Consider the following 56,217-nt stretch of genomic DNA (forward strand, 5'->3'; position numbering starts at 1 on the left):
GCGTTGGCCGCGGCACTTCAGTGACACGAGCCGACTATGACTTCGTGATCTTCACCGACCGCAGGTTCCACCCCGGCCCATTGGCCTTCACCGCGATCTGCTGCTGGCCGGCCGGCAGCGTCACGCGGTGCGAGATGGTCGTCCAGTTCTGCCACCCGCCCGTCGACGGCACGCCGAGCGCGCCGTACACCGGCGTGCCGCCCGCCATCTCCAGCTGCAGGCTGCCGCCGCCGTTCAGGCTGGCGACGCGGTACTCGACCGTGTAGGTCCCGCCCTGCGGCAGGTTGAGGTTCCACACCGCCCAGTCGCCAGTGTCGATCCAGCCGAGGTTCTGGCCGCCTTCGCTCGAAGCCTCGAGCTGCATGCCCGATTGCAGCGCGAAGTTGGCCGCCTGCAGCGTCGTCGTGAACGCCGGCGTCGCGCCGTCCTTCTTGTAGACGCGCACGTAGTCCACGTACATCTTCGCGGGCAGCCGGCTCTCGTCGATGTTCCACTGCGGCCAGTTGCCGCCCACCGCCAGGTTCAGCAGCAGGAAGAAGTCGCGATGGAATTCCTCGGTGCTGTTGACGCTGTTGGTGATGTCGGCGACGTGGAACTCGCGGCCGTCGACGAACCAGCGCAGGAACTTCTCGTCCCACTCGACCGCGTAGACGTGATAGTCCGCGACGTTGGTGGCCGTGTGGCCGCCGTACGAGGCGTGACCGCCGTCCGGTCCCTGCCAGTGGATGGTGCCGTAAACATCGGACTCAGCGTTGACGTGCTCCATGATGTCGATCTCGCCCGACGCGGGCCAGCCCACCGACGTGATGTTGCTGCCCAGCATCCAGAACGCCGGCCACATGCCCGAGCTCGACGGCGCCTTGATGCGTGCTTCGATGCGGCCGTACTTGAAGGTGGCCAGGCCTTGCGTCGTCATCCGCGCCGACGTGTAGCGCATGCCGCCGAAGTCCTCGCGCCTGGCGGTGATGACGAGCTGGCCGTTCTCGATGGTGGCGTTCTCGCGTCGGTAGTACTGCAGCTCGTTGTTGCCCCAGCCGCCCGAGCCGGTGCCGGTCTCGAACCGCCATTGCGGGCCGATGCCGTTGGTGAATTCGTCCTGCCAGACGAGTTGCCAGTTTTGTGCCTGCGCCGCGACGCCCGTCAGGGCGAGCGCAACCGCGGCAAGCGATCGAATCCAGCGTGTCATGGGATCTCCTCGGAACCAATGGTGGGGATGGAGGAGACGCGCGCGAAGGACAGGAGCGGCGTCTCCAGGGGGGCCGGCCGCAAGGACCGGTGTCGACGCCCGAGATCAAGTAAGCCGTGGGGCCGCTGGCGCGCCGCCGATCGCTCGTCGATGCGCCGCCGCCTCTCCGCATGACTATCTGAAAGCGCTTTCAGTATGTCTCGCGGGAAAACCCTCGGAACTTCGCTTCGTTGGTGACAAGCGGTTGTGCGGTGGCAAGTCGGAGGGCGCGCCGGTATCCAGGTGTTGCCCTCGTGACGATCCGCGCAGCGTGGGCGCGGTCATTGTTGAGAGGCGTTGAATTCACAAGCTCATGAGCGCATCTCGACCGGCGGGGCTCGGATCCGAAGAATGCGCTCGACCAGCAACTGGAGAGTCTCCGCGATGGCCACCGTCCCCCTTCCGGATTCACGGCGTGTGACGCCGCTACGCGGCGCGGCCGCCCGCCTGGAACCGGCGGCGTATGCGCTGCTGCGGTTCGCCTTCGGCGCCATCCTGTTCACGCATGGACTGCCGAAGGCGCTGGGGACTTCGCACGGGTCGATGGCGGATCCGATGGCCGGCTCCATCCGGCTCATCGATCTGGTGATGGGCCTGCCCTTCGCGCCGCAGCTGGCGTTCCTCGTCATGCTGCTGGAGACCGTCGGCGCGGTGTCACTGGCCATCGGCTTCTGCACGCGCTGGGTGGCGCTGGCGTTCACGATGGAGATGATCGGCATCTGCGTCGCGCTCGGCCCGACCTGGCCGTGGATCGACCGGGGCATCGAATACCCGGTGCTGATGGCGGTGCTCGCGGCCTACGTCGTCGTGCGAGGCGGCGGGGCGTATGCGATGGAAGGAAGGGTGCTCAATCCGTCACGCACCCAGGCAAGGAAAGGGTAGATCGGGACCTGAGGCATTTCCCAGGCCCGCGTCGAGGCCGTCGCGTCCGAGCAGGCCCTGGGCCAGCCGATGTGGTTCTCCGTCTCGCCGCTCAAGCTGCTGGTGATGTGCACCGTCACGCTCCAGCTCTACGGCGTCTACTGGCTCTATCAGCGATGGAAGCGGGTGCGCGACCGGGAGAAGTCGTCCATCCTGCCGGCGATGCGCGCGATCTTCGCGGTGTTCTTCGTCTGGTCGCTGTTCGGGCGTGTGCGTGACTCGCAGCTGGGCGAGGACATGAGTGCGAAAGACGCGCTCAGTGCCGGCGGCTTGGCGGCCGCCTGGATCGTCTTTTCGCTCATGTGGAATGCGCCCGATCCGGTATGGTGGATCGCGATGGTCGCTCCGGCCTTCCTGATGCCGGTGCAGAGCGCGATGAACGCCGTCAACGAGACCGTCACGCCGGGCCAGCCCGCAACGATCGCTTCGGCGCGCTGAACTGGGTCGCCATCGTGCTGGGAAGCCTGTTCATCGTGATGGCGCTGATCGGCACCTTCGTGCGCGCCCAAGCCTGACCGGACCCGGTCTCTGCTGGGCGGCGAGACCGCCGGCCCGGGCCGGTGGTAGTCTGTCGCCATGACTCAGCGCCTCGCCTCCTGCAGCTGCGGCCAGCTCACGGCCCAGGTCGTGGGCGAGCCCGTGCGCATCTCCATCTGCCATTGCCTGAACTGCCAGCGCCGGACGGGCGGCCCCTTCGCCCAGCAGGCCAGGTTCCGTCGTCAAGACGTGACCCCGTCCGGCGTGTCGTCGACGTACACGATCACCGGTGACGAAGGCACGAACGCCAAATTCCACTTCTGCCCGACCTGCGGCGCGACGGTGTACTACGAGATGGACGCGATGCCGGACTACGTCGCCATCCCGGTCGGCGCATTCGCGGAGCCGAACTTCCCGGCGCCGACCGTGTCGGTCTACGAGAGCCGGAAGCACGGCTGGGTCGTGCCGCCGCCGGACGCGGAGCATTGGTGACCAGCCGGGGTTTGACTTGCGGCCCTCGGCCGCGCCGTGCTCAACGCACCAGCTTGCCGCCGACGCCGAGCACGGCGAAGTCCACGTAGCGCGAGGTCGGGCCCTTGCCGAAGGTCAGGCGATGGCCGCCGACGTCGACGTCGAAGCCGCGTTCCAGCGTGTCGGTCAGTCCGGCCGGGCCCGCGGCCGGCGTGCGTTCCAACGCCTTCACGAGCGCACGGGCGGCGATGAAGCCTTCGAGCGAGCGCGAGGACAGGTCCGCGTCCTTGGCATTGCCGCGCAGGCGCTGGTAGTCGCGGACGACTTCGCGGTCGGCGCGGTCGTCCGTCGGCAGCACCAGCGAGAACGCGAATCCACGGGCGCGGTCCGGGCCGAGCTTGGCCAGCAGCGCCTGCACGTCGATGATGGACATGCCGTACAGGGCGGCGCGGCCGCCCGCGGTCTGGTACTTGTCGGTGAACTCGATGGCGGCCGCGGTGGTCGCGGCGAGGAAGATCACGTCGGGCGACTGCTTGATCATGTCGGCCACCGCCTTGCCGACCTCGGTCGTGTTGCGGGCGTAGCCGGACTGCGCGACCAGCGTGAGGCCGTAGGTCTTGGCCGACGCCTGCGCGCCGGCGAGCGCGTCGCGGCCCAGGCCGTCGTCCTGGTAGACGACCGCGACCTTGGTGCGGCCCATCTCGCCGAGCTGCTTGAAGAGGCGGTCGACCTCCTCGCGGTAGCTGGCCTTGACCGGGTACATGTTGCGCGCGGTGATCACGCTGTTGGCGCCGGAGACGGCGCCGACCATGGACACGTGGGTCTTCTCGAGCACGCCATCCTGCTTGAGGGCCTCGAGGTTGGAGGTGCCGACGGTGCCGATCAGGGCGGTGGGCGCGTCGGCGCCGATCAGCTCCTTGACCAGACGGACGGTGTCCTCGGGCTTGTTCGCGTCGTCGCGGGTGACGAGCTTGATCTTCTGGCCGCGGATGCCGCCGCGCGCATTGACGTCGTCGATCCACAGCTTGGCGCCGGCGCGGATCGCCTTGCCGGTGACCGCCTGCGGTCCGGTGAACGGGGCCACCTGGCCGATGACGATGTCGGCATGCGCCGTCGAGGCGGCCGCGAGGCACAGGAGGGTGATCAGGCGGCGGGCGCGGCGGGCGAAGGCGAGGGTCATGGTCAATGCGGCAACAGGCGTGCAGGACCGGTCATTGTGATCAATACGATGATGGTTGCGGTAACAGTTGGGCGACTGGGAGAACGGTGACCGGGTGCGGCGACAAGCGGCAGCCTTGGCCCGAAAGAAGGTCAGGCGAAGCGAAGACGCTCGGCGTCCGGGCCGTGAGGTTCCCTTGAACCGGTGGTCGGGAAAGTCCAGATCAACGGCGCCGACGGACGGAACGATTACATGCGGGTACGGCTCTAGCATCGGTCCATGATGCAAGCACCTTCCCGTCGCCACATCCTCGGCGTGGCCCTGGCCGCGCCGACCGCGGCCATCGCCGCAACTGCCGCTGCCGCTGCAACCGCCGTCACAGGCGGATCGAGCGGCGCGCCCCGACCGGGCGGCGCGTCCGTGTCGATCTCGCCGAAGCGCATCGAGCGGATGCTCCGCGGCGTGGTCGCTGACGGTCGCGCCGTGGGCGTGTCGGCGGTCGTCTGGCAAGGCGGGACCGAGCGCTACTTCGGCGCCTTCGGCCTGTCGGACCGCGAGGCCCGGCGGCCGATGGCCCGCGACACGCTGGCGCGCATCTGGTCGATGACCAAACCGGTGGCGTCGGTGGCGCTCATGCGCCTGTGGGACGCCGGGCGCTTCCGTCTGGACGATCCGATCGCGCTCTACCTGCCGGAGTTCAAGAGCATGCGCGTCCATGCGGACGACGGTCGTGGCGAGCGGCCGGCGGAGCGTCCCGTCCTCGTGCGCGACGTGCTGCGGCACACGTCGGGCCTCACGTATGCGATGGAAGACGGCCCGGCCGATCGCGCGTTCCGCGCGGCGAATCCGCTGGAGACCTCGCGCGACCTGGCTGCGTTCAGCCGCGCTGTCGCGGCGCTGCCGCTGCGTCACGAGCCGGGCACGGCCTGGCAGTACGGCACCTCGACGGACATCGTGGCGCGCCTGGTGGAAGTGCTGGGCGAGGAGCCCTTCGATGCGCACGTGCGCCGCCACATCCTGCGGCCGCTGGGCATGAAGGAGACGGACTGGACGCAGCCCGACGCGGTCAAGGACCGGCGGGCGGCGACCTACCGCTTCGGCGCCGACGGCCCCGCGCAACGCGAGCCCGAGGTGCCCTTCCTCTTCGCCAGCGGCGGCGCAGGCCTGATCGGCCCCATCGACGACTACCTGCGCTTCGCGCGCATGCTGCTGGGCGAGGGCGAGCTCGACGGCGTGCGCGTGCTGCGCCCGGCGACCGTGAAGGTCATGCTCGTCGATCACCTGGACCCGGCCATCTCGTCGCGCCACTTCCTGAAGAGTCCGGGACTTGGATTCGGGCTTGGAGGCTCGGTGCGCATCGCGCCGACCACGGCCGACGAGCCCGCCAGTGTGGTGGGTGAGTTCTCCTGGGGCGGCGCGGCTTCGACGCTGTTCTGGGTGGACCCGGCGAACCAGCTCGCGGTCGTGTTCTTCGCCCAGAAGGTCCCGTTCGACGAGGCGTTGCACAAGGATGTGCGGCGCGCGGTGTACGGCTGAGAAAATGCAAGGATGAGATTCGACATTGAGGTCTTCGCCGATTACCACCAGTTCTACATTCAGGACGGTGTCGTCAAGCCGTCGTCGCCATTGGATTGGTCCGGCGAAGACGTCGGACATCGGGCAAAGGTGGCTGAGAACCTGGTGGTCATCTGTCCGATCCGGAACATGATGGTGCCGGTGACGGTGGAGGTCCACGCCAGCAATCCGATGCTGGACTGGAACGGCTACGACCATGTCGTCCAGTGCGGACTCGCATTGCCTTCTGGCGTGCTCCAGATCCACGAGTGCACCGGTGGTGAGGTCCTTCGGCTCGACGTCAATCCCGGTCGCTATCACGTCATGGCGATGTACGGCGGCCTGGACGTCATCGATGATGACGGGCTGGAAGGCGATGACTTCTATCGGATCGCCTTGTGGCCCGCGGAGGAAGTTGAGCCGGTGCGTGTCTTGAAGGCGTGGGCGGAGCGCCACGAATGAGTCGCAGACTGTCGGACCCAGCGCGCAGTCGCGCGCTATGGATCGGCCTTCAGATTCTCTGCATTCCCGCGTTCCTGCTTTCGGCTGCGGTAACGATAGAAATGGGCTTTGCAGAACCGGGCAGGGGCTACATGAGCAAGTCCGGAACGCCTGTCCAATGTGAGGCCCTGGCGCCTCGCGCGAAAAGCTATTCGGAACCCCGTTGTGCCCGATTCGGTTCAATGACCACGAATCCGATGGGCTTTGGCCTGGCGCTGACGTCGCTCGCGGCGTTCAGCGGAATCCTCTGGATGAGCAGCCGATCTGGACGTGGGCTACGCGTCAGGCGCTGAGACTGGGCTGTCGTTCAAGCGTCGGGAGATGTCTTGTCCGAAGCCATTTTTCTTGGAGACTTGAAAGCTTTGTCGATACTGACGATAGCTTGTCAGCGGAATCGCGAGCGTCGATTTCGAGCGCGCACCACTCGTGTTCCCATCTCCGTATCTGAACTCAATTCAGATGCTTTATCCGGGTTTTCTCGTAGATTTCGATGTCGGGAAATATCTTCGTAAACCGTTCTATAGATCAAGAGGGACAGATGTCCCTGCGACTCGCACGAAGGAAAGGTTCGCTGTTGTATGTTTCTGCTGACAATACTATCGATAGTCTCTGGGCTTGCATCTGCTGCTGCTTGGTTATATGCAAGCCAAGTGAAGGTTTCTAGAGAGGCGGCACTTGAAATGAGAAGAAGCGCGGCGTTGAAAAATGGCACTGTTGCAAATCTCTCAGGGGTGACCTTTGATGGGTGGGAGGTACGAGAAACCTTGCGTGCTCAAGCCAAATGGAACTCGATTGGTGCAATCTTGGCCGCAACTGCCGTGTTGGCGCAGGCAACGGTTCAAGCGCTGACTGTAACTTAGCCGCAGCGGCCAATCGGCTGTCGCTGCATATTTTTCGATCAAAGGAGGAGTAAATGGCAATCAAAAAGATTCACCCACCGAAGCCACCAAAGCCGATTGACCGAATGCAAAACATGAAGACTATTCGTCCGTTGGGTAAGACAAAGTGGATCAAGGCCCATTGGCGTTACGACTACAACACTCGGAAGTGGGAATGGGTCCTTGGCCACTGGAGTGCGTAAACTAAGCGGTTAGGGATGGCAGAGCAGGAAAATGCGCCGCCTGATCCCGAAGCCATGAACTGTAGAACGAGGATAGTCAATGCAGGAATTGATATCGCTGCTAAGGGAGGATGCAAATTCCGCCAATGCCTTCGGTGCTTTGGCTAGTGCTGCGGCAGCAACTTTGGCTCTTCTCATATCGGTCATCTCGCTATACATCTCCATTGGCACCTTAAGTAATCAACGTCGTCATAACGTTCTTTCCGCTCGTCCTTTGCCGGAGGTTGTCCTTGGAGATTATGAGAATTGTTTGCAGGTTAGATTGCGAAACAATGGTTCGGTGCCATTGATTGTTTAAGCCATAACGGTGGGTGACGGAGCTTCGACGAAACCATCCATCATTGATTGGATGCCATCTCTACCGCATGACAAACATTGGTCAAAATTTGTTCATGCGGTTGAAATGCGCGGTATCCTGCCGGGTGAAGAAATAGTTTTAATTGAACTCTCCGAAGAAGAGGGTGAGATAAACTTTGCAGAAAGTCGTGATGCTGTGAGAGCGAGCTTGTCTCCGCTCCCTTGAATATTGAATATATAAACATTTACGAAAGCGTAATGCGGCCCTATAAGAAAAAGCTGATGTGGTTTGGTAGAAATGTCTAATTTTGGGGTGATTGCGTGATTGCCTAATGTTTGATGATTAACTGCTGGAGCGTTAATGAGTGCATTTCCCTCAGATGAGGCTATTGCTCGATCATTGCCATTAATCGCTGAGCTTCAAACTCAGAGCGATCGAGGTGTCGCGATTGTGGGTGTCGCGTGGATTGAAGAGGCGCTCGTTGCTGCGATTCAGGCGTTTGTTGATACGCATCCTGGAGCTTGGGATCGCCTCTTTCGTAAGAGCGGACCAATGTCGGCTCTAGCTGCGAAAATTGATCTCGCAAGACTTTTGGCTATGACCAGCGATGCAATTCATTCGGACCTGCACATCCTTCGAGAAATTCGAAATGAATTCGCGCACGCGGTGCTTGATAAAGACAATACATCGCTGAGTTTCGGTACGTCGCGCATTAAGGATAAATGCTTGGCCCTGAAGTGCGTGAAGCATGAGGGCCTCACCGATCCACGTCATGCGTTCATTCGCGCTTGTGCTGTTCTAAATTCCGATTTCTATTTACACCAGTTTATTGGGCAGAGACTGCAGGACGGGGGGAGAGTTGTAGTGTATGGAGAGAGTGTTTGATTCTCATTGATTGATTCAATGGGCTCTTAAACCCACTCTGGGGGCACCTTGGCGAGCCGCGTTGCGTTCGTGTTCCTCGCCCGAAGTTTCCGTTCAACGAGGCATTGCAAAAGGATGTGCGGCGCGCGGTGTACGGCTGACTGCCGAGGGCGCTGGCCCTCACCCCCACCCTCTCCCGCAAGCGGGAGAGGGAGCCCGCAGGAGCGATGCGTGAACTCGCTCAGCTTTCCTGGCCCGGTTGCAGGGCCGCAGTTTCTTCCTGATCGGCGCTGCCCAAGGACCCCAGCGCGCGGCGCATGCCGCTCGCGCTCGGCGATTCGATGTAGACGCACTTCTTGTTGTGGCGCTTGCAGTGGTCCTTCACGCGCCAGTAGGCGTCGTGGCTGATGCAGCCGGTCTGGCAGATCACCAGGTCCGCCGCCGCCAGGCTCGCGTCGAGCTTGGAGACGGCGTCTTCCTCGCCGCCATCGTGGTGCAGGAAGCGCCCGCCGGTGCGCTCGATCAGCTGGCGATAGATCGGCACCACCGCCGGCCGGCCGCCGACGCACAGCACCGAGCGCTCGTCGAGCGACGGCAGCGCGGACTCCGAGCCCGGCTGTGATTCGGACTGCTGCGCCGTTTGCGTCTGCTGCTGTGCCAGCTGCCGCTCCGACTGCGCCAGCGCCTGCTGCAGCTCGTCCGCCCGGCGCTGCTCGCGCTCCGCCTGCTGCCGCGAGGTCAGCAGCGCCCGCTCCAGTTGATGGATGCGGTCCTGCTGCGTCTGCAGGTGCTTCGCCTGTTCATGGCGGTGGCGCAGGCCGGGGATGCTGTCCTCCAACTGCTGCAGCTCCTCGCGCAGCCCCGCCGCCAGCGTGTCGCGCGCCAGCAGCTCGCCGCGCAGGCGCAGGCATTCGGCCTGCGACAGCTCCAGCTCGCGTGCCCGTTCCGCCAGCAGCCGCGTGCTGCGCGACTGCGCTTGCGCCAGCTCGCGCGTGAGGATCGCGTGCTCGTCCTGCAGCTCGTCGAGTCGCTGGAGGTCCGCGCGGTTCGCCGCGCCGACCTGGTGCTGCAGCATGTGGATGTCGCGCAGCACCTGCTCCTGCAGCGCCGCGTCGCAACGCGCATGCGTCAACGCGCCCCACAACGCGCCGCCGACGTCGTTGCCCTGTTGCGCGGCGTTCCACCAGCGCGTCAGCGACTCCGCCGTCTTGTGCTGCGACGACTGCCGCAGCGCGATCGAGAAGCGCTGGTCCAGCTCCTTCTGAAGCATCTCGGAGATCGGCCCGCGACGCGCGCATTCGTTGATCGCGCCGCAGTGCATCTCGTAGTCGTTGGCCAGCGCCTCGCCGCCGAGCATCTTGCCCAGCTTGCGACGCAGCACCGGCATCGGCAGGCACACGCCGATCACCGGGCAGAGCGCCTGCGCGGGCAATTCCCACAGGCGGCGACGGCGCGAGCCGCGCGGCACTGGCGTGTCGTCGGATGAGGACGACGAAGACGATGAGGACGATGACGATGACGAGGAGATGGAGTCGCCACGTGCCAGGGCTTGCGCCAGCGGCAGACCGGCCACCGCGGCGGGCACGGTGTCGCCTTCCTGCATGAACACGCCGCCCCCCGTCACCGCGTTCGCGGCGGAGGCCAGCAACGGGGAATCGCCCGGCAGGCCGGAAGTGCCCGCGTCGGCGCGCGCCAGGAGGCTCAGGAGCGAAGGGGAGGTGGGCTTGTCGCACATGGGTGGACTCCTTACTGCAAGGGGGACGCTTGGAGCGCGAAGCGCACCGGGTACTCGACCCAGCTGACCAGTCGCTGGTCGCCGCGTCGGGCTGGGACGAAGGGACAGGATTCGGCGACGCGCCGCGCCGCCTCGTCCAGCAGGCGCCAGCCGCTGCCGCCGGCCACGACGACCTCGGCCGCGTGACCGTCGGCGTCGACCTTCACGCGCAGCACGACCCGACCCTCGATGCCGCGATCGCGCAGCATCCCCGGATAGTGACGCTCGATCTGCCGGGCGCTGCAGGCGCGATGGTCGGCAGGCATCTGGACCGGGACATCGGTGGTCGCGGGTGCCTGAACGGTTGCGGGAGCCGGCGGGGACGCCGTCGCCGTGGTCGAGACGGCGGCAACCGCGACAGGGCGGGCCGCGGCGGCGCCCTGATCGGAAGGCGCGGCCGCAGGGGGATCGAATCGCAGCGGCGTCGCCGCGACGGCGATCGGCGGCGTGATCTCTATCTGCACGGGCGGCGGCGGGATGTCCGGCGTCGGAGGAACGCTCAACGCTGAGCGGGGCAGTTCGATGGGAATGGACGACGGAGTCGTCGATTCCGACGTCGGCTTCGAAGGCACCAGACGTGCGCTGATCGTCAGCGGCACGGGCGCGGGCGGTCGCTGGGGCGCGAAGGCGCTCGCCAGCGCCAGCAGCATGGCCGCGTGGATCGCCCCGGTCACGGCCCAGCCGGTCCAACGAGGACTCATGCGCGCGCTCCCACCGCGCCGGCCAGCATCGGCAGGATCGCGAGACCGTGTTCATCGCGCAGCAGCCGCAGGCGCGTGTCGTAGAGCTGTTCCAGCAGCGGCAAGGTCGACGGCAGGGCGTCGCAGTCGGCCAGCAGCCGACCCGCCTTCATGAGCCACAGCCGGTCGAAGTGATTCATCGCGAGGTTGAGGTCGTGCAGCACCGCCACCAGCGCATGCCCGCGCTGTGTAGCGAAGTCGGACATCGCCGCCATCAGCGAGACGCTCAGGCCCGGATCGAGCGCGGCCACCGGCTCGTCGACGAGCAGCAGTCCGTCGCGCGCATCCCAGGCCTGCGCGAACACGCGCGCCAGCTGGACACGCGCCTGTTCGCCGCCGGACAAGGTGTCGAAGCGGCGACCGTGCAGGTGCTCGGCCTGCGCTTGCGCCAGCGCCTCGCGCACGATCGCGTCCTGGCGCCCGTCGCCTTGTCGCGCGACGCGGCCGAGAGCGACGACGAGCTCGACCGGCAGTCCGAAGGCGACACCGTGCTGCTGCGGCAGTACCGCGCGGCGCTGCGCGAGCGCCGCCGGCGACCACGCGCCCAGCGGCTGACCGTCGAAATGCAGCGTACCCGCCGCGGGACGCAGCTCACGCGCGATGAGTCGCAGCAACGTCGATTTGCCGGCGCCGCTCGGGCCAAGGATCGCGATGCGTTCGCCCGGATCGACGCGCAGCGTCAGCGGGCCGATCGCAGCGTTCCCCAGCGTCACGCGCACGTCCTGCAAGCTCAGCAGGGCGCCCATCACGCGCTCCCCATGCGGCGCACCGTGCCGCGCAGCAGGAACAGGAACCATGGCGCGCCGATCAGCGCGCTGAACACGCCGACGGGGATCTCCGCCGGCACGGCCAGCGTCCGCGCGAAGGTGTCCGCAACGACCAGCAGCAGCGCGCCCGCGAGCATCGCGTTGGGCAGCACCTGGCGCTGGTCCGCGCCGACGAGTTGCCGCGCCAGGTGGGGTGCCATCAGGCCGATGAAACCGATGTTCCCGCACCACGCCACCGCCAGCGCAGAGAGCAGCGCCACCATGGTGATGCATTGCCAGCGCAGACGCTCGACGTCGATGCCGACATGCGCGGCCGCCGCTTCGCCGAGCGCGAGCGCATTCAGGCGCGGCGCGACGCGCAGCGCGAGCGTGCCCAGCACCAGCAGCGCGCCGCCCATCACCGCGGCCATGATCCAGTTGGCGCCGGCCAGCGATCCCAGCGTCCAGAAGTTGATCGCGCGCAGCTGCTCGTCGTTGGCGATGAAGCTGCACAGGCCGACGACCGCGAAGGTCATCGCCTGCAGCGCGAGACCGCACAGCAGCAGCGCCGCGATCGAGCCCGGCGCGAGCCAGCGCGACAGGCGGTCCAGCGAGAAACACACCGCCAGCGCGCCGGCGAAGCCGACCACCGGCAGCAGCCACAGGCGGGCTTCCGCCGGCAGCACAGCGTGCATGCTCGCAAAGACGGTGAGGGTGAGCGCCACCGCCGCAGCCGCGCCGCTGGTGACGCCGAGCAGGCTGGGCTCGGCCATGGGATTGCGGAACAGCGCCTGGCTGAGCGCGCCGGCCAAGCCGAGCGCCGCGCCCACCGCGAGCGTCAGCCCGAGGCGCGGCAGCCGCAGCTGCCACAGCACGTGCGCGCCGCCGGTCTTGGGCGCGTCGCTCCACGGGCCGTTGAACCAGTCGGCGGCCGCGATCGGCACCGCGCCGAACTGCACCGCCACGATCACCGTCAACACCAGCGCCGCCGTCAGCAGCATCGGGCGCGACCACGCGCGCCGTGCCGGCACCGAGGCGAGCGGCGAGGGCAGGGCGGATCCGACCGAGTTCATCGCGTTGTCCGTCGTGCCGAACGTCGTGCTGAACGCCGCTCGATGCTCACGCCGTCTTGCCCGCAACCGCCGGCGCATGCAAGGCCTGTGCGAGCGTCGTCAACGCCTGCGGCGTGCGCGGCCCGAAGCCGAGCAGCGCCATCGTTTCCATCACGACCACGCGCCGGTTCTGGCCGGCCGGCGTCTGCGCCAAGCCCGGCAGCTTCAGCAGGCCGTCGATGCCGCCGCTGGCTTCGAGGCCTTGCGTCGTCGCGAGAATCACGTCCGGCGCCGCGGCGATCGCGGCTTCGGGCGAGAGCATCTTGTAGCCCTGCGCATCGCCCAGCGCGTTGGTCGCGGCGGCGTAGCCGATCATCGCGTCGGCTGCCGTGGCGGAACCGGCGATGCGCGCCTGGTTGGCCGCGTTCGAGAGCACGAAGAGCACGCGCGGCGCGCGATGGCCGGCGGCGAGCTTCGTCACCTGGGCGCGGCTCGCGGCCCATTCGGCCTGCAGCTGCTGCGACAGGGCCGAGGCCTGCTGCTGGCGGCCGAGCAACTCGCCCAGCGCCCGGGTGCGTTCGAGCACGCCTTCGAAGCGGTGCTCCGCGCGCAGCACGTGCAGCGGCACCTTCGCAGCTTCGAGCTGACGCAGCACGGCGGGCGGGCCGGCTTCCTCGGTGGCGACGACCATCGTCGGCGCGAGCGACAGCAGGCCTTCGGCGGCGAGCGTGCGCGCATAACCGACGTTGGGCAGCTTCGTCGCGGCCGACGGGTACAGCGAGGTGCTGTCCACGCCGACGAGCTCGCCCTGCGCGCCCAGCGCATAGATCAGCTCGGTCAGCGCGCCGCCGACGGCGATGACGCGCTGCGGCGCGGCCCAGGCGCGGCCACCGATGGACAGCAGCGCCGCGGCCGGCGCCAGCGACAGGACGTGCCGGCGGCTCAGCACGGCGGGGTCTCCGCCGGCGCGCCTTCCACAAGGCTCTCCAGCAGCTTGCGCCAGTCGCAGCGCTCGGCCTGGCCGGGCTTGCGTTCGCCGAACATCATCGCGATCGTGCGGCCCTGTGCGTCGAACAGCTCCAGCGAGCACACCAGCCCGTCGACCGTCGGCTTGCGCACCAGCCACGCGGAGGCGATGTGGTCCTCGCGCAGGTGCAGGTTGAAGCCGGGATCCAGCACGTTGATCCACGGGCCCATCATCGCGACCTTGTTCACCGGCCCGCTGTGGATCTGGATCATCCCGGGGTTGCCGACGAAGACCATGATCGAGACGTTCTGCTGCGCGGCGCGGCTCAGCAGCTCCTGCGCGCTGGACAGCGCCAGCGGCTGCGCGAAGCGCGGCTCGGCCAGACGCAGCGCCTGCGTGCGGCTCAGGCCGTGACGCTCGAGCAGGCCGAAGAAGTCGTGCGTGTCGCGCAGCGAGGCCCACTCGCCGCGGAAGGCCGCGACGTCGATGCGCTCGTCGGGGATCTCCGCCGGCTCCTGCCACGCGTCGCCCGGCTCGAAACCGGGTTGCTGGTCCTCCGCCAGGAAGCGCGCGACCAGCGCCTCGTAGGCGGCGAGCTCGCTCTCCGGCTTCACGAAGACCTTGTGGACGGCCTGGCCCGCGGCGTCGAAGAACTGCAGGCTGCGCTGCAACGCGCCGTCGGACAGCCGCTCGGCGACGGCGAAGCCGTGACGCCAGTGGCTGTAGAAGACGCGCAGGTCGATCGCGCCGCCCAGCACCAGTCCCACCTGGCGCTGCGGCCCCATCGCGCTGACGGCGGTGTAGACGCCGACCTTCTCGTGCACGCAGGACTCGTTGCGGGTGAGCGCCATCACCGGGCCGAGCGGCTCGAGCGCCGCGATCAGGTCCTGCCACTCGGCGCGGAGGCGGCGCGCGCGCAGCGGCGACTCGTCGTCGGCGAACGGGCCGGTGTGCGCGGCGAGCAGCTCGCCTTCGGAGATGCGCAGGTCGCTGGCGATGTCGCGGTGGCGGGCCTTGCGCTCCTGGCGCGCCGTGGCGAAGGCCTGACGCAGGGCGGTGAAGCTGGCATGCATGGGGAACGACTCCTGATCAGAAATCGGCGCGCAGGGTCACCTGGAAGGCGCGGCCGGGGGCGGTGTAGCTGTCGATCACGGCCAGGGTCGCGGGCGTGGCCGTGCTGATGCCGGTCACGTCACCCCAGCGCCAGTACTTCTTGTCGAAGAGGTTGGTGACGTAGGCCGAGATCGAGAAGGTCTTGTCGACGCGGTAAGCGCCGCCGAGGTCGACGACGTCGTACTTCTTCGGCATGTACTGGCCGGCGGTGCTGACGTTCGAGGGCTTCTTGCCGGCGCTGTGCAGCCAGCTGCCCTCGACGGACCAGGGGCCGGATTCGTAGCGCGCGCCGATCTTTCCGCGCAGCGGCTGGATGCTGTCGAGCGGCGTCTCCACGCCGTTCTCGATGCTGTGGCCGCGCGACTTCGCCACCGACGCATTGAGGTTGAAGGTCGACGAGATGTCCCAGACGAAGCGGGCCTCGACGCCCTTGATCCGGGCCTGGCTCAGGTTCACGTACTGGAAGATCGCCGGGTCCGCCGGCGTGAAGGAGCCGCGCACCATCTCCTGCGAGATGAAGTCGCGGTAGCGGTTGTCGTAGGCGCTCAACTGCCAGCGCAGCGTCTCCATCAGCTTGCCGCGCAGGCCCAGTTCCCAGCTGTTGGCGTGCTCCGCCTTCAGGTCGGGATTGCCGATGCTCTGGTAACCCTGGATCGGGTTGGCGAAGCCGTTGTTCACCTGGTCCGGCGTCGGCGCGCGGAAGCCCTGCGCCCAGTTCACATAGGGCTGGACGGAAGGCGTCGCGCGCCAGATCAGCCCGATGCGCGGCGTCACCGCCCGGTCCGACAGCGAGACGATCTGGCCGCTGTAGCCGTCCTGCTTCGGCGACAGCTTGTAGTGCTCGAAGCGCAGCGCGGGAATGATCGTGAGGTCGCCGGCCTCGATCTCGTCCTGCACGAAGGCGCCGGCCAGCGTGTACGTCGTGTCGGGGAAGGGCTTGCTCGGGAAGGTTTCGCCCGCCGGTGGGACCGTGCCGTCGCGCACGCCCTCGATGGTGTTGCGGCTGAGGTCGACGCCGTAGCTCAGGCGCTGGTTGGCGAGCTGCGTCTGCGCCTGCGAGCTCAGGCCGATCACGCGTTCCTTGTAGGTGCCCAGTCGCGTGCGATCGGCGGCGGTGTTGCGGTCTTCGTAGGAGAACTGGCGCGTCTCGCTGTCCTGCAGGTAGACGTGCGTGGTCGCCTGCTGCAGCCAGGTCGCGTTGAGGTCCTCGTAGCGGTGCTCCAGCGAAACCCGCGTGCGCTCCAGCTTGTCATGCGCGACCAGACCCAGCACCGCGGTGGCGGGCAGCGTGCCGGTCGCCGGCGGCGCGGTCACGGCCGTCAGCACGTTGGTGTCGATCTTGCGCTCGCGATACTCGAGCGTGCCCATCAGCCGGTGGTTCGCGTTCACGCGATAGCCGAGCTTGGCCATCACGCTGTTGGTCTCGAAGTCGGTCGGATTGGGCTTGGTGCGCGTGGCGTTGGGCGCGTCGTTGTCGCCCTCGTTCTTCGTCTCATGGCCGCGCTGGACCGTGGCCTGCACCAGGCTGCTCCAGTCGCCCGCGCCGAAGGCGACGGCGGCGCTGGCGCGCTTGGAGTCGTCCACGCTCATGCCGGTCAGCTTGGCGAAGCCGGCGAAGGTCCTGCCGTTGACCAGCAGGTCCTCCGGCGACAGCGTGCGAAGGCTCAGCGCCCCGGCCAGACCGTCGCTGCCGTAGGAGGTGGATGTCGGGCCGCGCAGGACCTCGACGCTCGCCAGGCTGTTGAGGTCGACGAAGTCGGCCCGGCCGCTCGCGAACGCGCCGAAGGCGAAGCTCTGCGGCACGCGGATGCCGTCGACCATCATCAGCACCCGGTTGCCTTCCAGGCCGCGGATGTTGATGCCTTCATTGCCCGAGCGGCCCGTGGACGCGCCCGCCGCCGTGAAGCGCGGGGTCATGGCCTTCACGTCGAGGTCGACCTCGTCGGACAGCAGGTCCTTCAGGTCGCGCGCATCGCGGCGGTCGAGCTGCTGGCGGTTCCTGACCGTGACCGTGTTGGGCACCGCGTCGACCGCGCGTTCGGTGCGGGTCGCGGAGACGGTCAGTTCGCCGAGTTGCTGGGGGTTCTCGGCGGTCGCGGCTTTCGCGGCGGTCGAAGGGGTCGTGGAAGCCGGCTGGGTCTGGGCGAAGGCTGGCGCGAAAGCCAGCGGGAAAGCCAACGACAGGGCGAGCGCGACGGGCGTCGGGCGCAGTTGCATGGTGACGAAATCCTTGTAGTTCTTGGATCTCGCACGGGCTGGCACGACGCGGGCTGGTGCGGGCGGGCGGTCCTCGCGGACGGCCGGCAGAGGGGGCGGAAAGGGAAACGGAGACGGGGATCGCGAGCGGGCGGACCGGTCCTCGGCCGGCCGCGCCGCTCAGCGGATCACTTGGTCAGGATGAGCTTGCCCAGCGACGTCACACGCAGCCGGTAGAGCGAGCCGGCGTGTTCGATCTCGACCTCGCGGTCGTTGCCCATCAGCGCCTGGCTGCTGATGCGGCGGCGCTGGACCAGCGGAACCGCTTCGCGCGGCGAACCTGCGGCGACCCGTGCGCTGTCCAGCGCAACGGCTTGCAGGGCTTCGAGATGGGAGTGGTGGTGGGCATTCATGCGAAGCATCTTAATGAGAACTATTCGCAATAGCAACCAGGAATCGCGGCGATTGCTTTTTTCTTGATGGAAACGGGCTGCGTTGATGGAAACGGGCTGCGAATACTTCGCATGCAGAGCGGGCCTGATGGGTCTTGTCCCCAATCGCCGTAGGGATGACGACAATGCGCCCCATCCCACCGAATTCCCAGGAGAAGAACATGAAGGGCGACGCCAAGGTCATCGAGTACTTGAACGCGCAGCTGAAGAACGAGCTGACCGCGATCAACCAGTACTTCCTGCACTACAAGATGTACAAGAGCTGGGGCCTGGAGCGCTTGGCCAAGCACGAGTACGCCGAGTCCATCGAGGAGATGAAGCACGCCGACAAGCTGATGGATCGCATCCTGCTGCTGGAAGGCCTGCCCAACCTGCAGGACCTGGGCAAGCTCTACATCGGCGAGAACGCCGTCGAGGCCCAGCACTGCGACCTGAAGATCGAGATGGGCAGCCATCCGCTGCTGAAGGAAGCCATCGCCTACTGCGAGAGCGTGCGCGACTACATCTCCCGTGAGGTGCTCGAGGAGATCCTCGCCGACACGGAAGAGCACATCGACCATCTGGAGACGCAGATCGAGCTGATCGCGCAGATCGGCGAACAGAATTGGCTCCAGAGCCAGATGGGCGAAGCGAGCTAACTGCCAGCCCGTCCATCCCGGGGCCCCAGCCGCCGCCAGGAACCCCAAGCCCCGCTTGCGGGGCTTTTTTGCGTCTGCGTGACGGCGGGCCAGCTTCCGTGTCGTTGTTCACCGACAGTTGTCCGACGCGCCGCAGGGGTTCTGCAATCTAATTGAGAGGGATTCGCGTTTGCGCTAGTATCTCGGCCATCCCAGGTCCATCCTGATTTGCCGCCGCCATGATCGTCTGCCTCTGTCATCGAGTTTCCGACCGCGACATCCGCCGCACCGTGGCCGACGGCGTCCACAACTTCGACGTGCTCCAGGACGAGACCCAGGTGGCCTCCGCCTGCGGCAGCTGCCACGACTGCGCGCGCGACGTCTTCAATGAAGCGCTCCGCCACTGCGCCGCCGCCAATGGCGTGACCTGCGCCGGCTCCTCGCGCGTCATCCCGATCGCGCAACTGGCCGCCTGATCGACGGCCTTCCGATTCCCGGCGGCTGATCGAGCCGCTGCCGGCCCAAGGTCCGGACGAAGAAAAACCGCAGACCGGTCACCCGGTGCTGCGGTTTCTTTTTTGAGGCGTCGCGGCGCGCGAGGCGCCGTCGACTTCCGCGCCGATCACTTGGCGGCGGAGGCGCCTTCGGCCGGCTTCTCAGCCTTGTCGGCCTTCTTGTGGCCGGCCTTGTGCGCGGCGGTCTTGTCGCCGGTCGCCTTGTGATGCTTCGCACCCTTGTGCTCGGCCTTGGCGTCGGACGCCGGGGCGGCGGTCGCTGCCGGAGCGGCTTGCGTGGCGGGCGCTGCCGGGGTGGCGGTGCCTTGGGCCATCGCGGCGCCGGCAATCAGCAGGGCGGGGATCAGGGCCAGGGTCTTGATGGTCTTGAAGGCTTGCATCTGGTTTCTCCAGCAGGTTGAACAAGGTGAGCAGACAACGACGCCGCGACACCTTGTGTTGACAGCCTCGTGGAGCTTTGCAATGGGTTACGCAATCCGCACGGGTCCTTCACGGGTCAGGTCTTGCGCGCTGTCGCAGCCGCCAGGCGTCGGGCAAGATGCCGCGCACGCATTCAGGAGACGCCGATGACCGCCCCCCACCCCGCCTTCGACTGGAGCCGCGGCTACGCGAGCCAGCGCAGCCCGGTCTTCGCGCGCAACGTCGTGTCGACCTCGCATCCGCTGGCCGCGCAGGCGGGCCTGCGCATCCTGGGGCAGGGCGGCAACGCGGTGGACGCCGCGATCGCCACCGCCGCCTGCATGACGCTCGTCGAGCCCTGCAGCAACGGGCTGGGCTCGGATGCTTTCGCGATCGTCTGGGACGGCAAGACCTTGCAAGGCCTGAATGCGTCCGGCATCGCGCCGCAAGCCTGGACGCCCGACTACTTCGACCGCAGGCACGGCGCCGGTTCCGCGTTGCCGCTGCGCGGCTGGGACGCGGTGACGGTGCCGGGCGCGGTGGGCGGCTGGGTCGCCTTGAGCGAGCGCTACGGCAAGCTGCCTTTCGCCGACCTGATGGCGCCGGCGATCGAGATCGCCGAGCGCGGTTACGCCGTGCCGGTGATCGTGCAGGGCAAGTGGCACTTGGCGTCGCAGGTGGCGGACCTGGTGTCGCAACCGGGCTTCGCGCAAGCCTTCCTGCCGAAGGGGCGCGCGCCGGAGGTGGGCGAGGTGTTCCGGTTCGCCGCGGCCGCGCGCACGCTGCGTCTCATCGCAGACACCAAGGGGGCGGCCTTCTATCGCGGCGAGATCGCCGAAGCCACGGCGGCCTTCGCACGCGAGACCGGCGGCGCGATCACCGCCGCCGACTTCGCCGCCTACGCGCCGGAATGGGTGGACACGATCTCGATGGACTACGCCGGCCACACGCTGCACGAGATCCCGCCAAACGGCCAGGGCATCGCGGCGCTGATCGCGCTGGGCATCCTCAAGCAGTTCGACATCGCGTCGCTGCCGGTGGACAGCGCCGAGTCCCATCACCTGCAGATCGAGGCGATGAAGCTCGCCTTCGCCGACACCTACCGCTACGTCAGCGACGCGCGAACCATGGAGGTCCAGGCCGCGGAACTGCTGGACCCGGCCTACCTCGCCGAGCGCGCGAAGCTGATCGATCGCAGCAAGGCCCAGGACTTCCAGGCCGGCAATCCGGTCAAGGGCGGCACCATCTATCTGACCGCCGCCGACGAGAGCGGCATGATGGTCAGCTTCATCCAGAGCAACTATCACGGCTTCGGCTCGGGCGTGGTGGTGCCGGATTACGGGCTGTCGCTGCAGAACCGCGGTCACGGGTTCACGCGCGAGGCGGGCCACGCCAACGTGGTCGCGCCGGGCAAGCGGCCCTTCCACACCATCATCCCGGCCTTCCTGATGAAGGCCGGGCAGCCGCAGATGAGCTACGGCGTCATGGGCGCCAACATGCAGCCGCAGGGTCACCTGCAGACGCTGGTGCGGATGGTCGACCATCGTCAGCACCCGCAGGCGGCCTGCGACGCGCCGCGCTGGCGCTACAACGCGGGCCGGTCGATCAACGTCGAGTCGACGATGAACCCCAAGGCCGTCGCCGGGCTGCGCGCGCTCGGCCACGAGATCGCCGAGATCAACGACAGCTACCAGGATTTCGGCGCGGGCCAGTTCATCTGGCGCCTCGGCGATCCGGCGGTGGACGGCTACGTCGCGGCGAGCGATCCGCGACGCGACGGCGCGGCTGCGGGCTGGTGAGTCCCCTGCCTTTCCTCACTTGTCGGTGACACGAGGGCGCTGATAGCATCGACGCCTTCTTCCTCCCCGGAAGCTCTCACGCCACGATCCACGATCGGAGCCGACCCATGACCAAGCTGCTCGACCGCACCAGAGACGATGCCCTGGCGTCGGTGCGCGCGCTTGGCCAGTCCGGCTGGGCGCGACGACCGTAGCGTCTTCACGGCGCTTGCCGGCACGATGCTGCCGGCCTCCCAGGTCCTTGGCTTTCCGCGAGCCCGACGCCGACGGCGTCCCGCCCGCCCGGTCCGCGCCCGGCGCACGACGCCCCGCATGGACCGTCTCCGGAGTTCATCATGTTGCCCAAGAGGACAACCGCGTGGGTCGACCGTCTGCTCGACCGCCTGCTGGATCTCATCCAGCTCCCCGCCGGCGATCTGCTGCGCAACCTCGTCTACCGGCGTCTCTGGACGTCGATCCTGATCAGCTCGCTCGGCGGGCAGATCACGCTGCTGGCGCTGCCGTTGACGGCGGCGGTGCTGCTGCACGCCTCGCCGACGCAGATGGGCGTGCTGACGGCCATGGAGCTCGTGCCCTTCGTGCTGTTCTCGCTGCCCGCCGGTGTCTGGCTGGACCGCGTGCGCAAGCTGCCGGTCTACATCGTCGGCGAGCTCACGCTGGCCGTCGCCGTGGCCAGCGTGCCGATCGCGCACTGGATGGGCTGGCTGGGCATGCCCTGGCTGTACTTCGTCGGCTTCCTGCTCGGCACCGTGTACACGATCGCCGGCAGCGCCTCGCAGATCGTGCTGACGCAGGTCGTGAGCCGTGACCGGCTGGTCGAGGCGCATGCGAAGAACGCGCTGGCGTCCTCCGGCGCGGAGGTCGCCGGCCCCGGCGTCGCGGGTGCGCTGATCAAGCTGGTCGGCGCGCCGCTGGCGCTGGCGGTCGACGCGCTGCTGCTGGTCGCCTCCGCGGCGATCCTGCGCGGCGTCAAGGTCAACGAGACCCTGCATCGCCTCGACGGCGCCCATTTCTGGCGCGACCTGAAGGCCGGCGTCGACTTCGTCCGCGGCAAACCCATGCTGGTCGCGCTGGCCTGCGCGGTCGGCGGCTGGCAGATGTTCAACCAGGCGGCGCAGGTCGTGCAGATCCTCTTCGCGACGCGCGTGCTCGGGCTGTCGGCGCAGAGCGTCGGCCTGTCCTACATCGCGCTGGGCGCGGGCACGGTGCTGGCCAGCGCCATCGGCCATCGCATCAGCGCCCGCCTCGGACCCGGCCCCTGCCTGGTCAGCGGTTTCGCGCTGTGCGGCGTCGGCTGGGCGGCGCTGTGCGTCGCGCCGGCCAACGCCTGGGGCGTGGCGGCTTTCGCCTTCACGCTGTTCATGTTCGGCGTGGGGGCGGTGTTCATCTTCATCAACTTCCTGTCGCTGCGGCAGGCGGTGACGCCGGGGCCGCTGCTGGGGCGCATGACCAGCACCATGCGGTGGCTGATCCTGATCCCCGCCGGGCCCGGCGCGCTGATCGGCGGCTGGCTCGGCGAGCATGTCAGCCTGCGCGCCGCGCTGGCCTTCGCGGGCGTGGGCGCGGTGCTGCTGGCGGTGCTGGCCTGGCAGGTCCAGGCCATCCGTTCGGTGAAGGTGCTGCCCAAGGTCGAGGAGGAAGCGCCTGAGCTGGGCGTCGAAGCGATGCCGGGCATCCCTCCTGTGAGCCAGGGAAGCGGCACGAACCTGCAGCCGGTGAACGGCAACTGAAGGCGGCTTCACGGATCATGAGAGTCATGCCTACCGACGACCCCATCCTCATCGAGGTTGCCGAGCGCCTGGAGACGCCGCGGCTCCTGCTCCTCGCGCCGCGCGCGGGCATCGGACCGCTGCTCAACCGGGCCGTCCTCGACGCCCAGGAACACCTCAAGCCCTGGATGCCCTGGGCGCACGAGACGCCCAGCGTCGAGCAGTCCGAGGCGGTCGCGCGCCGCATGCAGTCGCAGTTCCTGCAGCGGCAGCACCTGGCGTACTACATCCATGAGCGCGCGGCCGACGGCAGCGCCGGCGCGCTGATCGGCGGCGCCGGCCTGCACACGCTGGAATGGAAGGTCCGGCGCTACGAGATCGGCTACTGGCTCGGCCCGGCGCACACCGGGCGCGGACTGGCTTCCGAAGCCGTGGTTGCCCTGGCGCGGATGGCCTTCGGCCCGCTGCGCGCGCGCCGCCTGGAGATCCGCACCGATTCGCGCAATGCGCCGAGTCGCGCCGTCGCCGAGCGCTGCGGCTTCTCGCTGGAAGGGCTGCTGCGCGACGACGCGCTCAACGCCGCCGGACAGCTCAGCGACACCTGCATCTACGGGATGATCTCGATCAACGAGCTGATCGATCCCGCGCGCTGAAGCGGCTGAAGCGTCGGCTGAAGCGCCGCTCAGGCCGTCGGGCTGAACCGGTCGACCGCGTCGGTGATGATGCCGTCGACGCCGTTGGCGATCAGCCACTGCGCGGAGGCGGCGTCGTTGACGGTGTAGACCAGGGCTTTCATCTCCGCCGCATGCAGGCGCGCCACCAGCGCCTGGTCCATCAGCGCGTAATGCGTGATGACGGCGCGGCAGCCCAGCGACTGCGCCAGCGGCAGCCAGCCGTCGCCGTCGAGCTTGTCGAGCAGCAGGCCCCGCGGCACCTGCGGCGCCGATTCACGCGCGCCGCGCAGCGCTTCCGGCTGGAAGCTGCTGAACAACACGGTGTCCGGCGCGGATCCTTCCCACAGGCGAAGGACCTCGCCGCCGACCACTTCGCCGGTGCGGAACTCGTCGCCCGGCGTGGGCTTGATCTCGATGTTCAGCGCATGCTGGTTGCGGCGCACGAAGGCGGCGATGGCCTCCAGGCTGGGCGGCGGTTCGCCCGCGAATGCGCGGCTGTGCCAGCGGCCCGCGTCCAGCCGCGACAGCTCGCTCCAGGTCCGGTCCGCGGCGCGGCCGCGCGCACTTGTCGTGCGGTCCAGCGTCGCGTCGTGCAGCAGGAAGGGCACGCCGTCGGCGCTGAGCTTCACGTCGCATTCGAAGGCGCGGTAGCCGTGGCGCGCGCCTTCGCGGAAAGCGGCCAGCGTGTTCTCCGGCGCCAGCTTGCCGGCGCCGCGATGGGCGATCCAGAAAGGCAGCGACCAGGGCCAGTGGCTCTCGTCGTCGCGCGTCGGTGTCCGGAGCGTCATGTCGTTCTCCCTGATCGAGGATTCTCGGAGCGGATGCCGACGAGGCGAAGCAGAACCCGGCCGGCGCCGCGTTCAGTCGACGCGTTGGCCGGTCGCCGGATCGAACCAGTGCAGCCGCTCGGCAGGCGCCTTCAGCAGCACCTCGGCGCCGGGTTGCGGCGGCGTGTCGGTGCCGTCGATGCGCAGCGTGAAGGCCGCGTCGCCGAGCCGGCCGTAGACCAGCCGCTCCGCGCCCAGCATCTCGACCATCTCCACCTTCAGCGGCCACGCGGTCGTCTCGCCGGCGACCTGCTGTCCGTCGTGCGGCAGCGCGTGTTCGGGGCGCAGACCGAGGATCAGTTCGCCCTCCCGCGGCGCCGCTTGCGGCAGCGGCAGCGCCGCGTTGCCGATGACGAAGCGCCGACCGTCGACGCGCCCCTTCAGCAGGTTCATCGCCGGCGAGCCGATGAAGCTCGCCACGAAAGTCGTCGCCGGGCGGCCGTAGACCTCCTCGGGCGTGCCGAACTGTTCCATGCGGCCGCCGTTCATGACGACGATGCGCTGCGCCAGCGTCATCGCCTCGACCTGGTCGTGCGTGACGAACAGCGAGGTCACGCCCAGCTCGCGGTGCAGCTTCTGGATCTCGAGCCGCGTCTGCACGCGCAGCTTGGCGTCGAGGTTGGACAGCGGTTCGTCGAACAGGAAGACCTGCGGGTCGCGCACGATCGCGCGGCCCATCGCGACGCGCTGGCGCTGGCCGCCGGAGAGTTCGCGCGGCTTGCGCTGCAGCAGGTGGGCCAACTCCAGGATGCGCGCGGCCTTGTCGACGCGCTCCCGGATCTGGGTCTCCGACAGCTTGCGGATCTTCAGCCCGTAGGCCATGTTCTCGTACACGCTCATGTGCGGGTAGAGCGCGTAGTTCTGGAACACCATCGCGATGTCGCGGTCGGCGGGCTCGATCTCGTTGACGACGCGCTCGCCGATGGCGATCTCGCCGCCGCTGATCTCCTCCAGCCCCGCGACCATGCGCAGCAGGGTGGACTTGCCGCAGCCCGACGGACCGACGATGACGACGAACTCGCCGTCCGCGATCTCCGCGTTGACGCCGTGGATGACCGGGTTGGCCTTGGCGCCGGTGCCGTACTGCTTGACGACATTGCGCAGGGAAATGCTTGCCATCGGAGTCTTCTCTCGTTTTACTTTTCAGTGTCCACCAGGCCCTTGACGAACCAGCGCTGCATCAGCACGACGACCAGCGCCGGCGGGATCATCGCCAGCAAGGCGGTGGCCATGATGATGTTCCAGTCGTTGGCCGCGTCGCCGCCGCTGATCATGCGCTTGATGCCGATGACGACGGGGTACATGCTTTCGTCCGTCGTGACCAGCAGCGGCCACAGGTACTGGTTCCAGCCGTAGATGAACTGGATGACGAAGAGCGCCGCGATGCTGGTCTTGGACAGCGGCAGCAGCACGTCGCGGAAGAAGCGCAGCGGCCCGGCGCCGTCGATGCGCGAGGCCTCGACCAGCTCGTCGGGGATGGTCAGGAAGAACTGCCGGAACAGGAAGGTGGCGGTCGCCGAGGCGATCAGCGGCACCGTCAGCCCGGCGTAGCTGTTGAGCATCTTCAGGTCGGAGACGACCTGGTAGGTCGGCCCGATGCGCACTTCCACCGGCAGCATCAGCGTGACGAAGATGGCCCAGAAGAAGAAGTTCCGCGCCGGGAAGCGGAAGTAGACGATCGCGAAGGCCGACAGCAGCGAGATCGCGATCTTGCCCACCGCGATGATCATCGCGGAGACGAAGCTGATCCACATCATCTGGCCGACCGGCGCCTTGGAGCCGCCGCCGGTGTTGCCGAACAGCGCGGCGGCGTAGTTGTCCAGGAAATGCGAGCCCGGGAGCATCGGCATCGGCGCCTGGACGATCTCGTTGGCGGTGTGCGTCGAGGCGACGAACGCGATGTAGAGCGGGAAGGCGACGATGAGCACGCCCAGCACCAGGATCAGGTGCGACAGCATCGTCAGGGCGGGGCGGCGCTCGACCATTCAGTACTGCACTTTCTTTTCGACGAAACGGAACTGCAGCACCGTCAGCGTGACGACGATGACCATCAGCACCACGCTCTGCGCGGCCGAGCCGCCCAGGTCCAGCGCCTTGAAGCCGTCGTAGTAGACCTTGTAGACCAGGATCGCGGTGTCCTTGCCGGGGCCGCCGTGGGTGGCCGCGTCGATGATGCCGAAGGTGTCGAAGAACGCGTAGACGACGTTGATCACCAGCAGGAAGAACGAGGTCGGTGACAGCAGCGGGAAGGTGATCGTCCAGAACCGGCGCCACGGGCCGGCGCCGTCGATGGCGGCGGCCTCCAGCAGCGACTTGGGAATGGACTGCAGCCCGGCCAGGAAGAACAGGAAGTTGTAGGAGACCTGCTTCCACACGGCGGCCATGACGACCAGGGTCATCGCGTGGTCGGCGTTGAGCAGGTGGTTCCAGTCGACGCCCAGGCGCTGGAGACCGTAGGCCACGACGCCGATGGACGGCGCGAACATGAACAGCCACAGCACGCCCGCGATCGCCGGCGCGACGGCGTAGGGCCAGATCAGCAGCGTCTTGTAGACCGGCGCTCCGCGCACGACGCGGTTGGCCATGGTGGCCAGCAGCAGCGACACGGCCAGCCCGAGCACGGCCACGAGCAGCGAGAACACCGCCGTCGTCTTGAACGAGGCGAGGTAGCTGTCGTCGTTGAACAGGGTCTGGAAGTTGGCCAGGCCGACCCATTCGGTCGACAGGCCGAAGGCGTCCTGCTGCTGCAGGCTCTGCAGCAGCGCCTGGGCCGCCGGCCAGAAGAAGAACACGCCGATCACCAGCGCCTGCGGCGCCAGCAGCAGCCAGGGCAGCCAGCGCGATCGGAACACCACGCGTTTCTGTTGGGACATCCGAGGGTCAGGACTTGTTGGCCTTCTGGAAGCGTTCCAGCAGCTCGTTGCCGCGCTTGACCGCGGCGTCCAGGCCTTCCTTGGGCTGTTTCTTGCCGGCCCAGACCTGCTCGAGTTCCTCGTCGATGACGGTGCGGATCTGCGCGAAGTTGCCCAGGCGCACGCCGCGCGACTTGTCCGTCGTCTTGCGGATCATCTGCTGCACGGCGACGTCGGTGCCGGGGTTCTGCTTGTAGAAGCCGCTCTTCTCGGTCAGCTCGTAGGCGGCCTTGGTGACGGGCAGGTAGCCGGTGCGCTTGTGGCTGTCGGACGCGACCTGCGCCTGGGCCAGGTACTGGAAGAACGCGGCCACGCCCTTGTACTCCGCGGGCTTCTTGCCCGACATCACCCACAGGCTGGCGCCGCCGATGACGGTGTTCTGCGGCGCGCCCGGCACGTCGGGGTAGTAGGGCAGCGTCGAGATGCCGAAGTTGAACTTGGCGCTCTTCTTGACGTTGGCGTACAGGCCGGAGGAGCCGGTCATCATGGCGCACTCGCCGGAGAAGTAGCTCGAGTCCGCGCTGTTGCCGCGGCCCTTGTAGACGAACAGGCCCTGCTTGGCCATGTTGGCCAGATTCTCGATGTGGCGCACGTGCAGCGGCGTGTTGAACGCCAGGCGCGTGTCGAGGCCGCCGAAGCCGTTGTTCTTCGTCGCGTACTCGACGTTGTGCCAGGCGGAGAAGCTCTCCAGCTGCGTCCAGCTCACCCAGCTCGTGGTGAACGGGCACTTGGAGCCGGAGGCCTTCAGCTTCGCCGCGGCGGCGGCGACTTCCGGCCAGGAGGTGGGCGGCTTCTCGGGATCGAGGCCGGCGGCCTTGAACGCGTCCTTGTTGTAGTGGAAGACGGTGGTCGAGCTGTTGAACGGGAAGCTCAGCATCTGGCCGTTGGGCGCGGTGTAGTACCCGGCGACGGCGGGCACGTAGGCGGCGTTGTCGAACTTGACGCCGGCCTGCTGCATGACCTGGCCCACCGGCACGATCGCGCCCTTGCTGGCCATCATGGTGGCGGTGCCGACCTCGAAGACCTGCAGGATGTGCGGCGCGTTGCCGGCGCGGAACGCGGCGATGGCGCCGGCCATGGACTCGTCGTAGCTGCCCTTGTAGGTCGGGACGATCTTGTAGTCCTTCTGGCTGGCGTTGAAGTCCTTGGCCAGGTCGTTCACCCAGTCGCCGAGGGCGCCGCCCATCGAGTGCCACCACTGGATCTCGGTCTGCGCCGACGCGGCGGCGGGAGCGATCAGCGCGGCGAGCGCGACGGCCGATGTGGCCAACAGGGAAGTCGGGAGGTGCTTCATGGGTCTCCGATGCTCGGGGAGGGGGGTTCCGCGGTCCGCGGCGGACGTCGTCGGGTGGACGGTCCGCCGGCGGCCGGCGAGCTTATGGAGACATTGTGACACCGGCGAACTTAGAGTCCCTCGCCCGGGATGGCCCTCTGGGGGTGGGGTAGGATTCCGACCATTGCCCAGACCGGGCCGGCCGCCGATCGCGGCCATTCGCGAACGCCTCGTCCACGCCCGTGTCCAGCGGGCGCGGGGACCACAAGTCCAGGGCGCTGTCCGGTCATGGCCACCGCTCTCTCCGCTTGTCTTTCCAGCCTGGCATCGGTGTCCGCTCCCCTGGACGCCGGCCTGCCGCAACCCTGGTGCGCGAGCACCTGGCCGCCATGAATGCACCGCATCTGCTGATGCCCGCCGACCCCGCGATGGCCGGCGACCCGAACCCGCCGCACGCGCCCGCCGCCCGGCTGCGCGAGATCCCGTACAACTACACGTCCTTCTCCGATCGCGAAATCGTCCTTCGCCTGCTCGGTGCCCGCGCGTGGCAGTTGCTGGACCAGCTGCGCACCGAGCGCCAGACCGGCCGCTCCGCCCGCATGCTGTACGAGGTGCTCGGCGACATCTGGGTGGTGCAACGCAATCCCTACCTGCAGGACGACCTGCTGGACAACCCCAAGCGCCGCGAAGCGTTGATCGGCGCGCTGCGCCATCGTCTGGGCGAAGTGCAGCGCCGTCGTCATCCGGAGGACGATGCCAAGCGCGACGCCTGGGTCGGCGAGTTGCTGACCGCGGCCGAGGCGGCGGTGGGCGCGTTCTCGCACCAGTTCGAGCAGGTGGCCGAGTTGCGCAAGCGCGCGACCAAGGTCTTCGCGAAGACCACCGCCAAGGACAACATCAAGTACGACGGGCTGTCGCGCGTCTCGCACGTGACCGACGCGACCGACTGGCGCGTCGAGTACCCTTTTGTCGTGCTGACCCCCGATACCGAGGCCGAGATGGCCGCGCTGGTGGCGGGCTGCTTCGAGCTCGGCCTGACCGTGATCCCGCGCGGGGGCGGCACCGGCTATACCGGCGGCGCCGTGCCCCTGGTGTGGAACACGGCGGTCATCAACACCGAGAAGCTCGAGGCCATGCGCGGCGTCGAGATGCAACGCCTGCCGGGCCTGGACCGCGAGGTCCCGACGATCTGGACCGAGGCCGGCGTCGTCACGCAGCGCGTGTCGGACCTGGCGGAGCTGCACGGCTTCGTGTTCGCGGTCGACCCGACCTCGGCCGAGGCGTCGTGCATCGGCGGCAACATCGCGATGAACGCCGGCGGCAAGAAGGCGGTGCTGTGGGGCACGGCGCTGGACAACCTGGCCTCGTGGCGCATGGTGACGCCGGATGCGAAGTGGCTGGAGGTCGTGCGCGTCAACCACAACCTCGGCAAGATCCATGACGTCGAGCTCGCGAGCTTCGACCTGCACTACTACGACGCGACCGGCAAGACGCTGGAGCGCACCGAGCGCCTGGACATCCCCGGCCGCACCTTCCGCAAGGAAGGCCTGGGCAAGGACGTCACCGACAAGTTCCTCGCCGGACTGCCGGGCATCCAGAAGGAAGGCTGCGACGGGCTGATCACCAGCGCGCGCTGGATCGTGCACCGGATGCCGGCGCACGTGCGCACGGTCTGCCTGGAGTTCTTCGGCAATCCGAAGGACTGCGTGCCGTCGATCGTCGACATCAAGGACTTCATGTTCGGCTTGATGAAGCGGCCCAACGGCGAAGTCTGGGACGGACGGGGCCCCGCCCCCGTCCAGCTCGCCGGCCTCGAACATCTGGACGACCGCTACCTGAAGGCCGTCGGCTACGCGACCAAGAGCAAGCGCGGCGGGCTGCCGAAGATGGTGCTGATCGGCGACATCGTCGGTGACGACGCCGATGAAGTCGCGCGTGCCACCAGCGAGGTCGTGCGCCTGGCCAACGGCCGTTCCGGCGAAGGCTTCGTGGCCGTCAGCGCCGATGCGCGCAAGAAGTTCTGGCTGGACCGCAAGCGCACGGCGGCGATCTCCAAGCACACGAACGCGTTCAAGGTGAACGAGGACGTCGTGATCCCGCTGCCCCGCATGGGCGAGTACACGCTGGGCATCGAGCGCATCAACATCGAGCTGTCGCTGCGCAACAAGCTGGCGCTGATCGACGCGCTGCGCGCCTTCTTCGCCAACGGCAACCTGCCGCTGGGCAAGGGGGACGACGCCGGCGAGATCCCGAGCGCCGAGCTGCTCGAGGACCGCGTGGCGCAGGCGCTGGCGCTGCTGGACGAGACCGGCCTGCAATGGCGCACGTGGATGCAGGAACTTGACCTTCCCCGTGAAGGCGATCGCTCCTACTTCGAGCAGCTCCAGGACTACACGCTGCGCGCGAGCTGGAAGCGGCAGATCCTGAAGCCGCTGCAGGACGTCTTCGCGGGCGGCGCCTTCGCGCCGATCCTGGAGGAGTGCAAGCGCATCCACAAGGAGGTGCTGCGCGGCCGCGTCTGGGTGGCGCTGCACATGCATGCCGGCGACGGCAACGTGCACACCAACATCCCGGTGAACTCGGACAACTACGAGATGCTGCAGACCGCGCACGAGGCGGTGGCGCGCATCATGACGCTGGCGCGCTCGCTGGACGGCGTGATCTCCGGCGAGCACGGCATCGGCATCACCAAGCTCGAGTTCCTCACCGACGAGGAACTGGCGGGCTTCGCCGGCTACAAGGCGCGCATCGATCCGGAAGGGCGCTTCAACAAGGGCAAGCTGCTGCGGCCGGGCACCGGCGGCCAGGGCGGCCAGACCACCTTCGCCGACCTGACCAACGCCTACACGCCCAGCTTCGGGCTGATGGGGCACGAGTCGCTGATCATGCAGCAGAGCGACATCGGCGCGATCAGCGAGTCCATCAAGGACTGCCTGCGCTGCGGCAAGTGCAAGCCGGTCTGCGCGACGCATGTGCCGCGCGCCAACCTGCTCTACAGCCCGCGCAACAAGATCCTCGCGACCTCGCTGCTGGTGGAAGCTTTCCTGTATGAAGAGCAGACGCGCCGCGGCGTGTCGATCAAGCACTGGGAGGAGTTCGAGGACGTCGCCGACCACTGCACGGTCTGCCACAAGTGCCTGAACCCGTGCCCGGTGAAGATCGACTTCGGCGACGTGACGATGAACATGCGCAACCTGCTGCGCAAGATGGGCAAGAAGAGCTTCCGCCCCGGCAACGCGGCGGCGATGCTGATGCTCAACGCGACCAACCCGCAGACGATCAAGATCGCCCGCGCGGCGATGGTCGGTGTCGGCTTCAAGGCGCAGCGCATCGCCAACAGCCTGCTCAAGCGCGTCGCGCGCAAGCAGACCGGCGCGCCGCCAGCGACCGTGGGGACCGCGCCGATCAAGGAACAGGTCATCCACTTCATCAACAAGAAGCTGCCGGGCGGCCTGCCGAAGAAGACGGCGCGCGCGCTGCTCGACATCGAGGACAAGGACTACGTCCCCATCATCCGCAACCCGGAGAAGACCTCGGCGGAAGCGGAGGCGGTCTTCTACTTCCCGGGCTGCGGCTCGGAGCGGCTGTTCAGCCAGGTGGGCCTGGCGACGCAGGCCATGCTCTGGCACGCGGGCGTGCAGACCGTGCTGCCGCCGGGCTACCTCTGCTGCGGCTACCCGCAGCGCGGGTCCGGGCAGTTCGACAAGGCCGAGAAGATCATCACCGACAACCGGGTGCTCTTCCATCGCGTGGCCAACACGCTGAACTACCTCGACATCAAGACGGTGGTGGTCAGCTGCGGCACCTGCTACGACCAGCTCCAGGGCTACAAGTTCGAGGACATCTTCCCCGGCTGCCGCATCATCGACATCCACGAGTACCTGCTGGAGAAGGGCATCCAGCTCGACACCAAGCAGGCCTACCTGTATCACGACCCCTGCCATTCGCCGATGAAGCTGCAGGAGCCGATGAAGACGGTGAAGGCGCTGCTCGGCCCCGAGGTCATGAAGAGCGAGCGCTGCTGCGGCGAGAGCGGCACGCTGGGCGTCACGCGGCCGGACGTGTCGACGCAGGTGCGCTTCCGCAAGGAAGAGGAGCTGCGCAAGGCGGAGACGCAGCTGCGCGACACCGGCAAGGTCGGCGCCGAGGAGAACCTCAAGATCCTCACCAGTTGCCCGTCCTGCCTGCAGGGCCTCAGCCGTTACGGCGACGACATGCAGAACGGCCTGCTCGAAGCGGACTACATCGTCGTCGAGATGGCCCGCAAGATCCTCGGGGAGAACTGGATGCCCGAGTACGTGGCCAAGGCCAACAACGGCGGGATCGAGCGCGTGCTCGTCTGAGGGCTTCCGTACTGCCCCGGCCGCTGGCCCTCACCCCAACCCTCTCCCGCAAGCGGGAGAGGGAGTGAGAATGCGCCGAGCCATTCGGAGCAGGAGCACTGGGGTGGCTCCCTCTCCCGCTTGCGGGAGAGGGCGGGGGTGAGGGCCAGCGGCGGTGGATGTACAGACCGCCGCTCGGATCAGACGCGGAATTGCCCGACCTGCTCGACCAGCCGATGCGCCTGCTCCCGCAGGCTTTCCGCTGCTGCGGTGCTTTCCTCGACCAGCGCCGCGTTCTGCTGCGTGCCTTGATCCAGCTGGGCCACCGCGCCGTTGATGCGCGTCACGCCCTGCGCCTGCTCGCGCGACGCGGTCGAGATCTCGCCAATGATGTCGGTGACGCGCTTCACGCTGGTGACGATGTCGCGCATGGCTTCGCCGGTCTCGCTGACGAGCTTGGCGCCGGACTCGACGCGTTCACCGCTGGCGGTGATGAGCCCCTTGATCTGCTTGGCGGCTTCCGCGCTGCGCTGGGCCAGGTGGCGGACCTCGGCGGCCACGACCGCGAAGCCGCGGCCCTGCTCTCCGGCGCGCGCGGCTTCGACCGCGGCATTGAGCGCCAGGATGTTGGTCTGGAACGCGATCGAATCGATGGTGCCGATGATGTCGCCGATCTGGCGGCTGGCGGTGCTGATGGCGTCCATCGTCGTGACGACCTGCGCCACGACCGTGCCGCCGCGTTGTGCCGCCCGATCGGACTCGCCGACGAGCTGATGGGCCTGCGCGGCCGAAGCGGCGGTCTGGCTCATCGAGCTGGCGAGTTCTTCCAGCGCGGAGGCGGTTTCCTGCAGGTGGCTGGCCGATTGTTCGGTCCGCGCCGACAGGTCGCGGCTGCCGGCGGCGACTTCCGCCGACGCGGTGCCGATGGAATCGCTGGCCTGGCGCACTTCATTGATGGTGCGCGACAACTGCAGGCGCATGCGTTCGACGCCCGCGGCCAAGGCCCCGAGGTCGTCCTGCTGACGCACGACCACCGGCCGGGTCAGGTCGCCGGCGGCGACCGCGCTGACGGCCTCGTTCAGGTCGGCCAGCGGCTGCCCGACCCACCGTCCCAGCATCCAGGTCACGCCCAGGCCCAGCAGCACGACGGTCGCGAGCATCGATCCCCACAGCACCCACAGCGTGGTGTTGTGCGCCGCGAGCGCCTGCGCCCGCGAGGCTTCGGCGACCACCCACCAGCCGGTGGCCTCCGACTTGCGCGCCACCGCGAACGCGTCCTTGTAGCTGTCGCCGTAGACGGCCTGGACCTTCTCCAGCACGCCGTCCTGATCGTGGGTCAGCGTCTGGACGTACTGCTCGGCCTGGTCGGCCGGCATCACTTCCGACAGCTTCTTCCCTTGCGCACGCGGATGGGCGCGCAGCAGCGCGTCCGCCGGCGTCTTGCCCGGATCCAGCAGGTAGAGCCCGCCCGTCCCGTAGAGCTTGACCGCATCGGCCATCTTCACGAGCTCCTGCTGCAGGCCGCGCATGTCGAAGCCGATGAACAGGATGCCGACGACCTTGCCGCCCGCGTCCTTGATCGGCGAGTAACGCGTCATGTAGGGCACCTTGAACAGCGTCGCGGGGCCCACGTAGGTCTCGCCGCCCGAGAGCTTGCCGTAGGCGGCGCCGGTGCGATCCAGCATCGTGCCGACGGCGCGGGAGCCGTCTTCCTTCTTCAGCGAGGTGGTGATGCGGATGAAGTCGTCCGACCCCTTGCGCGCGAAGATCGTCGCCACGCCGCCGGTGCGGCGCGTGAAGCGGTCGACCGCGTCGAAGCTGCCGTTGAGCTTCTGGCCGTTGAAGGCCAGTTCGCCGTCGCCGTCCAGCGTGAAGGCGCCGCCCTCGAAGTCGCCCGCCAGCACGTCGTAGAGCCGGTTGGCCGAATCCCGCGCCGTGCGGTCCAGGGCATCCGCGACGCGCGCCACCGACGACGCCTCCGCCGACATGTAGTCCAGCGTGCGCTGCTGCGCCTGATTGGTGAGCACCCAGGACAGGGCGCCGCAGATGAGGATCAGGAGCACCGCGATCGCGGCACTGGACCAGATGGAGACGCGACGGGCCACCGTCGCGCGCACGGCATTGTTGTTGTTCATGACCGGACGGCTCCGCGACGAGGCGGAACGGAAGTGGTGGGGGAAGCCTCCTAGCGCATCGTTATCGTTTTGTCTTTGCGCGGGGTCAAACTGTATTGCGTATGACACCCGCCCAGTTCGTTTTGCCTACCGCCCTCTGCGGGATAACCCGGGGCTATTTCACGCTCACGGGAAGTAATGCGCCAGCCCCGTTGCCAGAGGAGGACAGCGCTATCAAAGACGTGTCACGACCGACCGGACGGTCGATTTTTCCGGGCGCGAGATCTAGGCGCGAGATCCAGGCGCGGGATGGCGTCATTCCGCCGAGATGCCGCGGCTGCGGATCAGCGCATGCCATTTCTGCGTCTCGGCCTGGATGAAACGCGTCAGCGAGGCGGCGTCGCCTGGCGCGACCTCCAGACCGAAGTCTTCCAGTCTGGCCTTCAGTTCCGGCTGGGTGAGCGCCTTCCCCAACTCGCTGCCCAGGCGCGCGACGATCGCGTCGGGCGTGCCCTTCGGGACGAACAGGCCTTGCCAGGCGCTCACCTCGATGCCGGTCACGCCGGTCTCGTCGAAGCTGGGCACGTCGGGCAGCGCGGCGATGCGCCGGGGCGCGAGCACCGCCAGCGCCTTCAGCTTGCCGGCGCGCAGATGGGGCAGGGCGGCGGCGGTGTCGAGGATGCCCATGGGCACGACGCCGGCGATCAGGTCCTGCGTCGAGAACGCCGTGCCGCGATAGGGCACGTGGACGATGTAGCTGTTGGTGCGGTCCTTCAGCAGCTCCATCGCCAGGTGGTGCGGGCTGCCGATGCCGGGCGAGGCGTAGCTGTACTTCCCCGGCCTGGACTTGATCATGTCCAGCCATTGCTTCGCCGAATTGAAGCCCGCGGTGGGATTGACCACCAGCAGCAGCGGGAAGCGGGCCATGAGGCCGACCGGTGCGAAGTCCGCCGGCGCGTACGGCAGCTTCTTGTAGAGCGCGCTGTTGAACACCATGGCGCCGTTGTCGCCGGTGAGGATCGTGTAGCCGTCCGGCGGCGACTTGGCGGCGTTGTCCGTGCCGATGATCCCGGCCGCGCCGGGCTTGTTGTCGATGACCAGCGTCTGCCCCAGCGCCTTGCCGAGCACCGGCGCCAGCTGGCGCGCGAGGAAGTCGGAACCGCCGCCCGCCGGGTAGGCCACGACCCACCGGATCGGCTTGGCCGGCCAGGTGTCCGCGCGCGCCGGGGCGGGCCAGCCGAGCGCGCCGGCCGTGGCGCCGAGGGCGCCGGTGATCAGCAGGGAACGGCGCGCGGCATCGGTGGGGCGGACGGGCATGGGTCGGGTCTCCGGGTGGTCGTGCCGGCCATCCTAGCCAGCCCCCGAGGGAGACCCATCCGGGAACAACCCGATCAGCGACCGTCGGCCGCGCTCGCCGCGACGGCCACCGATCCGGCCGCCGGGGGCGCCATCTCGATCATGGCGACGCGCTCGTTCAGGTCGCCGCTCGATTCCTGGTTGCGGAAGGACACCTGCATCACGTAGAGCGTGTCCCGCGGCGCGCCCTGGCATTGCAGCGACCGCACGGCCGTCCGCAGCGGCGCGCGGTAGACGGCCGGGCCGCGTTCGCGCACCTCGCTGATGACGTTGCCGTTCAGGCGGAAGCTGACGGTGGAGACGCCTTCCTGGCCTTCGCGGTACTGGGCGCGGGCCAGGCGGTCGAAGAGGACCTGATCGACGCCGGGGCAGGTGGCGCGCACGTCCGTGCGCGGGATCTCGCCGGGGCGGCGGCCGGAGACCTGGACGCGTTCCAGATCGTCGGGCGCGGCCTGCGCCGAGCCGGCGGCCAGCACGGCGAAGAGCGCGCCGGTCGCGATGCGGAAGAGGATCGTGCGGGTCGGGCGGGTGGTGGCGGTCATGTCGTGCTCCTGTGGGCTGAGGAACCGTCGCGGCCCGCGTCAGGGTGGCGGGGCGATCGGTCTTTTTTCAGAGTAGGCAGCATCGCCAGCCCGACCAAGCGGTGCGCGACCAAGCGTCGAAGGCGGGGGGCGGATCGCCGGAATCCCGCGACGAAATGCAGGCCGCCGGGATGGGCCGCGCGTCGACTTTCCCCAGTATCCATCGGGTCAAAAGTCACGCATGACTTCCGCCGGCGCGTCAGGTGACGATGGCGTGACAAGACCTGACCCCGGATGTGAGGCACCCGGTCCATGACTTCCGCGCGCCCGTCCCGAAAGGCAGGGTCCCGGAAGACAGGGTCCCGGAAGACAGCGTGCCCAATGGCACGGGGCCTGCCGCGCCTCACGGCGGGCAGGCCCCGGAGGCCGCGGCGAGGTTTTGCCGCGGCGGGTTCAGCGCGTCACCAGACCTTGATCGGGTCCGCGGCGACCATCGCATCGCCCGCCTTGCAGTTGAAGGCCTTGGCGAACTCCGGCATGTTGGACATCGGCGCCAGCACGCGGTACTTGCCCGGCGAATGCGGATCGGTGCGCAGCTGGTTCAGCAGCGCCGCCTCGCGCGACTTGTTGCGCCAGACCATGGCGTTGGACAGGAAGAAGCGCTGCTCCGGGGTGAAGCCGTCGATCTTGTCGGTCTTCCCCGTGCGGCGCAGTGCGTTCTGCAGCGCGTCGAAGGCGATCGGCATGCCGGCCATGTCGGAGATGTTCTCGCCCAGCGTCAGCCGCCCGTTGATGGGCGTGCCCTTGACCGGCTCGTAGCTCTCGTAGAGCGCCACGACGCGGTCGGCGCGCGCCTTGTAGTTCTCGGCGTCGGAGGCGGTCCACCAGTCGTGGAGGCTGCCGATGCTGTCGAACTGCCGGCCGCGGTCGTCGAAGTGGTGGACGATCTCGTGCCCGATCACCATGCCGATGCCGCCGTAGTTGACGGCGTCGTCGGCCTTCGCGTCGAAGAAGGGCGGCTGCAGGATGCCGGCCGGGAAGGTGATCTCGTTGAGGCCGCCGGCCTGCGCGTTCACGATGTAGGGCGACATCGTCCAGCGCGTGCGGTCGCTCGGGCGGTCCAGGTCCTTGATCTGCTCGCCGTGGAACCAGGCCGCGGCGCGCAGCTGGTTGCCGGCGAAGTCCTTCGGATCGAGCGTCATGCCCTCGTACTTCGGCCAGGTCTGGGGCGCGCCGATCTTGGGCTGCATGGCCTCGAGCTTCTCCAGCGCCTTGACCTTGGTCTCCGGATTCATCCAGGCCAGGTTCTGGATGCGCGTCTTCATCGCGGCCTTGACGTCGCCGATCAGCAGCGTCGCGCGGCGTTGCGCCTCCGGCGAGAAAGCCTTGGAGACGAACAGCTCGCCCAGCGCCAGCCCCAGCGGGCTGCCGCCGGTGCGTCCGCCGATCAGCTGGATGACTTCCTCGTTGCGGGGCATCGGCTGCTCGAGCCCGGAAATGGTCGCGCCGCGGTAGTCGAAGTCGGCTTCCGCGAAGGCCTTGGGCAGTCGGGCGGCGCTGTTCTCCAGCACCCGCATCCGCAGGTAGGTCTGCCAGGTGACGAGCGGGACCTTCTCGGCCATCTGCGCGACACGCGCCAGGAACTCCGGCTGCGCGACGATCAGCCGCTCGACGCCGCCGGGGCGGGTGTCGCTGCGCGTCAGCGCCTTCAGATAGACGTCCCAGGCCAGCCCCGGCGCCTTGTCGGCGAGCTCGGGCGAGGTCATCGGGTTGTAGACCTTGAGCGGATCGCGCAGCTGCGCGCGCGGCGTCGTCGCGTCGGCGAGCTGGGACTCGAAGGCCATCAGCGCGTCGATCGTCGCCGCCGTCGCGTCGAAGCCCGCCGACGAGAGCAGCCGCTGCGCATACAGCCGGTAGGCGGTGCGCAGCTTCTTGGCGATGTCGGTGTCCTTGAAGTAGTCGTCCCGGTCCGGCAGCCCCAGCCCCGCCTGGCCCAGCGTCAGCACGTTCACGCGGGTGTTCTTGACGTCGGCGCGCACGAAGGCGCCCACCGGCGCGGCGATGCCCACGCGGCCCAGCTGCGCCAGCGCGGCGGGCAGGTCCTGCGCCGACTTCATGGCCGCGACGCGGTCCAGCAGCGGCTTGACCGGCTTCAGGCCCTGCGCCTCGATGGCCGCCTGGTCCATCCCGCTGGCGTAATAGGCCGCGACCTGCTTCAGGCCGGGCGACTTCTGCAGCGCCGGCTTGGCCAGCAGTTCCGCCAGCGCGTCGCTCAGCAGCCGGTCGTTGGCCACGCGCAGCGCGTCGAAGCTGCCGATGCGGGTCCGGTCGGCCGGCAACTCCGTGCGCGCGACCCACGGGCCGTTCACGTAGTCATAGAAGTCGGCGCAGGGCTGGACGTCCGGAGAGAAGCTCGCGACGTCCAGCGCGCGGGCCGGCGCGGCGGCCAGGGCGAGGGTGGACAGGGCTGCGGCGGCGATCAGGCGTAGTGGAAACATGGTTATTTGTCACCGATGTGTGGCGAAAACGACAAGTTTCGCAGGCTAAACGAGCCCCTCTTCCCCCGCCATCCGCGCCGTCCCGCGCATGGCTTCCGGCACCCCGGGCACGCCGTTCGCGCGGGGGCGCAAAGCGCGCGCAAACCTTACGAATCAGCGCGTTAGCCGTAAGGAAAGGGCGATTGACGGATCAATCGGTGCGTTTTGACACAAAAAGGTTATAGGGGTATTCCTTCCTGTTAACTGTTTCAGGTGGGGCGGTTGGCGTCCGACTGTCTTCCTACACTGTGTCGCACGCCAATCGGATAGGCCGGTCGGCGTGCCCTGCCAGGGGTGCCAACGCGCCAGGGTTCGGGGCTTTGCAGGCGCCGGTGAACCCGGCGTCGATCGAGAAACTCTGGAGATGACAAGCATGTTGCGATTGAACAAGCTCAGCCTCGCGCTGGCTGTGGGTCTCGTCACGATGGGCGCCGCCCAGGCGGGCGTGTCGTCGGTGGACATCGACAAGGCCCCCCGGCAGCTGAGCGAACAGACCGATCGTCTGATCGTGAAATACAAGGACGGCAGCACGGTCGTGCAAGGGCGCCTGGGCGCCGCGGTCCAGGCGCAATCGGTGGCGAGCGACGCCATCGGCGCCCGGACCGAACGCCTGCAGCAACTGGCCGCCCCGCTGGGCGCGCGCCTGTCGCTGGTGCGCCAGATGGGCACCGGCGCCCACGTGTTCCGGCTGGACCGCCGGATGAACCTGCAGGAACTGCGCGAGCTGGGCGACCGGATCAAGGCGCAGGACGCCAACGTCGAGTACGTCGAGCCCGACCGCAAGATGCACGCGCTGTTCGTGCCGAACGACAGCAGCTACGGCTCGCAATGGGACCTGTCCGAGACCGCCGGCGGCATCCGCGCGCCGCAGGCCTGGGACCAGGCGACCGGCACCGGCGTGGTGGTGGCGGTCATCGACACCGGCTACCGGCCGCATGCGGACCTGTCGGGCCAGATCGTCGCGGGCTACGACATGATCGTGGACACCACGGTCTCGGTGGACGGCAACGGCCGTGACAACGACCCGAGCGACCCCGGCGACTACAACGCCGCCAACGAATGCCAGGCCGGCGATCCGGCTTCCACCTCGAGCTGGCACGGCACGCACGTGGCCGGCACGATCGCGGCCAAGACCAACAACGGACTGGGCGTGGCGGGCATCGCCTTCAACGCCAAGGTCCAGCCGATCCGCGTGCTGGGCAAGTGCGGCGGCTACACCTCCGACATCGCCGACGGCATGACCTGGGCCTCGGGCGGCAGCGTGTCCGGCCTGCCGGCCAACACCACGCCGGCCAAGGTGCTGAACCTGTCGCTGGGCGGCGGCGGCGCCTGCGACACCACGACGCAGACGGCGATCAACGGCGCCCGCTCGCGCGGCGCCAGCATCATCGTGGCGGCGGGCAACGAGAACCAGAACGCGTCCAACTCCAGCCCGGCGAACTGCTCGGGCGTGGTCGTGGTCGCGGCGACCGACCGCAACGGCGCGCGGGCCTACTACTCGAACTACGGTTCGATCGTGACCCTGGCGGCGCCGGGCGGCGACGTGCGCTCCAGCGCCAGCAACGGCATCCTGTCGACGCTGAACGCCGGCACCAGCACGCCGGGCGCCGACAGCTACGCGTACTACCAGGGCACGTCGATGGCCACGCCGCACGTGGCGGGCGTCGCGGCGCTGATGTACAGCGCCAAGCCGACGGCCACGCCGGACGAGATCACGGCCGCGCTCAAGAGCAGCGCCCGGGCCTTCCCCGGCACCTGCAGCCAGTGCGGCTCGGGCATCCTGGACGCCAACGCCGCGGTCACCGCGATCAAGGGCGGCGGCGGTGGCGGAAGCACGATCGCCGAAGTCGAGCCGAACAACAGCCGCACCGCGCCGCAGACCATCAGCGCGCCGGTCAAGGTGACGGGCAGCCTGTCGACGTCCGACACCAACGACTACTTCAAGATCACGCTGCCCGCGGGCAAGACGCTCAGCGCCACCTTGACGCCGGCCGCTGGCAAGGACTTCGACCTGTACCTGCAGAACAGCAGCGGCACGCAGCTCAAGGCCAGCGAAAACGGCGCCGGCGCCGTCGACAGCTTCACGTACACGAACAGCGGATCGTCCGCGGTCGTCGTGTATGTGCGGGCGCTCTACTACTCGGGCACCAGCGGGACGTACTCGCTCAACCTGAGCTGGTAATGCGCTCGCCAGGACTTGCCACTCTCCTCGTTTGGTAAGCCGGGTGCCTCGGGCCCGAACGGGGCTCCCGTTGAATCCCGCCAGTGAAAGCTGGCGGGATTTTTTTTACCCATCGGGCGCGTGAAGGTGGCCGGGGCGTTGTCGCTGGAACCTTGACGGGGTGTCATCCGACTCGGGCTTCTTTGGTTTTCAAAGGAGTCATCATGTCCGTGTACCGATCGCGAATGACCGGCCCGATCTCCGTGCTTCTGGCGATCATGGCGCTGGCGATCGAGGCTCATCCTGGCGATGCAACGCCGGCCGGCGCGTCTGCCGCCCCTGCGTCGGCGACGCGCGTGGAGGGTCTGATAGTCCGCTATCGCGACGCCTCACGGCGGGTCATGGTTCGGGGTCACGAAGTCCGCGTTGCCGCGCCCGTCGAGCCCGCCGTGATGGAGACGCGCCGGCAGTGGCTGGCGAGCCGCTTGGACCTGCCGATGGACACCTTGAAGATCGTCAGGCAGTTGCCCACGGGGGGGCATCTGTTCGCCTTGGCGCGACCGGTCGACGGGGAGTTGCTCGACGGGCGACTGTCCCGATTGAAGGAAGAGGATCCCTTCATCGAGGACGTGGCGCCGGACGATGCCATGCCGCCGTCCGTTGTCACGCGCAGCCAGCTGAAGGGAGAGCCCATGTTCGCGGATCAATGGAATCTGCGGGCCATTGGGCTGCCGCAAGCCCTGGCACGCGCGGATGGCCGGGGTGTCGTGATCGCCGTGCTCGATTCCGGCCGGCTGGATCATCCGGACCTGGACGGGCAGTGGCTTCCCGGGTGGGACTTCATCGACGATCCCTTGGAAGCCGGCGACGGGGACGGATGGGATGCCGATCCGACGGATGTGCCCCAGATACCGGGCCAGTCCCATGACCCTGATCCCTGGCACGGACTTCAAGTGACTGGCGTCCTGGCTGCGAAACTCGACGGCCGCGGCATGATGGGGGTGGCGCCCGGGGCCCGTGTGTTGCCGCTTCGGGTGACCAGTGGCGGCGGCGCCCACCTGTCGGCTGTCATCAGCGCGCTGTATTGGGCTGTGGGGGGCGACGTGCCCGACGTGCCGGTGAATGCGTCGCCGGCCCGGGTGATCAACATGTCGTTCGGAGGCGACCGCCCCTGCGCCAGCGAGCGGCAACTGGCCATCGACTTTGCGCGAGCGCATGGCGCCGTCGTGGTCGCTGCCGCCGGCAACGACGGCGCGCACGCCAGGCGGCTCCTGTCTCCTGCCAATTGTCGTGGTGTCGTGTCCGTGGCGAACGCCAATCGAAGTCGCACCCTGGCAAAGAGCTCGAGCCGTGTCGAAGGGATCACCTTGACGGCGCCAGGAGGAGGTCAGTCCGATCCCGGATACGGCGACATCCTCACGACGTCGAATCGGGGGATCCGACGCATCCGGAAGCCGACGTACGCGAGGGTGAGCGGCACCAGCACGGCGGCCCCGCACGTGGCGGGCGTTGCCGCCCTCATGCTGGCGCTGAGACCGGCGGCCACGCCGGATCAGATCGAACGCGCGTTGCGTGCCAGCGCGACGCCCATGCCGGGGTGCAGCGCCTGCGGGGCGGGTCTGTTGAATGCGCCGCGTGCGCTCGACGAGATCCAGAACATCGTGGATGCCGGGACGAACGCGCCACCTTGAGGCACGCCTTCAGCGCCGCGCCGCTACACTGCGCCGTTGTCGTCCCTGTGCGCCTTGTGGCGCGCCCTCCATGGCAGGCCTGGATTCCTCTTCTCCGCTCCCCACCGACATCGTCGTGCACCAGCAATCCAAGGTGTTGGAGCTCGCTTTCACCGACGGGGCGCGTTTCCGCATCCCGTTCGAGCTGATGCGCGTGCGCAGCCCGTCGGCGGAGGTGCAGGGCCACGGCCCCGGCCAGGAGACGCTGCAGACCGGCAAGCGCGACGTGACCATCGTGGCCGTCGAGCAGGTCGGCCACTACGCGCTGAAGCCGACCTTCTCCGACGGTCACGAGAGCGGCCTTTTCACCTGGGCTTATCTGTACGAGCTGGGCCGCGATCAGGATGCGCTGATGCGCGACTACGAAGAGAAGCTGGCCGCCGCGGGCCTGGACCGCGATGCGCCGATGGCGACGAAGGGCGCAGGTGGACATTCGCACGGCGGCGGCAGCTGCAGCAGCCATTGACCCGTCGCCCTCGCACGGCCATCGCCCACGACGCTCCCCCATTCAGCAGGATCCCCCCATGAGTTCCACCCACTTCGGCTTCGAATCCGTCGACGAAACCGCCAAGGCCAAGCGCGTGCGCGGCGTGTTCGATTCGGTCGCGTCGCGCTACGACGTGATGAACGACCTGATGTCGATGGGGATGCATCGCGCCTGGAAGCTGTACACGCTGGCCGTCGCCAACCTGAAGCCGGGCGACCGGGTGCTGGACATCGCCGGCGGCACCGGCGACATGGCGCGGCTGTTCGCGAAGAAGGTCGGCGAGCGCGGCATGGTCGTGCACACCGACATCAACGAGGCCATGCTGCGCACCGGCCGCGAGCGTCTGATCGACGAGGGCATGGTCCTGCCGACCAACCTCTGCGACGCCGAGGCGCTGCCCTACAAGGACGGCTCCTTCGACCTGGTCTGCGTGGCCTTCGGCCTGCGCAACATGACGCACAAGGACCAGGCCCTGGCCGAGATGAACCGCGTGCTGCGCCCGGGCGGCCGGCTGCTGGTGCTGGAGTTCTCGCAGGTCGCGGCGCCGCTGCGCAAGCCCTACGACTGGTATTCCTTCAAGGTCCTGCCGCGCATCGGCTCGCTGATCGCCGGCGACGCCGACAGCTACCGCTACCTGGCGGAATCGATCCGCATGCATCCGCCTCAGGCCGAACTCAAGGCCATGATGAAGACGGCGGGCTTTGGCCACGTGGACGTGCACAACCTGACCGGCGGCGTCGTGGCCCTGCACGCGGGCATCAAGTGCTGAGATCCGCTGTCGCCTGAGGGCGGCGCAGGAAGGAACAGGGCCCTGAACGGGGCCCTGTCTCATTGGGGAACGGACATCGGTCGCGAATCAGCTCGGCATGCGCGCGGCATGCGGACGGCATCAACGCGGCATCAATGCGGCATCAGCACGCCATCTGCGTGCAAAGGCATCAGCAAGGCGCCTTCCATTCCCGGAGTTCGGTGGCGAGGATCGGATGGCCGTCCTGTTCGGCGCGGCGGGCGAGCTCGTCGACGTTCCGGTCGGTGACGAACTCATGGCCGACGCCCTTCACGAGCTGGCCGTAGACGCTGTCGAGGTCGTCGCCGTCGACATCGGTGTCGGAGGTCGGGAACGGCGGCACGTCGGCCGGCAATTCGGGGCGGAGTTGGTGCGTCGAACGGGAAGGGGACTGGGCCATCGGAGTGCTCCTTGAGTCGATGAGTCGAAGGGAGGTCGTACGGAATGGCGAGACCGCCGTCATTTCGGACGGACGGCCTGGCGATTGGAACGGGGCAGATTTCCCTCCCGCAACTGCTTGACCGCGTCGCCGACCAGGTCGGCCACCAGGCGAACCTCGTCCTGCAGGGCCTCGTCGCGGTCGAGCGCCTCGTGGCTGTTGAAGTAGGGCTCGAAGTAGCCGATGTAGCGGTCGAGCCGGGAGAGGTGGCCCGCATCGACCAGCCCCATCCAGTCCAGCCAGTCGCCGAGGTTGCGACGCTGCGCCTCCACGCCGGCCACGTCGCCGTGCACGACCAGGCCGTAGGCGCGGCCTTCGAGGTGCTTCGGATAGTCCCAGCCCTTCTCTTCGATGGCCTTGGCCTCGGCAGCCTTCTTGCCGTGGGTCGAGGTCGGATCCGGGTTGCCGCCGTCCGCGCAGACCAGGCGGTCGATCATGAGCTTCAACGCGCTCGGCGACTGGTACCAGTAGGTCGGGGTGAGCAGGATCACGCCATGCGCGGAGACCCATCGCTCGTAGATCTCGTTCATCCAGTCGCTGGACTGGTCGAGCGCGTGGTTCGGATAGCAGCTGCAGGGCCAGTGGCAGAGCGGCATCGCCGTCGACACGCAGCCCTTGCAGGGATGGATCTGGCGGCCGTATTCCGAGGTGATCAGGCTCAGGTCGAGCACGTCGATGATCACGTCGTGGCGACTGAGTTGCTCCTTGGCGATCTGCGTCAGACGCCAGGTCTTGGACATCTCGCCCGGACAGGTGCCGTCGTTGCGGTCGCTGCCGCAGACGAGCAGCACGCGCGACCGGGTCGCCGGATCGCTCCAGCGCTGCTGGGCGAGCTGGAGGCGCTGATGCGCCTCGAGCCACTCGACCGAGGTCTCGTAGGTCGGATCCTTGAAGCCGTTGCCCGCGGGGCGTGTCACCGGCGACTTGCGGCCCTCCTTCATCGCCTCGAAGGCGATCGTCTCCAGGCGCGCGATGGCCTCGTGCTCGGCCCGGTAGGCCGGGTCCTGGAAGCGACGCATGAAGCGCTCGTGGAATTGCTCGCGGGTCAGCTCCGCTGGCTGCTGGCCCTTGCGGATCACGGTCATCGGCGGCCCCTCGGGTGGCGGTGGGGGCAGTATTGGGGACGCGTTCGACCTGCGCCGTCGGACGGCGGAGGGTTGTCGACGGGATGTCGTCCTACGCGCCGGACAGGGCGGCCCCAAGGCGGCCTCACGGCGGCCACAAGGCAGCGACAAGGCCGCTACAAGGCAGCTACAAGGCAGCTACAAGGCAGCTCAACAAGGCGCCCTCAAGGCGCCCGCGACCGCGGGCTCCCGTCCTTCGTCAGTGCGACGGCTTGCGGCGACGCGCCGTGACGCCGAGCGCGCCCAGGCCCAGCGCTGCCAGCAGCGCGGAGCTCGGCTCCGGCACCGCGGACACCGCCAGGTTCAGCGACGCGTTGAGCGGCTGGACGTCGCTCCACAGGTAGCTGAGTCCGAGGTTCCGGTTGCCGGCGTCGGTGATCAGGCCGATCTGTGCGAGGCCGCCTTGCAGCGCGTCGAAGTGCAGCGTGCCGAGCAGCAGCGAGGTCTGACCGTTGTTGGCGACGCCGGGGAAGCTCGATCCGCCGAAGGTGCCGGCGCCCAGCCACGGGCTGTCGTCGTCCCAGCCGGCGGCGGCGGTGAAGCTGCCGAAGGCGAGCTTCGTCGTGTCGTAGCTCAGGCGGAAGCCGAAGGACAGCAGTTCCTCGTCGGTGGGCAGGCCGCCGAACGGGTCGACGAGGCTGATGAGCAGGTCCACGCCTTCGCCGACCTGGGCCGGACCGGCGGCGGTGAGCGAGACCGTGGCGGCATGGGCCGCTGGGGCGGCCAGCGAGGAGAGCGCCAGCGCGGCGGCGGCGAGCAGGGTCTTGACGTTCATGGGGGTTCTCACAGGGTGCTGAAGAGCTGGTACCAGACGCGGTAGTCCGCTTGCGTGATGCACTTGTCGCCGTCCATGTCGGCCAGCGGCTCGAAGCGCGCATCGCTGGCGCAACTGCCGATGGCGTTGCGCAGCGTGTCGCGGTCGGCGGCGGTGACGGCGCCGTCGGCGTTCACGTCGCCGTTCTTGCGGATGCGGACCGGCAGACGCGGCGCGGCTTCGCCGTAGCCGTCGTTCAGGAACAGGCCGAAGAAATAGTCGCCTTCCGGCTGTCCCGCGAGCGGGAACACCTGTGATCCCGACGGGCTCGCCACGTAGTTCCACTTCAGCGAGCCGGGCCCGCCGGGCGTCATGCCGACGCGGTAGAGGCCGATCCAGTTCGTCGTGCTCGTGGGCAGGCCGGTCCAGGTCAGCGACACGCCGCCGCCGATGCGCACGCGGTCGACGTCGGCCTTGAACGTGGCCGTCGGCGTGCTGGGCGGCAGCACCGGCGGCGCGTTCCAGGCGACCTGCGCGAGGCCGTTGAGCACCGGATCGGTGAAGTCGAGGCCCGCGCCTTCGACGTGGCCGGCCAGGCGGCGCTGGAAGGCGTTGTCGCCGTCGACGGTGACGATCAGGTCGTACCAGCCGTAGCTCGATGTGAGCGCGCGGACGTGGTCGCGGCTCGATCCTGCCGGCACGTCGATCGTGACGACGGTCTTGTCGCCGTAGGCGTTGTCGACGATGCGGAAGCGCATCGCCTGCGTGCTCGCGTTGCGCAGCGTCAGCGTGACGCTCGCGGTCGCGGGCTGTTCCTTCAGGCTGGTCGCGGCCAGGCGGCCGATGCCGTCGAAGCTCATGCGGAACTCGCGCAGGAAGCCGTTGTCGCCGTGCACGGCGAGCTGCAACGGCGCGCCGCTCCAGTTCCAGACTTCCTGGTCGATGCGCTTGCCCGGTTCGACGGTGTAGTGCCAGGGGCCGTCGGTGCGCAGCGTCGAGTAGACGATGAACGCGGCCGTGACGCTGCCTTCGTTGGCGAAGCTCAGCGCGAACTGGCGCGCGTTGGTCGCGGCGATGCCCTCGACCGTCGAGCGGTAGGGCAGCGGCGCCGCGCGGCGCGGGATGCCGCTGGCGGCCTTCTCCTGGCGCGGCAGGCTCTGGTTGGTCGGCGGCAGCGCGTCCTTCGTGCCCCAGCCCTTGAAGTAGACGGCGTTCGCCGGCACCGAGGACGGGAACTCGGCGCCGCCGGACTTGAAGTCGAAGGCGCGGGTCATGTCGCCGCAGACTGCACGGCGCCACGGCGAGATGCCGTTGCATTGCACGGCGCTGCGCGGGTGGCCGAGGGCGACGAGCCATTCCTCGGTGAAGCGGATCAGCGAGGTGTGGTCGAACAGCTGCGAGCAGACGCGGCCGCCCTTGCTCCACGGCGAGATGACCATCGTCGGCACGCGCGGGCCGAGGCCGATCGGCTGGCCGTTGGCGATCTCGCCCTGCGTGGCGTTGGACATCGTCGTGCGGCCGCGGTCGGTGTTCAGCGGCGCCATCACCGACGGCATGTGGTCGAAGAAGCCGTCGTTCTCGTCGTAGGTCAGGATCAGCGCGGTCCTGGACCAGACCTCGGGCGACTGCACCAGCGCCTGCAGCAGGCGCGCGGTGAAGTGCTCACCGGCGTTGGGCGTGTCGTCGGGGTGCTCGCAATACTCGGTCGGCGCGCAGATGTAGGACACGCGCGGCAGGTTGCCGCTGCGGACGTCGGCGGCGAACTGGTCGATCAGCCACTGGCCGGTCGTGCCCGGCGCGTTCGCCTGCGTCGACCCCGCGGCCAGCGCGCGACCCTTGCGGTACAGCGGCGAGGCGCTGGTCAACTTCTGACCGTTGGCGTCGGTGCGGAAGTTCCTGAAGTACTGCAGGTAGTTGTCGCCGTAGTTGTCCCACTCCTGGTAGACCTTCCAGCTCACGCCGGCGGACTCGAGGGTCTCGGCGTAGGTCAGCCACTCGTTGCCCTTCGCGGCGGGGTTGTCGTTGGCGATGTCGCCGTTGTAGGTGCCGTTGGTGACGTTGTAGAGCTTCGAGTCCGAGATGCCGGTCACGACCGCGTTGCTGTGGCCGGTGAGGGCGTAGAAGCGGTTGGGATCGGTCGGTCCGAAGATCGAGCAGTGGTACGCGTCGCAGACGGTGAACGCGTCGGCGAGGGCGTAATAGAACGGCAGGTCGCTGCGGTCGAAGTAGCCCATGGTGCGGGGCGACTTCTTGGGCACCCAGACGTTCCAGTCTTTCCAGGTGGTCTCGGTGCCCTTCCAGCTGTGGTCCAGGCCGACGCGCAGCGCGTTGGTGTTGCGGATGTCGAAGTGGTAGGGCAGGACCTGCGAGCCGAGGGCCGTGCCGGGCTGCATCCAGACCGGCTGGCCGGAGGGCAGGGCGATGGGCCGCGGGTCGCTGTAGCCGCGCACGCCGGCGAGCGTGCCGAAGTAGTGGTCGAAGGAGCGGTTCTCCTGCATCAGGATGACCACGTGCTCGACGTCGGCGAGCGTGCCGGTGGCGTTGTTGGCGGGGGTGGCGAGCGCCTGGCGGAGGGTCTGCGCGAAGGAGTGGCTGCTGGCCATGCCGGCGACCGCGGCCGTCAGGAAGGACCGGCGGGATGTCGTGCTCATGAAGCTTCACCTGGGAGGTCGTGAAGCGCGTGATTTTTTTCGCGGAGGAAGTCAGCAGCGTGAAGGGACGACGTAGCGCCCGGCGTGGGCGCCACAATCGGTGCGAGCAGCGGAGGAGAGGTCTTTTTGGCCGGGCGGTGTCACGACGTGACCCCTGCGGTCCCGCTGGTCGATACCGTCCCGCGGCAACGCGGGCGACGTCGGCCGTCCCGCCCACACTGCGCGGCGTTGCTTTTCAACGAGTGAAGAAATGAAGCGTGTCATCTGGACGCTGATCCTCGGTGCGATAGCGCTGGGAGTGATGCACTGGAGTCAGAAGCACGGCGACGTCGTGCCGAACTGGGCCTACCTGATCATCCTTTCGCCGGTCATCTGGATGACCCTGGCCGAGGACGACGGTGACGAGTTCGGCGGCCCCTTGGGCGGCGCGCTCCGCGGCATGGCGCTGATCGTCCTGCTGATCGGCAGCGTCGGGGCGCTCGTCGTCGGGCTGGTGGGACTGGGGCTGCGCAATGCGCACGGCTGGGAGGCGCTGCTGGTGTACGCGCTGCCGGCCGGCATCGCGGGCCTGGGGTTCTGCGTGCTCAGCCTGATGCGGGCGAGGGAGTAGGTGGCGACGACGCCGTACCACCGGGAGCGCGGCTAGCCGTCGACTTCGGACGACCTACTTGGCAGGTTCGTCATCCATGGGATCTTGAGGTGCGTCTGCGGCATGGCTGCCTGCGGCACCGAGCCCCAGTCCGGCACCGAGTCCTCCTGCGCCCGCAGCGCCGCCACCGCCGCCACCGCCGCCGGCACCACCTCCGCCACGTGAGCCGCCTTCACGCCCACCGGCGCCACCGCCCTTGCCGCCTCCGCTGCCCGCAGGTCTCAGCGGGCCTTGCTTCGGAATCACGACGGACGTCGGGATCGGATCGAGCTCCAGCACCTCGCGGATGAAGTTGCGCAGCGAGGCGACGAGCGCCGCCGTCTCCACCGGCTTGCCCGTGACCATGTCCTGTGCCGCCTGCGCGGCGAGTCGCACCTGCTCATCGGTGCCGAGCAGGATGATGTCGGACAGTGCCGCCTCGACGGCGTCGCGCATGCGGCGTGCGCGATCGGATGCGCCGATCGCCATCGTGCCGGGCTCGGCGAGCTGGCGCAGCTCCCGCAGATGGCGCGGGTCCACGGCGAGCGTGCCGGTGAACGATCCGCCCAGCGTCTTGTACGCGGCGATCAGCGTCTTCAGCCGCTCATTGATCTGACGGTTGGCGCGCTCGCGTCGCTGCTGCACCGACTGCATCACGAGCAGCCGCACGCCGACGGCGATCAACGACACGATGACGAGCCCGATCAGCGTCGAGAGCATCGTCTGCCAGGAAGTGAAGTCGAGGGCGCCGCGCATGGTGGATCTCCGGGGGAAACGGCCGATGGGCAAGACCAGGGCCCAGATCCGCAACTTTCGTCGAAACCGGCGGTTCCCGCCGATGCAGACCTCTTCATCGCTGCAGTAGGTCAGCGGTGATACTCGCCGCCATGAAACATGTTGTCCGCCGTCTGTTTCCCTGGTGCGCGCTCGTGCTGTGCGCGTGCTCGTCCACGATGGAACGGTCCGAATCCTTCCAACGACCTGTCGCGACACTGCAGTCCCCCTGCGTGATGCCCGTGGAGCCGCCTGCGGTGCTCAGGATCGCGGTGCTGAACGCGGACGCCCGATCTGCGGGTCGCGTGGTCATCTCGCACGCGCGGATCTCGGAATTCATGAGGAACCAGGTCGAGCGCCTCGCGCCTGCCGTCGTGGCGCGCATGCAGGCCAGGGGCGTCAAGGCCACACTGTGTGAAAGCAGCGCCACGACGGGCGTCCGGCTGCAGCTGGTCGCTGCCAGCGACCTGGCCCTGGACTATTCCGGCGCCGGGCAACTCCGTCTTCAGTGGTCGGCCACCTTGGACAGGCGCGAGCTGAGTCTGATGACGCGGGAGGCGGTCCTCTGGAAGGGCGTCCTGAATGCGACCGGCACGCCCGAGGGCAATGCCGACGACGAAGCAGTGGCGACGATGGCGGAGCGGATCGCGCTGGAGCTGGAACGACTGGGTTGGCTGCCGTCGGTCAAGCGCTGACCCGGTTCGCGAAGAACGGATCTGGCCGCCGCTCAGCGCGCAGGCTTTGCCTCGTCGGCGTCCGCGTCCTCGCCCCCGCTCTCGTCCTCCAGTCGATAGGCACCGGCCTCGAACTCAGCGAGTGCGCGATGGGCGGCCGCGACTTCCGATGCCGGAACCAGCACACGCACGCCGCCGAGCGCCGGCGACAGCAGCGAGTAGTTCCGCACCATGTGTTCATCCGCGAGGTGCGGCGTGAGGTGGACGGCTTCCAGCACGCCCTTCAGCAGGTGGGCCTCGGTCGGCGAGTCCAGCGTCGCGACGCAGACGAAGTCATCGGATGTCGGGTCGTTGTGCGCTGGCATGGGTCCTCCGGTGCGGCCAAGCATAAGGCGTCCGCCACGGAGGCCGGCACGTCGGGACCTTCAGTCAAGCCGTGACCGCCGTCTTCGGTGCGGCCGCCGCCGGCGCATACCGCGTCACATATTGCTGATGCCCCGGCATCTGGGCGACGATCTTGTCGATCCGCGACGAGATCCCGCCGAGGAACCCGGCGAGCTCCCGGTCTCCCATCAGGTCCGCCGACGGATGGTGCTGCTCCGGCACCAGCCCCTGGCCGAGCAGCACCTGCACCCACGAGTTCTCGGTGAACAGCTCGTTGGGCACGCGGAACACGCGCCCCGCCTCGCGGAACAGGTCCAGCCGGTGCTGCAGCGACGCCGGCACCGGCATCTCGCGCATGGCCTGCCACATCGGCGAGTCCTTGCGCTGCTGCAGGTGGTAATGCAGCACGATGAAGTCGCGGATGTGCTCCAGCTCGTGGCGCATCTGCGCGTTGTACTCGTCGATGTCGGATTGCCGGATCCCGTCCTTCGGGAACATCTGCAGCAGCCGGATCGCCGTGCGCTGGATCAGGTGGATGCTGGTCGATTCCAGCGGCTCCAGGAAGCCGCTCGACAAGCCCGCGCCGACGCAGTTGCGCTTCCACACCACCTCGCGCTGACCCGGCTTGAAGCGGATCACCCGATGCGGCGTCAGCACCTCGCCGGCGATGTTGCCGAGCAGCGCGGCGCGCGCCGTCTCGTCGTCGGTGTAGCGGCTGCTGAAGACCACGCCGTTGCCGACGCGGTGCTGCAGCGGAATCTGCCACTGCCAGCCCCACGGATGCGCGATCGCGCGCGTGTACGGGACCGCGTCGCGCACCGACGCCGTCTGCAGCGCGATCGCGCTGTCGCAGGGCAGCCAGTGCGACCAGTCCTCATAACCGACGCCCAGCGCCTGCCCCAACAGCACCGAACGCATTCCCGTGCAGTCGACGAAGAGATCGCCGTCGATCTCCGCGCCGTCCTGCAGCTTCAGCGCGCGGATGTCGCCGTCGGCGTGCATCAGCACTTCGGCGATCTTGCCTTCCGTGCGCGTCACGCCGTGGCCCTCGCTGAACCTGCGCAGGAACTGGCCGTACAAGGTCGCGTCCAGGTGGTACGCGTAGTTGATGCCGCCGTCGGGCAGGTGCGCGAACTTGTTCTCCTTCGCCGCGCGCAGCTCCAGGCAGTAGTCGCCGTGGTCCGTCGCCAGGCCGCGCTCGCGGCCCTTCAGCCAGAAGTGCTGGAAGCCCGCCGTCCAGTGGTCGACGCCGGTGCTCCCGAATGCATGGATGTAGCTCGTGTCCAGGTCGCGCCAGTGCTCGAACTGGATGCCCAGCTTGATCGTGGCCTGCGTCGCCGCCATGAACTCGCGCTCGTCCAGACCGAGCAGTTCGTGGAAGGTCAGCATCGTCGGGATGGTCGCCTCGCCGACACCCACCGTGCCGATCTCGTCGGACTCCACCAGCCGGATGTCCAGCTGCTTGCCGAGGTGCTTGGAGATGCAGGCCGCCATCATCCAGCCGGCCGTCCCGCCGCCGGCGATGACGACGCGCTTCACCGGGCGGCGCGGGGGGGTCGGCTCTTGCGAGGTGAAGGTCATGGCGTTTCCTCCATGGGGGTCGGGATGTTCAGCGTTGCTTGAGCCGCTGAATCAGATGTCCGCGCAGGTGGCCCGCGCCTTCCGCCGTCAGCGGAGCGAGCGCATGCCGCGCATGCGCGGGGATGTGGGCCGCCGTCTCGGCGTCCGCGTTGAACACGTAGTGGTCGAAGATCCCGCGCCACGCCGCGCGCTGCGGCGCGGGCAGGTCGCGCATCGACAGCAGCGCCTGCATCAGCGCGAACAGCGGCGGATCCATGTGCGCCGGCGACTGGCGCCACCAGTAGTTGATCAGCACGTTGAACGCGTCCAGCGCCTCGACCTGGTGCCACCACATGCTCGGGATGTAGAGCGCGTCGCCGGGGCCGAGCTCGGCGACCTGCGCCTGTTCGAGCGCCTGCGCGAAACGCGGGAAACGCTCGAGGTCGGGATGCCTCAGGTCGACCAGGCTCACCGGCTGTCCCGCCGGCGTGAAGTCGATCGGCCCGACGTAGAGATTGGCGAGCTGCTCCGGCGGGAACAGCGTGAAGCGCCGATGGCCGGCCGCGACGCAGGCGATGTTGTCCGGCAGGTCGTAGTGCGGCGCGATGCGGCTGCGATTGCCGAGCCACACGCTGGCCAGCGCGTCCTGCGCCGTGCCCTCGCCGGTCGCCAGCGGCGACAGGTCCAGGTCGTTCGCGGCGCGGAAACCCGGCAGGCAGGTGTCCACCGTCGTCGAGCCGACGTAGTAGCAGGGCGGACGGTCGACCTCGGCGAGCTTGAGCAGCTCCTCCATCAGCGCCGGCAGCGGCGCGTCGGCACGACCGAAGTTCATACCGGTGAAATCGTCGTTGTAGAAGAGGCGGCCGTCGATCTCCGGCGGCCCCGTCATGATCGCCACCGGCGCCCCGCGCCAGCAGTCGCGCAGGTAGTCGACCGCCGCGCGGTCGGAGCGGCGCGCCTCGCGCACCATCGGCCAATGCGACACGAGGCCGCGCAACACCACCGGTTGCGCGGCCTCGAGCAGGTCGGAGGGAAGCCGACCCGGCACCAGGTCGTGGATTTCGCGGATCGGCTTCATGCGGGCAGGGGCCCTCGCGGGCTCAAAACTTGTAGCGGAGTCCCAGCATATAGCGGCGACCCGTCTGCGTGACCGAGTACACCTCCTCCGTCGTCCGACCGTGCTGGCGCAGGATCGAATCGCCGACGTTGATGACTTCGGCCTGCATGCTCAGCTTCTCGCTGAAGTTGTAGCCCAGGCTGATGTCCACCTGCGAGTACGGCTCCGTGAAGATCGGCGCCGAGCGGCCCAGCTGGTTGCCGTCGTTGACCGCGGCCAGGAACTTGTCGCGCCAGTTGTAGGCCACGCGCACGCTGAACTTCGCGTCCTCGTAGAAGCCCACCAGGTTGGCGGAGTCGCTCAGGCCCACCAGCGCGTACTGCTGCGCGAAGCTCGCGTTGTCGTACTTCAGTCCCGACTTCACCTTCGTGTAGTTGGCCGCGACGCCGAAGCCCGTGTTCCAGAACGCGTGCTGCACGTTCAGCTCGAAGCCCTTCAGGCTGTTGGACTGCGTGTTGGCCGGCACCGTGATCTGGAAGTTGGCCACCGGATCGCCCGGCTGGCCCACGATGGTCCCCAGCGCATGCCCGTTGCTGTCGCCGGTCTTGGTCACGCCCGGCTGGCCGTTGTAGCGGTTGAGGATGTAGTCGCGGATGCAGGTGATGTCGCTGCCGCAGGCGCCGGTCGTCGAGGCCTCGTTGTAGTACGCGCCGCCGATCGGCGTGTGCAGGTTGAACGGGGTCGCGTTCTCCAGCGTCGAGCCGATGTAGTTGCTGATGTTCTTGCGGAACACGCCCGCCGCCACGTAGCTCGACCGGGCGTAGTAGTACTCGAGCGAGAAGTCGATGTTCTTGGACTTCAGCGGCTTGAGCCCCGGGTTGCCCTGCGAGCCGGTGCCGCCGCTCAGGCGCGCCAGGTCGTTCAAAGTCTGTCCGCCCTGGATCGCGTCCCAGCCCGGACGGCCGATGGTGGTGCCATAGCTGGCGCGCAGCTTGAGCTTGTCGGTCAGGTCGGCCTGGTAGTCGATGTTGGGCAGCCAGTAGCTGTACTTGCCGTCCAGCGTCGTGAAGCCCGGGTCGCCCTTGAGCACCGTCAGCTCATTGTTGGAGCCCCAGGTGATGCCCGTGGCGATCGGCACCAGCGCGCTGGAGGTGACCTTGGTCTTCTCGTAGCGCATGCCGACCGTGGCGCTCATGGGCACGCCCAGTTCCCACTCGCGGGTGTACTCGGCGTAGGCGCTGCTGGACTTCTCCGTCGTGCGGCGGTCCGTCGAGAAGACGTTGGACGCCAGGTACTTGGACGGGTCGCTCCAGGACTTGGCCGCCAGGTCGCGGATGGTGCCGAAGTCGAAGGTGTAGAACTGCGTGAACAGGCGCGGGTCGCCGACGCCGCCGATCTTGCCGAAGAAGTCGCGCAGGTCCTGCGGGATCCACACGTTGTCCGGGTAGTTGGCCGGACCGTTGGCCACGCCGCCCCAGTTGTCCAGCTGGACGTTGGAGTAGGCCGAGCGGTTCTTGGCCTTCGTCAGGCCGACGCCGAAGTCCAGCTTCGACTCGTCGCTGATGTCCCAGCTGCCGCGGATCTGCTGCTGGTCGACTTCCGCCTTCATGTAGCTGTTGCGGAAGGACGAGCCCGTCACCTGCTGCAGCGCCGCGTTGCGCGTCGTCGTCGGCATCATCAGGATCGGCAGGTCCTGGCTGAAGTCGACGCCGGTCTGGCCGCGGTTGAAGCTGGCCGTGCCGATCACGTTGTTGCTGCCCCAGGGGCTGTCGGCGCCCGACTTGGCGGTGGACTTGTGCGCG

The 56,217-nt window shown here is 68.1% G+C and carries 48 protein-coding genes (1 of these 48 cut by a window edge); 19 read left to right on the forward strand and 29 right to left on the reverse strand.

Going from position 1 to position 56,217, the window contains the following annotated elements; genetic code table 11:
- Positions 1-34 precede the first annotated feature (34 nt).
- Complete coding sequence (locus tag AC07O8_RS11155) at positions 35-1,186, reverse strand: carbohydrate-binding protein (RefSeq protein ID WP_495048066.1); 1,152 nt, start codon at positions 1,184-1,186, stop codon at positions 35-37.
- Between the two features lie 423 nt (positions 1,187-1,609).
- On the opposite strand from AC07O8_RS11155, the gene AC07O8_RS11160 reads away from it, so the two are divergent.
- From AC07O8_RS11160 to AC07O8_RS11170, 3 genes are all read left to right on the forward strand, one after another.
- On the forward strand, positions 1,610-2,107 hold the full coding sequence (locus AC07O8_RS11160; RefSeq protein WP_495048067.1) for a DoxX family protein: 498 nt from the start codon (positions 1,610-1,612) through the stop codon (positions 2,105-2,107).
- Between the two features lie 69 nt (positions 2,108-2,176).
- A complete protein-coding gene (locus AC07O8_RS11165) occupies positions 2,177-2,584 on the forward strand; it encodes a hypothetical protein (protein ID WP_495048068.1) in 408 nt (135 codons plus the stop codon).
- 138 nt (positions 2,585-2,722) lie between these two features.
- Positions 2,723-3,115: a GFA family protein gene (locus AC07O8_RS11170; protein ID WP_495048069.1), complete on the forward strand. Its 393-nt coding sequence runs from the start codon at positions 2,723-2,725 to the stop codon at positions 3,113-3,115.
- Between the two features lie 40 nt (positions 3,116-3,155).
- Here the strand turns inward: AC07O8_RS11170 and AC07O8_RS11175 are convergent, their stop codons facing one another.
- The gene (locus AC07O8_RS11175; RefSeq protein WP_495048070.1) at positions 3,156-4,274 is read right to left on the reverse strand and encodes an ABC transporter substrate-binding protein; all 1,119 of its coding nucleotides are present in this window, start codon (positions 4,272-4,274) and stop codon (positions 3,156-3,158) included.
- Between the two features lie 261 nt (positions 4,275-4,535).
- Between AC07O8_RS11175 and AC07O8_RS11180 the strand changes: the two genes are divergently transcribed.
- From AC07O8_RS11180 to AC07O8_RS11195, 4 genes are all read left to right on the forward strand, one after another.
- Positions 4,536-5,789 (forward strand): serine hydrolase domain-containing protein, encoded by a 1,254-nt coding sequence (locus tag AC07O8_RS11180; protein WP_495048071.1) that lies wholly within the window; start codon positions 4,536-4,538, stop codon positions 5,787-5,789.
- A 12-nt stretch (positions 5,790-5,801) separates the two neighbouring features.
- Complete coding sequence (locus tag AC07O8_RS11185; protein WP_495048072.1) at positions 5,802-6,269, forward strand: hypothetical protein; 468 nt, start codon at positions 5,802-5,804, stop codon at positions 6,267-6,269.
- A 617-nt stretch (positions 6,270-6,886) separates the two neighbouring features.
- Positions 6,887-7,168: a hypothetical protein gene (locus AC07O8_RS11190; RefSeq protein ID WP_495048073.1), complete on the forward strand. Its 282-nt coding sequence runs from the start codon at positions 6,887-6,889 to the stop codon at positions 7,166-7,168.
- Between the two features lie 918 nt (positions 7,169-8,086).
- Positions 8,087-8,611 carry a hypothetical protein gene (locus AC07O8_RS11195; protein WP_495048074.1) on the forward strand — a complete coding sequence of 175 codons (525 nt, stop codon included), beginning with the start codon at positions 8,087-8,089 and terminating at the stop codon, positions 8,609-8,611.
- A 220-nt stretch (positions 8,612-8,831) separates the two neighbouring features.
- On the opposite strand, the gene AC07O8_RS11200 is transcribed toward AC07O8_RS11195, so the two are convergent.
- The 8 genes from AC07O8_RS11200 to hemP form a co-directional block, all read right to left on the reverse strand.
- Positions 8,832-10,325 (reverse strand): DUF2325 domain-containing protein, encoded by a 1,494-nt coding sequence (locus tag AC07O8_RS11200; protein ID WP_495048075.1) that lies wholly within the window; start codon positions 10,323-10,325, stop codon positions 8,832-8,834.
- 11 nt (positions 10,326-10,336) lie between these two features.
- Positions 10,337-11,065 carry an energy transducer TonB gene (locus AC07O8_RS11205; protein WP_495048076.1) on the reverse strand — a complete coding sequence of 243 codons (729 nt, stop codon included), beginning with the start codon at positions 11,063-11,065 and terminating at the stop codon, positions 10,337-10,339.
- Positions 11,062-11,850: an ATP-binding cassette domain-containing protein gene (locus AC07O8_RS11210; protein ID WP_495048077.1), complete on the reverse strand. Its 789-nt coding sequence runs from the start codon at positions 11,848-11,850 to the stop codon at positions 11,062-11,064. The genes AC07O8_RS11205 and AC07O8_RS11210 overlap by 4 nt, the downstream gene beginning before the upstream one ends.
- A complete protein-coding gene (locus AC07O8_RS11215) occupies positions 11,850-12,923 on the reverse strand; it encodes a FecCD family ABC transporter permease (RefSeq protein ID WP_495048078.1) in 1,074 nt (357 codons plus the stop codon). Before AC07O8_RS11215 ends, AC07O8_RS11210 begins: the two co-directional genes overlap by 1 nt.
- A gap of 46 nt (positions 12,924-12,969) precedes the next feature.
- Complete coding sequence (locus AC07O8_RS11220) at positions 12,970-13,851, reverse strand: heme/hemin ABC transporter substrate-binding protein (RefSeq protein ID WP_495048079.1); 882 nt, start codon at positions 13,849-13,851, stop codon at positions 12,970-12,972.
- The gene (locus tag AC07O8_RS11225) at positions 13,845-14,942 is read right to left on the reverse strand and encodes a hemin-degrading factor (RefSeq protein ID WP_495048080.1); all 1,098 of its coding nucleotides are present in this window, start codon (positions 14,940-14,942) and stop codon (positions 13,845-13,847) included. The genes AC07O8_RS11220 and AC07O8_RS11225 overlap by 7 nt, the downstream gene beginning before the upstream one ends.
- Before the next feature lie 16 nt (positions 14,943-14,958).
- Positions 14,959-17,199: a TonB-dependent hemoglobin/transferrin/lactoferrin family receptor gene (locus AC07O8_RS11230; RefSeq protein WP_495048081.1), complete on the reverse strand. Its 2,241-nt coding sequence runs from the start codon at positions 17,197-17,199 to the stop codon at positions 14,959-14,961.
- 167 nt (positions 17,200-17,366) lie between these two features.
- Positions 17,367-17,591 carry a hemin uptake protein HemP gene (gene hemP / locus AC07O8_RS11235; protein WP_483109025.1) on the reverse strand — a complete coding sequence of 75 codons (225 nt, stop codon included), beginning with the start codon at positions 17,589-17,591 and terminating at the stop codon, positions 17,367-17,369.
- Positions 17,592-17,791: 200 nt separating this feature from the next.
- Between hemP and bfr the strand changes: the two genes are divergently transcribed.
- Together bfr and AC07O8_RS11245 are read left to right on the forward strand one after the other, a co-directional pair.
- Positions 17,792-18,268, forward strand: a complete 477-nt coding sequence (gene bfr, locus AC07O8_RS11240) for a bacterioferritin (RefSeq protein WP_067277196.1) — start codon at positions 17,792-17,794, stop codon at positions 18,266-18,268.
- Positions 18,269-18,486: 218 nt separating this feature from the next.
- Positions 18,487-18,723, forward strand: coding sequence for a (2Fe-2S)-binding protein (locus AC07O8_RS11245; RefSeq protein ID WP_495048082.1), 237 nt, complete (start codon positions 18,487-18,489; stop codon positions 18,721-18,723).
- A 146-nt stretch (positions 18,724-18,869) separates the two neighbouring features.
- Here AC07O8_RS11245 and AC07O8_RS11250 read toward each other — a convergent pair whose 3' ends face one another.
- Complete coding sequence (locus AC07O8_RS11250; RefSeq protein ID WP_495048083.1) at positions 18,870-19,142, reverse strand: hypothetical protein; 273 nt, start codon at positions 19,140-19,142, stop codon at positions 18,870-18,872.
- Positions 19,143-19,328: 186 nt separating this feature from the next.
- Between AC07O8_RS11250 and AC07O8_RS11255 the strand changes: the two genes are divergently transcribed.
- From AC07O8_RS11255 to AC07O8_RS11265, 3 genes are all read left to right on the forward strand, one after another.
- Positions 19,329-20,960, forward strand: a complete 1,632-nt coding sequence (locus tag AC07O8_RS11255; protein WP_495048084.1) for a gamma-glutamyltransferase family protein — start codon at positions 19,329-19,331, stop codon at positions 20,958-20,960.
- Positions 20,961-21,295: 335 nt separating this feature from the next.
- Entirely contained in the window at positions 21,296-22,690 is a 1,395-nt protein-coding gene (locus AC07O8_RS11260; RefSeq protein ID WP_495048085.1) for an MFS transporter, read from the forward strand.
- A 26-nt stretch (positions 22,691-22,716) separates the two neighbouring features.
- A complete protein-coding gene (locus AC07O8_RS11265; RefSeq protein WP_495048086.1) occupies positions 22,717-23,322 on the forward strand; it encodes a GNAT family N-acetyltransferase in 606 nt (201 codons plus the stop codon).
- 29 nt (positions 23,323-23,351) lie between these two features.
- Here AC07O8_RS11265 and ugpQ read toward each other — a convergent pair whose 3' ends face one another.
- The 5 genes from ugpQ to ugpB all read right to left on the reverse strand — a co-directional run bounded on the left by ugpQ (position 23,352) and on the right by ugpB (position 28,376).
- Positions 23,352-24,131, reverse strand: coding sequence for a glycerophosphodiester phosphodiesterase (ugpQ, locus tag AC07O8_RS11270; protein ID WP_495048087.1), 780 nt, complete (start codon positions 24,129-24,131; stop codon positions 23,352-23,354).
- A gap of 72 nt (positions 24,132-24,203) precedes the next feature.
- A complete protein-coding gene (locus tag AC07O8_RS11275) occupies positions 24,204-25,289 on the reverse strand; it encodes a sn-glycerol-3-phosphate import ATP-binding protein UgpC (protein ID WP_495048088.1) in 1,086 nt (361 codons plus the stop codon).
- Between the two features lie 17 nt (positions 25,290-25,306).
- Positions 25,307-26,155, reverse strand: coding sequence for a sn-glycerol-3-phosphate ABC transporter permease UgpE (ugpE, locus tag AC07O8_RS11280; RefSeq protein WP_495048089.1), 849 nt, complete (start codon positions 26,153-26,155; stop codon positions 25,307-25,309).
- Complete coding sequence (ugpA, locus tag AC07O8_RS11285) at positions 26,156-27,043, reverse strand: sn-glycerol-3-phosphate ABC transporter permease UgpA (RefSeq protein WP_297525560.1); 888 nt, start codon at positions 27,041-27,043, stop codon at positions 26,156-26,158.
- Positions 27,044-27,050: 7 nt separating this feature from the next.
- Positions 27,051-28,376: a sn-glycerol-3-phosphate ABC transporter substrate-binding protein UgpB gene (gene ugpB, locus AC07O8_RS11290; RefSeq protein ID WP_495048090.1), complete on the reverse strand. Its 1,326-nt coding sequence runs from the start codon at positions 28,374-28,376 to the stop codon at positions 27,051-27,053.
- A 368-nt stretch (positions 28,377-28,744) separates the two neighbouring features.
- On the opposite strand from ugpB, the gene AC07O8_RS11295 reads away from it, so the two are divergent.
- Positions 28,745-32,698, forward strand: a complete 3,954-nt coding sequence (locus AC07O8_RS11295) for a DUF3683 domain-containing protein (protein ID WP_495048091.1) — start codon at positions 28,745-28,747, stop codon at positions 32,696-32,698.
- A 179-nt stretch (positions 32,699-32,877) separates the two neighbouring features.
- Here the strand turns inward: AC07O8_RS11295 and AC07O8_RS11300 are convergent, their stop codons facing one another.
- From AC07O8_RS11300 to AC07O8_RS11315, 4 genes are all read right to left on the reverse strand, one after another.
- Positions 32,878-34,812 (reverse strand): methyl-accepting chemotaxis protein, encoded by a 1,935-nt coding sequence (locus AC07O8_RS11300; RefSeq protein WP_495048092.1) that lies wholly within the window; start codon positions 34,810-34,812, stop codon positions 32,878-32,880.
- A 294-nt stretch (positions 34,813-35,106) separates the two neighbouring features.
- Positions 35,107-36,108: a Bug family tripartite tricarboxylate transporter substrate binding protein gene (locus AC07O8_RS11305; protein WP_495048093.1), complete on the reverse strand. Its 1,002-nt coding sequence runs from the start codon at positions 36,106-36,108 to the stop codon at positions 35,107-35,109.
- Positions 36,109-36,182: 74 nt separating this feature from the next.
- On the reverse strand, positions 36,183-36,689 hold the full coding sequence (locus tag AC07O8_RS11310) for a hypothetical protein (protein ID WP_495048094.1): 507 nt from the start codon (positions 36,687-36,689) through the stop codon (positions 36,183-36,185).
- A 440-nt stretch (positions 36,690-37,129) separates the two neighbouring features.
- Positions 37,130-39,166, reverse strand: coding sequence for a M13 family metallopeptidase (locus AC07O8_RS11315; protein ID WP_495048095.1), 2,037 nt, complete (start codon positions 39,164-39,166; stop codon positions 37,130-37,132).
- A 412-nt stretch (positions 39,167-39,578) separates the two neighbouring features.
- On the opposite strand from AC07O8_RS11315, the gene AC07O8_RS11320 reads away from it, so the two are divergent.
- From AC07O8_RS11320 to ubiE, 4 genes are all read left to right on the forward strand, one after another.
- On the forward strand, positions 39,579-41,387 hold the full coding sequence (locus tag AC07O8_RS11320) for a S8 family peptidase (RefSeq protein ID WP_495048096.1): 1,809 nt from the start codon (positions 39,579-39,581) through the stop codon (positions 41,385-41,387).
- 203 nt (positions 41,388-41,590) lie between these two features.
- Complete coding sequence (locus AC07O8_RS11325) at positions 41,591-43,057, forward strand: S8 family serine peptidase (RefSeq protein ID WP_495048097.1); 1,467 nt, start codon at positions 41,591-41,593, stop codon at positions 43,055-43,057.
- A 70-nt stretch (positions 43,058-43,127) separates the two neighbouring features.
- Positions 43,128-43,562: a gamma-butyrobetaine hydroxylase family protein gene (locus AC07O8_RS11330; protein ID WP_495048098.1), complete on the forward strand. Its 435-nt coding sequence runs from the start codon at positions 43,128-43,130 to the stop codon at positions 43,560-43,562.
- Positions 43,563-43,620: 58 nt separating this feature from the next.
- Positions 43,621-44,352 carry a bifunctional demethylmenaquinone methyltransferase/2-methoxy-6-polyprenyl-1,4-benzoquinol methylase UbiE gene (gene ubiE, locus AC07O8_RS11335; RefSeq protein WP_495048099.1) on the forward strand — a complete coding sequence of 244 codons (732 nt, stop codon included), beginning with the start codon at positions 43,621-43,623 and terminating at the stop codon, positions 44,350-44,352.
- 169 nt (positions 44,353-44,521) lie between these two features.
- On the opposite strand, the gene AC07O8_RS11340 is transcribed toward ubiE, so the two are convergent.
- The 4 genes from AC07O8_RS11340 to AC07O8_RS11355 all read right to left on the reverse strand — a co-directional run bounded on the left by AC07O8_RS11340 (position 44,522) and on the right by AC07O8_RS11355 (position 49,338).
- Positions 44,522-44,770 carry a hypothetical protein gene (locus AC07O8_RS11340; RefSeq protein WP_495048100.1) on the reverse strand — a complete coding sequence of 83 codons (249 nt, stop codon included), beginning with the start codon at positions 44,768-44,770 and terminating at the stop codon, positions 44,522-44,524.
- A 59-nt stretch (positions 44,771-44,829) separates the two neighbouring features.
- Positions 44,830-45,894, reverse strand: a complete 1,065-nt coding sequence (locus AC07O8_RS11345) for a flavodoxin family protein (RefSeq protein WP_495048101.1) — start codon at positions 45,892-45,894, stop codon at positions 44,830-44,832.
- 238 nt (positions 45,895-46,132) lie between these two features.
- Positions 46,133-46,708 carry a PEP-CTERM sorting domain-containing protein gene (locus AC07O8_RS11350; protein ID WP_495048102.1) on the reverse strand — a complete coding sequence of 192 codons (576 nt, stop codon included), beginning with the start codon at positions 46,706-46,708 and terminating at the stop codon, positions 46,133-46,135.
- An 8-nt stretch (positions 46,709-46,716) separates the two neighbouring features.
- Positions 46,717-49,338 carry a phosphocholine-specific phospholipase C gene (locus AC07O8_RS11355; protein WP_495048103.1) on the reverse strand — a complete coding sequence of 874 codons (2,622 nt, stop codon included), beginning with the start codon at positions 49,336-49,338 and terminating at the stop codon, positions 46,717-46,719.
- A gap of 250 nt (positions 49,339-49,588) precedes the next feature.
- Between AC07O8_RS11355 and AC07O8_RS11360 the strand changes: the two genes are divergently transcribed.
- Positions 49,589-49,948: a hypothetical protein gene (locus tag AC07O8_RS11360; protein WP_495048104.1), complete on the forward strand. Its 360-nt coding sequence runs from the start codon at positions 49,589-49,591 to the stop codon at positions 49,946-49,948.
- Between the two features lie 54 nt (positions 49,949-50,002).
- Here the strand turns inward: AC07O8_RS11360 and AC07O8_RS11365 are convergent, their stop codons facing one another.
- The gene (locus tag AC07O8_RS11365; protein WP_495048105.1) at positions 50,003-50,722 is read right to left on the reverse strand and encodes a hypothetical protein; all 720 of its coding nucleotides are present in this window, start codon (positions 50,720-50,722) and stop codon (positions 50,003-50,005) included.
- Between the two features lie 251 nt (positions 50,723-50,973).
- Between AC07O8_RS11365 and AC07O8_RS11370 the strand changes: the two genes are divergently transcribed.
- Entirely contained in the window at positions 50,974-51,435 is a 462-nt protein-coding gene (locus AC07O8_RS11370; protein ID WP_495048106.1) for a hypothetical protein, read from the forward strand.
- Between the two features lie 32 nt (positions 51,436-51,467).
- Here the strand turns inward: AC07O8_RS11370 and AC07O8_RS11375 are convergent, their stop codons facing one another.
- From AC07O8_RS11375 to AC07O8_RS11390, 4 genes are all read right to left on the reverse strand, one after another.
- Entirely contained in the window at positions 51,468-51,779 is a 312-nt protein-coding gene (locus AC07O8_RS11375; RefSeq protein ID WP_495048107.1) for a putative signal transducing protein, read from the reverse strand.
- Positions 51,780-51,843: 64 nt separating this feature from the next.
- Positions 51,844-53,379: a tryptophan halogenase family protein gene (locus AC07O8_RS11380; RefSeq protein WP_495048108.1), complete on the reverse strand. Its 1,536-nt coding sequence runs from the start codon at positions 53,377-53,379 to the stop codon at positions 51,844-51,846.
- Between the two features lie 28 nt (positions 53,380-53,407).
- On the reverse strand, positions 53,408-54,436 hold the full coding sequence (locus tag AC07O8_RS11385) for a cupin-like domain-containing protein (protein ID WP_495048109.1): 1,029 nt from the start codon (positions 54,434-54,436) through the stop codon (positions 53,408-53,410).
- Between the two features lie 22 nt (positions 54,437-54,458).
- A protein-coding gene (locus AC07O8_RS11390; RefSeq protein ID WP_495048110.1) for a TonB-dependent receptor crosses the window boundary here: on the reverse strand, positions 54,459-56,217 show its 3' portion. The gene runs 1,274 nt beyond the window's last position; 1,759 of the gene's 3,033 nt are visible here — the last part of the coding sequence; its start codon lies off the right edge, out of view; the stop codon is at positions 54,459-54,461.

Source organism: Roseateles sp. GW821-FHT09G09 (genome assembly GCF_059415965.1).

What these genes read in the sequence shown, in the direction of transcription:
- AC07O8_RS11155 (WP_495048066.1), bottom strand. Translation starts at nt 1,186, where the DNA reads ATGACACGCTGGATTCGATCGCTTGCCGCGGTTGCGCTCGCCCTGACG.
- AC07O8_RS11160 (WP_495048067.1), top strand. Translation starts at nt 1,610, where the DNA reads ATGGCCACCGTCCCCCTTCCGGATTCACGGCGTGTGACGCCGCTACGC.
- AC07O8_RS11165 (WP_495048068.1), top strand. Translation starts at nt 2,177, where the DNA reads ATGTGGTTCTCCGTCTCGCCGCTCAAGCTGCTGGTGATGTGCACCGTC.
- AC07O8_RS11170 (WP_495048069.1), top strand. Translation starts at nt 2,723, where the DNA reads ATGACTCAGCGCCTCGCCTCCTGCAGCTGCGGCCAGCTCACGGCCCAG.
- AC07O8_RS11175 (WP_495048070.1), bottom strand. Translation starts at nt 4,274, where the DNA reads ATGACCCTCGCCTTCGCCCGCCGCGCCCGCCGCCTGATCACCCTCCTG.
- AC07O8_RS11180 (WP_495048071.1), top strand. Translation starts at nt 4,536, where the DNA reads ATGCAAGCACCTTCCCGTCGCCACATCCTCGGCGTGGCCCTGGCCGCG.
- AC07O8_RS11185 (WP_495048072.1), top strand. Translation starts at nt 5,802, where the DNA reads ATGAGATTCGACATTGAGGTCTTCGCCGATTACCACCAGTTCTACATT.
- AC07O8_RS11190 (WP_495048073.1), top strand. Translation starts at nt 6,887, where the DNA reads ATGTTTCTGCTGACAATACTATCGATAGTCTCTGGGCTTGCATCTGCT.
- AC07O8_RS11195 (WP_495048074.1), top strand. Translation starts at nt 8,087, where the DNA reads ATGAGTGCATTTCCCTCAGATGAGGCTATTGCTCGATCATTGCCATTA.
- AC07O8_RS11200 (WP_495048075.1), bottom strand. Translation starts at nt 10,325, where the DNA reads ATGTGCGACAAGCCCACCTCCCCTTCGCTCCTGAGCCTCCTGGCGCGC.
- AC07O8_RS11205 (WP_495048076.1), bottom strand. Translation starts at nt 11,065, where the DNA reads ATGAGTCCTCGTTGGACCGGCTGGGCCGTGACCGGGGCGATCCACGCG.
- AC07O8_RS11210 (WP_495048077.1), bottom strand. Translation starts at nt 11,850, where the DNA reads ATGGGCGCCCTGCTGAGCTTGCAGGACGTGCGCGTGACGCTGGGGAAC.
- AC07O8_RS11215 (WP_495048078.1), bottom strand. Translation starts at nt 12,923, where the DNA reads ATGAACTCGGTCGGATCCGCCCTGCCCTCGCCGCTCGCCTCGGTGCCG.
- AC07O8_RS11225 (WP_495048080.1), bottom strand. Translation starts at nt 14,942, where the DNA reads ATGCATGCCAGCTTCACCGCCCTGCGTCAGGCCTTCGCCACGGCGCGC.
- AC07O8_RS11230 (WP_495048081.1), bottom strand. Translation starts at nt 17,199, where the DNA reads ATGCAACTGCGCCCGACGCCCGTCGCGCTCGCCCTGTCGTTGGCTTTC.
- hemP (WP_483109025.1), bottom strand. Translation starts at nt 17,591, where the DNA reads ATGAATGCCCACCACCACTCCCATCTCGAAGCCCTGCAAGCCGTTGCG.
- bfr (WP_067277196.1), top strand. Translation starts at nt 17,792, where the DNA reads ATGAAGGGCGACGCCAAGGTCATCGAGTACTTGAACGCGCAGCTGAAG.
- AC07O8_RS11245 (WP_495048082.1), top strand. Translation starts at nt 18,487, where the DNA reads ATGATCGTCTGCCTCTGTCATCGAGTTTCCGACCGCGACATCCGCCGC.
- AC07O8_RS11250 (WP_495048083.1), bottom strand. Translation starts at nt 19,142, where the DNA reads ATGCAAGCCTTCAAGACCATCAAGACCCTGGCCCTGATCCCCGCCCTG.
- AC07O8_RS11255 (WP_495048084.1), top strand. Translation starts at nt 19,329, where the DNA reads ATGACCGCCCCCCACCCCGCCTTCGACTGGAGCCGCGGCTACGCGAGC.
- AC07O8_RS11260 (WP_495048085.1), top strand. Translation starts at nt 21,296, where the DNA reads ATGTTGCCCAAGAGGACAACCGCGTGGGTCGACCGTCTGCTCGACCGC.
- AC07O8_RS11265 (WP_495048086.1), top strand. Translation starts at nt 22,717, where the DNA reads ATGCCTACCGACGACCCCATCCTCATCGAGGTTGCCGAGCGCCTGGAG.
- ugpQ (WP_495048087.1), bottom strand. Translation starts at nt 24,131, where the DNA reads ATGACGCTCCGGACACCGACGCGCGACGACGAGAGCCACTGGCCCTGG.
- AC07O8_RS11275 (WP_495048088.1), bottom strand. Translation starts at nt 25,289, where the DNA reads ATGGCAAGCATTTCCCTGCGCAATGTCGTCAAGCAGTACGGCACCGGC.
- ugpE (WP_495048089.1), bottom strand. Translation starts at nt 26,155, where the DNA reads ATGGTCGAGCGCCGCCCCGCCCTGACGATGCTGTCGCACCTGATCCTG.
- ugpA (WP_297525560.1), bottom strand. Translation starts at nt 27,043, where the DNA reads ATGTCCCAACAGAAACGCGTGGTGTTCCGATCGCGCTGGCTGCCCTGG.
- ugpB (WP_495048090.1), bottom strand. Translation starts at nt 28,376, where the DNA reads ATGAAGCACCTCCCGACTTCCCTGTTGGCCACATCGGCCGTCGCGCTC.
- AC07O8_RS11295 (WP_495048091.1), top strand. Translation starts at nt 28,745, where the DNA reads ATGAATGCACCGCATCTGCTGATGCCCGCCGACCCCGCGATGGCCGGC.
- AC07O8_RS11300 (WP_495048092.1), bottom strand. Translation starts at nt 34,812, where the DNA reads ATGAACAACAACAATGCCGTGCGCGCGACGGTGGCCCGTCGCGTCTCC.
- AC07O8_RS11305 (WP_495048093.1), bottom strand. Translation starts at nt 36,108, where the DNA reads ATGCCCGTCCGCCCCACCGATGCCGCGCGCCGTTCCCTGCTGATCACC.
- AC07O8_RS11310 (WP_495048094.1), bottom strand. Translation starts at nt 36,689, where the DNA reads ATGACCGCCACCACCCGCCCGACCCGCACGATCCTCTTCCGCATCGCG.
- AC07O8_RS11315 (WP_495048095.1), bottom strand. Translation starts at nt 39,166, where the DNA reads ATGTTTCCACTACGCCTGATCGCCGCCGCAGCCCTGTCCACCCTCGCC.
- AC07O8_RS11320 (WP_495048096.1), top strand. Translation starts at nt 39,579, where the DNA reads ATGTTGCGATTGAACAAGCTCAGCCTCGCGCTGGCTGTGGGTCTCGTC.
- AC07O8_RS11325 (WP_495048097.1), top strand. Translation starts at nt 41,591, where the DNA reads ATGTCCGTGTACCGATCGCGAATGACCGGCCCGATCTCCGTGCTTCTG.
- AC07O8_RS11330 (WP_495048098.1), top strand. Translation starts at nt 43,128, where the DNA reads ATGGCAGGCCTGGATTCCTCTTCTCCGCTCCCCACCGACATCGTCGTG.
- ubiE (WP_495048099.1), top strand. Translation starts at nt 43,621, where the DNA reads ATGAGTTCCACCCACTTCGGCTTCGAATCCGTCGACGAAACCGCCAAG.
- AC07O8_RS11340 (WP_495048100.1), bottom strand. Translation starts at nt 44,770, where the DNA reads ATGGCCCAGTCCCCTTCCCGTTCGACGCACCAACTCCGCCCCGAATTG.
- AC07O8_RS11345 (WP_495048101.1), bottom strand. Translation starts at nt 45,894, where the DNA reads ATGACCGTGATCCGCAAGGGCCAGCAGCCAGCGGAGCTGACCCGCGAG.
- AC07O8_RS11350 (WP_495048102.1), bottom strand. Translation starts at nt 46,708, where the DNA reads ATGAACGTCAAGACCCTGCTCGCCGCCGCCGCGCTGGCGCTCTCCTCG.
- AC07O8_RS11355 (WP_495048103.1), bottom strand. Translation starts at nt 49,338, where the DNA reads ATGAGCACGACATCCCGCCGGTCCTTCCTGACGGCCGCGGTCGCCGGC.
- AC07O8_RS11360 (WP_495048104.1), top strand. Translation starts at nt 49,589, where the DNA reads ATGAAGCGTGTCATCTGGACGCTGATCCTCGGTGCGATAGCGCTGGGA.
- AC07O8_RS11365 (WP_495048105.1), bottom strand. Translation starts at nt 50,722, where the DNA reads ATGCGCGGCGCCCTCGACTTCACTTCCTGGCAGACGATGCTCTCGACG.
- AC07O8_RS11375 (WP_495048107.1), bottom strand. Translation starts at nt 51,779, where the DNA reads ATGCCAGCGCACAACGACCCGACATCCGATGACTTCGTCTGCGTCGCG.
- AC07O8_RS11380 (WP_495048108.1), bottom strand. Translation starts at nt 53,379, where the DNA reads ATGACCTTCACCTCGCAAGAGCCGACCCCCCCGCGCCGCCCGGTGAAG.
- AC07O8_RS11385 (WP_495048109.1), bottom strand. Translation starts at nt 54,436, where the DNA reads ATGAAGCCGATCCGCGAAATCCACGACCTGGTGCCGGGTCGGCTTCCC.